Annotated in this window: 56 protein-coding genes and 1 tRNA gene (2 of these 57 running past the window's edge); 31 read left to right on the plus strand and 26 right to left on the minus strand. The window is 67.5% G+C overall.

Going from position 1 to position 55,251, the window contains the following annotated elements; all coding sequences use genetic code 11:
- Nucleotides 1-1,345, plus strand: the 3' portion of a protein-coding gene (locus tag GON01_RS04705; RefSeq protein WP_157026203.1) for a S9 family peptidase. It extends 710 nt beyond the left edge of the window; only the last 1,345 of its 2,055 coding nucleotides appear in the window; its start codon lies beyond the left edge, outside the window; its stop codon occupies nt 1,343-1,345.
- Between the two features lies 1 nt (nt 1,346).
- Here GON01_RS04705 and GON01_RS04710 read toward each other — a convergent pair whose 3' ends face one another.
- On the minus strand, nt 1,347-3,245 hold the full coding sequence (locus GON01_RS04710) for a potassium transporter Kup (protein WP_157026204.1): 1,899 nt from the start codon (nt 3,243-3,245) through the stop codon (nt 1,347-1,349).
- 138 nt (nt 3,246-3,383) lie between these two features.
- Between GON01_RS04710 and GON01_RS04715 the strand changes: the two genes are divergently transcribed.
- Both GON01_RS04715 and GON01_RS04720 read left to right on the plus strand, forming a co-directional pair.
- Nucleotides 3,384-4,016 (plus strand): DedA family protein, encoded by a 633-nt coding sequence (locus GON01_RS04715; protein ID WP_157026205.1) that lies wholly within the window; start codon nt 3,384-3,386, stop codon nt 4,014-4,016.
- Nucleotides 4,017-4,067: 51 nt separating this feature from the next.
- Nucleotides 4,068-4,241, plus strand: coding sequence for a hypothetical protein (locus tag GON01_RS04720; RefSeq protein ID WP_157026206.1), 174 nt, complete (start codon nt 4,068-4,070; stop codon nt 4,239-4,241).
- On the opposite strand, the gene arsC is transcribed toward GON01_RS04720, so the two are convergent.
- Nucleotides 4,238-4,576 carry an arsenate reductase (glutaredoxin) gene (gene arsC, locus GON01_RS04725; RefSeq protein ID WP_157026207.1) on the minus strand — a complete coding sequence of 113 codons (339 nt, stop codon included), beginning with the start codon at nt 4,574-4,576 and terminating at the stop codon, nt 4,238-4,240. The genes GON01_RS04720 and arsC overlap by 4 nt on opposite strands.
- 85 nt (nt 4,577-4,661) lie before the next feature.
- Between arsC and GON01_RS04730 the strand changes: the two genes are divergently transcribed.
- Nucleotides 4,662-5,855 carry a sensor histidine kinase gene (locus tag GON01_RS04730; protein WP_181599899.1) on the plus strand — a complete coding sequence of 398 codons (1,194 nt, stop codon included), beginning with the start codon at nt 4,662-4,664 and terminating at the stop codon, nt 5,853-5,855.
- Here the strand turns inward: GON01_RS04730 and GON01_RS04735 are convergent.
- Nucleotides 5,815-6,222 carry a BLUF domain-containing protein gene (locus tag GON01_RS04735; RefSeq protein ID WP_157026209.1) on the minus strand — a complete coding sequence of 136 codons (408 nt, stop codon included), beginning with the start codon at nt 6,220-6,222 and terminating at the stop codon, nt 5,815-5,817. The genes GON01_RS04730 and GON01_RS04735 overlap by 41 nt on opposite strands.
- A 201-nt stretch (nt 6,223-6,423) precedes the next feature.
- Between GON01_RS04735 and GON01_RS04740 the strand changes: the two genes are divergently transcribed.
- Together GON01_RS04740 and GON01_RS04745 are read left to right on the plus strand one after the other, a co-directional pair.
- Nucleotides 6,424-7,101 carry a response regulator transcription factor gene (locus tag GON01_RS04740; protein ID WP_232328660.1) on the plus strand — a complete coding sequence of 226 codons (678 nt, stop codon included), beginning with the start codon at nt 6,424-6,426 and terminating at the stop codon, nt 7,099-7,101.
- Nucleotides 7,102-7,175: 74 nt separating this feature from the next.
- Nucleotides 7,176-7,349 carry a hypothetical protein gene (locus GON01_RS04745; protein WP_157026210.1) on the plus strand — a complete coding sequence of 58 codons (174 nt, stop codon included), beginning with the start codon at nt 7,176-7,178 and terminating at the stop codon, nt 7,347-7,349.
- Here the strand turns inward: GON01_RS04745 and GON01_RS04750 are convergent, their stop codons facing one another.
- Together GON01_RS04750 and GON01_RS04755 are read right to left on the minus strand one after the other, a co-directional pair.
- Nucleotides 7,350-8,120: a LytR/AlgR family response regulator transcription factor gene (locus GON01_RS04750; RefSeq protein ID WP_157026211.1), complete on the minus strand. Its 771-nt coding sequence runs from the start codon at nt 8,118-8,120 to the stop codon at nt 7,350-7,352.
- Complete coding sequence (locus tag GON01_RS04755) at nt 8,117-9,145, minus strand: sensor histidine kinase (RefSeq protein ID WP_181599900.1); 1,029 nt, start codon at nt 9,143-9,145, stop codon at nt 8,117-8,119. The genes GON01_RS04750 and GON01_RS04755 overlap by 4 nt, the downstream gene beginning before the upstream one ends.
- A gap of 242 nt (nt 9,146-9,387) precedes the next feature.
- On the opposite strand from GON01_RS04755, the gene GON01_RS04760 reads away from it, so the two are divergent.
- The 3 genes from GON01_RS04760 (at nt 9,388) to GON01_RS04770 (ending at nt 14,998) form a co-directional block, all read left to right on the plus strand.
- A complete protein-coding gene (locus tag GON01_RS04760) occupies nt 9,388-10,746 on the plus strand; it encodes an aminotransferase-like domain-containing protein (RefSeq protein ID WP_157026213.1) in 1,359 nt (452 codons plus the stop codon).
- On the plus strand, nt 10,746-11,603 hold the full coding sequence (locus tag GON01_RS16865) for a MucR family transcriptional regulator (RefSeq protein ID WP_232328661.1): 858 nt from the start codon (nt 10,746-10,748) through the stop codon (nt 11,601-11,603). The genes GON01_RS04760 and GON01_RS16865 overlap by 1 nt, the downstream gene beginning before the upstream one ends.
- A gap of 287 nt (nt 11,604-11,890) precedes the next feature.
- Nucleotides 11,891-14,998 carry a TonB-dependent receptor domain-containing protein gene (locus GON01_RS04770; RefSeq protein ID WP_157026214.1) on the plus strand — a complete coding sequence of 1,036 codons (3,108 nt, stop codon included), beginning with the start codon at nt 11,891-11,893 and terminating at the stop codon, nt 14,996-14,998.
- A gap of 92 nt (nt 14,999-15,090) precedes the next feature.
- Here GON01_RS04770 and GON01_RS04775 read toward each other — a convergent pair whose 3' ends face one another.
- Nucleotides 15,091-17,226, minus strand: coding sequence for a M3 family metallopeptidase (locus GON01_RS04775; protein ID WP_157026215.1), 2,136 nt, complete (start codon nt 17,224-17,226; stop codon nt 15,091-15,093).
- A 213-nt stretch (nt 17,227-17,439) separates the two neighbouring features.
- Here GON01_RS04775 and GON01_RS04780 point away from each other — a divergent pair, with 213 nt between their 5' ends.
- Together GON01_RS04780 and GON01_RS04785 are read left to right on the plus strand one after the other, a co-directional pair.
- Nucleotides 17,440-18,279 (plus strand): hypothetical protein, encoded by an 840-nt coding sequence (locus GON01_RS04780; protein WP_157026216.1) that lies wholly within the window; start codon nt 17,440-17,442, stop codon nt 18,277-18,279.
- A gap of 86 nt (nt 18,280-18,365) precedes the next feature.
- The gene (locus tag GON01_RS04785; protein WP_157026217.1) at nt 18,366-21,026 is read left to right on the plus strand and encodes a M1 family metallopeptidase; all 2,661 of its coding nucleotides are present in this window, start codon (nt 18,366-18,368) and stop codon (nt 21,024-21,026) included.
- 6 nt (nt 21,027-21,032) lie between these two features.
- Here the strand turns inward: GON01_RS04785 and GON01_RS04790 are convergent, their stop codons facing one another.
- Nucleotides 21,033-21,467 carry a hotdog fold thioesterase gene (locus tag GON01_RS04790; RefSeq protein WP_157026218.1) on the minus strand — a complete coding sequence of 145 codons (435 nt, stop codon included), beginning with the start codon at nt 21,465-21,467 and terminating at the stop codon, nt 21,033-21,035.
- A 111-nt stretch (nt 21,468-21,578) separates the two neighbouring features.
- Between GON01_RS04790 and GON01_RS04795 the strand changes: the two genes are divergently transcribed.
- Together GON01_RS04795 and GON01_RS04800 are read left to right on the plus strand one after the other, a co-directional pair.
- A complete protein-coding gene (locus GON01_RS04795; protein WP_157026219.1) occupies nt 21,579-22,325 on the plus strand; it encodes a Crp/Fnr family transcriptional regulator in 747 nt (248 codons plus the stop codon).
- 23 nt (nt 22,326-22,348) lie between these two features.
- Complete coding sequence (locus tag GON01_RS04800) at nt 22,349-22,585, plus strand: DUF6894 family protein (protein ID WP_157026220.1); 237 nt, start codon at nt 22,349-22,351, stop codon at nt 22,583-22,585.
- Between the two features lie 130 nt (nt 22,586-22,715).
- Here GON01_RS04800 and GON01_RS04805 read toward each other — a convergent pair whose 3' ends face one another.
- From GON01_RS04805 to GON01_RS04815, 3 genes are all read right to left on the minus strand, one after another.
- Nucleotides 22,716-24,752, minus strand: a complete 2,037-nt coding sequence (locus GON01_RS04805; protein WP_157026221.1) for an amidohydrolase family protein — start codon at nt 24,750-24,752, stop codon at nt 22,716-22,718.
- Between the two features lie 177 nt (nt 24,753-24,929).
- On the minus strand, nt 24,930-26,024 hold the full coding sequence (locus tag GON01_RS04810; RefSeq protein WP_157026222.1) for a sensor histidine kinase: 1,095 nt from the start codon (nt 26,022-26,024) through the stop codon (nt 24,930-24,932).
- 43 nt (nt 26,025-26,067) lie between these two features.
- Entirely contained in the window at nt 26,068-27,594 is a 1,527-nt protein-coding gene (locus GON01_RS04815; protein WP_157026223.1) for a peptide chain release factor 3, read from the minus strand.
- Nucleotides 27,595-27,705: 111 nt separating this feature from the next.
- Between GON01_RS04815 and GON01_RS04820 the strand changes: the two genes are divergently transcribed.
- The gene (locus GON01_RS04820) at nt 27,706-27,972 is read left to right on the plus strand and encodes a hypothetical protein (protein ID WP_157026224.1); all 267 of its coding nucleotides are present in this window, start codon (nt 27,706-27,708) and stop codon (nt 27,970-27,972) included.
- Here GON01_RS04820 and GON01_RS04825 read toward each other — a convergent pair.
- Both GON01_RS04825 and GON01_RS04830 read right to left on the minus strand, forming a co-directional pair.
- On the minus strand, nt 27,933-28,436 hold the full coding sequence (locus GON01_RS04825) for a cyclodeaminase/cyclohydrolase family protein (protein ID WP_157026225.1): 504 nt from the start codon (nt 28,434-28,436) through the stop codon (nt 27,933-27,935). The two genes, GON01_RS04820 and GON01_RS04825, sit on opposite strands and share 40 nt — an antisense overlap.
- A gap of 58 nt (nt 28,437-28,494) precedes the next feature.
- Entirely contained in the window at nt 28,495-29,436 is a 942-nt protein-coding gene (locus GON01_RS04830; protein ID WP_157026226.1) for a carbon-nitrogen hydrolase family protein, read from the minus strand.
- Here GON01_RS04830 and GON01_RS16585 point away from each other — a divergent pair.
- Complete coding sequence (locus GON01_RS16585; RefSeq protein WP_198159777.1) at nt 29,435-29,593, plus strand: hypothetical protein; 159 nt, start codon at nt 29,435-29,437, stop codon at nt 29,591-29,593. The two genes, GON01_RS04830 and GON01_RS16585, sit on opposite strands and share 2 nt — an antisense overlap.
- Here GON01_RS16585 and GON01_RS04835 read toward each other — a convergent pair.
- Nucleotides 29,590-31,020: an ATP-binding protein gene (locus GON01_RS04835; RefSeq protein WP_157026477.1), complete on the minus strand. Its 1,431-nt coding sequence runs from the start codon at nt 31,018-31,020 to the stop codon at nt 29,590-29,592. The genes GON01_RS16585 and GON01_RS04835 overlap by 4 nt on opposite strands.
- 479 nt (nt 31,021-31,499) lie before the next feature.
- On the opposite strand from GON01_RS04835, the gene GON01_RS04840 reads away from it, so the two are divergent.
- Nucleotides 31,500-33,917, plus strand: coding sequence for a zinc-dependent metalloprotease (locus tag GON01_RS04840; RefSeq protein WP_157026227.1), 2,418 nt, complete (start codon nt 31,500-31,502; stop codon nt 33,915-33,917).
- A gap of 7 nt (nt 33,918-33,924) precedes the next feature.
- Nucleotides 33,925-34,899 (plus strand): quinone oxidoreductase family protein, encoded by a 975-nt coding sequence (locus tag GON01_RS04845; RefSeq protein WP_157026228.1) that lies wholly within the window; start codon nt 33,925-33,927, stop codon nt 34,897-34,899.
- Here GON01_RS04845 and GON01_RS04850 read toward each other — a convergent pair.
- The 3 genes from GON01_RS04850 to GON01_RS04860 form a co-directional block, all read right to left on the minus strand.
- A complete protein-coding gene (locus GON01_RS04850; RefSeq protein ID WP_157026229.1) occupies nt 34,896-35,945 on the minus strand; it encodes a CaiB/BaiF CoA transferase family protein in 1,050 nt (349 codons plus the stop codon). The genes GON01_RS04845 and GON01_RS04850 overlap by 4 nt on opposite strands.
- 19 nt (nt 35,946-35,964) lie before the next feature.
- Entirely contained in the window at nt 35,965-36,474 is a 510-nt protein-coding gene (locus tag GON01_RS04855; RefSeq protein WP_157026230.1) for a MaoC family dehydratase, read from the minus strand.
- 84 nt (nt 36,475-36,558) lie between these two features.
- Nucleotides 36,559-36,744, minus strand: a complete 186-nt coding sequence (locus tag GON01_RS04860; protein WP_157026231.1) for a hypothetical protein — start codon at nt 36,742-36,744, stop codon at nt 36,559-36,561.
- Nucleotides 36,745-36,982: 238 nt separating this feature from the next.
- Between GON01_RS04860 and GON01_RS04865 the strand changes: the two genes are divergently transcribed.
- From GON01_RS04865 to GON01_RS04880, 4 genes are all read left to right on the plus strand, one after another.
- The gene (locus tag GON01_RS04865; protein WP_157026232.1) at nt 36,983-37,189 is read left to right on the plus strand and encodes a cold-shock protein; all 207 of its coding nucleotides are present in this window, start codon (nt 36,983-36,985) and stop codon (nt 37,187-37,189) included.
- Nucleotides 37,190-37,253: 64 nt separating this feature from the next.
- The gene (locus GON01_RS04870) at nt 37,254-37,463 is read left to right on the plus strand and encodes a hypothetical protein (RefSeq protein ID WP_157026233.1); all 210 of its coding nucleotides are present in this window, start codon (nt 37,254-37,256) and stop codon (nt 37,461-37,463) included.
- A gap of 70 nt (nt 37,464-37,533) precedes the next feature.
- Entirely contained in the window at nt 37,534-37,716 is a 183-nt protein-coding gene (locus GON01_RS04875; RefSeq protein WP_157026234.1) for a hypothetical protein, read from the plus strand.
- Between the two features lie 96 nt (nt 37,717-37,812).
- Nucleotides 37,813-39,444, plus strand: coding sequence for an MFS transporter (locus GON01_RS04880; RefSeq protein ID WP_232328662.1), 1,632 nt, complete (start codon nt 37,813-37,815; stop codon nt 39,442-39,444).
- Here GON01_RS04880 and GON01_RS04885 read toward each other — a convergent pair.
- The gene (locus GON01_RS04885) at nt 39,380-39,997 is read right to left on the minus strand and encodes a GNAT family N-acetyltransferase (protein ID WP_157026236.1); all 618 of its coding nucleotides are present in this window, start codon (nt 39,995-39,997) and stop codon (nt 39,380-39,382) included. The genes GON01_RS04880 and GON01_RS04885 overlap by 65 nt on opposite strands.
- A gap of 254 nt (nt 39,998-40,251) precedes the next feature.
- Between GON01_RS04885 and GON01_RS04890 the strand changes: the two genes are divergently transcribed.
- Genes GON01_RS04890 through GON01_RS04900 form a run of 3 tightly spaced genes read left to right on the plus strand, consistent with a single transcriptional unit; the run spans nt 40,252 to nt 43,175 of the window.
- Nucleotides 40,252-41,058 (plus strand): universal stress protein, encoded by an 807-nt coding sequence (locus GON01_RS04890; RefSeq protein WP_157026237.1) that lies wholly within the window; start codon nt 40,252-40,254, stop codon nt 41,056-41,058.
- Between the two features lie 22 nt (nt 41,059-41,080).
- On the plus strand, nt 41,081-41,881 hold the full coding sequence (locus GON01_RS04895) for a universal stress protein (RefSeq protein ID WP_181599901.1): 801 nt from the start codon (nt 41,081-41,083) through the stop codon (nt 41,879-41,881).
- Between the two features lie 19 nt (nt 41,882-41,900).
- Nucleotides 41,901-43,175, plus strand: coding sequence for an MgtC/SapB family protein (locus GON01_RS04900; RefSeq protein ID WP_309503093.1), 1,275 nt, complete (start codon nt 41,901-41,903; stop codon nt 43,173-43,175).
- 69 nt (nt 43,176-43,244) lie between these two features.
- Here GON01_RS04900 and GON01_RS04905 read toward each other — a convergent pair.
- Nucleotides 43,245-43,334 (minus strand) — tRNA-Ser (locus tag GON01_RS04905).
- 124 nt (nt 43,335-43,458) lie between these two features.
- Here GON01_RS04905 and hspQ point away from each other — a divergent pair.
- Nucleotides 43,459-43,830 carry a heat shock protein HspQ gene (gene hspQ / locus GON01_RS04910; RefSeq protein WP_157026238.1) on the plus strand — a complete coding sequence of 124 codons (372 nt, stop codon included), beginning with the start codon at nt 43,459-43,461 and terminating at the stop codon, nt 43,828-43,830.
- Between the two features lie 9 nt (nt 43,831-43,839).
- On the opposite strand, the gene GON01_RS04915 is transcribed toward hspQ, so the two are convergent.
- The 3 genes from GON01_RS04915 to thrB form a co-directional block, all read right to left on the minus strand.
- The gene (locus tag GON01_RS04915; protein ID WP_157026239.1) at nt 43,840-44,631 is read right to left on the minus strand and encodes a Crp/Fnr family transcriptional regulator; all 792 of its coding nucleotides are present in this window, start codon (nt 44,629-44,631) and stop codon (nt 43,840-43,842) included.
- A 172-nt stretch (nt 44,632-44,803) separates the two neighbouring features.
- Nucleotides 44,804-45,250 (minus strand): ribonuclease HI, encoded by a 447-nt coding sequence (gene rnhA / locus GON01_RS04920; protein WP_157026240.1) that lies wholly within the window; start codon nt 45,248-45,250, stop codon nt 44,804-44,806.
- Nucleotides 45,247-46,185: a homoserine kinase gene (gene thrB, locus GON01_RS04925; protein WP_157026241.1), complete on the minus strand. Its 939-nt coding sequence runs from the start codon at nt 46,183-46,185 to the stop codon at nt 45,247-45,249. The genes rnhA and thrB overlap by 4 nt, the downstream gene beginning before the upstream one ends.
- Before the next feature lie 94 nt (nt 46,186-46,279).
- Between thrB and GON01_RS04930 the strand changes: the two genes are divergently transcribed.
- Nucleotides 46,280-48,349, plus strand: a complete 2,070-nt coding sequence (locus GON01_RS04930; RefSeq protein ID WP_181599902.1) for a hypothetical protein — start codon at nt 46,280-46,282, stop codon at nt 48,347-48,349.
- A gap of 929 nt (nt 48,350-49,278) precedes the next feature.
- Nucleotides 49,279-49,800 (plus strand): PEPxxWA-CTERM sorting domain-containing protein, encoded by a 522-nt coding sequence (locus tag GON01_RS17410; protein ID WP_198159788.1) that lies wholly within the window; start codon nt 49,279-49,281, stop codon nt 49,798-49,800.
- A gap of 58 nt (nt 49,801-49,858) precedes the next feature.
- On the opposite strand, the gene rplL is transcribed toward GON01_RS17410, so the two are convergent.
- A complete protein-coding gene (gene rplL, locus GON01_RS04940; RefSeq protein ID WP_157026244.1) occupies nt 49,859-50,242 on the minus strand; it encodes a 50S ribosomal protein L7/L12 in 384 nt (127 codons plus the stop codon).
- Nucleotides 50,243-50,325: 83 nt separating this feature from the next.
- Nucleotides 50,326-50,841 (minus strand): 50S ribosomal protein L10, encoded by a 516-nt coding sequence (gene rplJ, locus GON01_RS04945; protein WP_157026245.1) that lies wholly within the window; start codon nt 50,839-50,841, stop codon nt 50,326-50,328.
- Between the two features lie 310 nt (nt 50,842-51,151).
- Here rplJ and GON01_RS04950 point away from each other — a divergent pair, with 310 nt between their 5' ends.
- The 3 genes from GON01_RS04950 (at nt 51,152) to GON01_RS04960 (ending at nt 53,272) form a co-directional block, all read left to right on the plus strand.
- Nucleotides 51,152-52,105 carry an SOUL family heme-binding protein gene (locus GON01_RS04950; protein WP_157026246.1) on the plus strand — a complete coding sequence of 318 codons (954 nt, stop codon included), beginning with the start codon at nt 51,152-51,154 and terminating at the stop codon, nt 52,103-52,105.
- A gap of 91 nt (nt 52,106-52,196) precedes the next feature.
- Nucleotides 52,197-53,042 carry a hypothetical protein gene (locus tag GON01_RS04955; protein WP_157026247.1) on the plus strand — a complete coding sequence of 282 codons (846 nt, stop codon included), beginning with the start codon at nt 52,197-52,199 and terminating at the stop codon, nt 53,040-53,042.
- 17 nt (nt 53,043-53,059) lie between these two features.
- Complete coding sequence (locus GON01_RS04960) at nt 53,060-53,272, plus strand: hypothetical protein (protein ID WP_157026248.1); 213 nt, start codon at nt 53,060-53,062, stop codon at nt 53,270-53,272.
- A 6-nt stretch (nt 53,273-53,278) separates the two neighbouring features.
- On the opposite strand, the gene GON01_RS04965 is transcribed toward GON01_RS04960, so the two are convergent.
- From GON01_RS04965 to rplK, 3 genes are all read right to left on the minus strand, one after another.
- Nucleotides 53,279-53,512 (minus strand): hypothetical protein, encoded by a 234-nt coding sequence (locus tag GON01_RS04965; RefSeq protein ID WP_157026249.1) that lies wholly within the window; start codon nt 53,510-53,512, stop codon nt 53,279-53,281.
- Between the two features lie 177 nt (nt 53,513-53,689).
- Complete coding sequence (gene rplA / locus GON01_RS04970; RefSeq protein WP_157026250.1) at nt 53,690-54,382, minus strand: 50S ribosomal protein L1; 693 nt, start codon at nt 54,380-54,382, stop codon at nt 53,690-53,692.
- Between the two features lie 4 nt (nt 54,383-54,386).
- Entirely contained in the window at nt 54,387-54,818 is a 432-nt protein-coding gene (rplK, locus tag GON01_RS04975; protein WP_157026251.1) for a 50S ribosomal protein L11, read from the minus strand.
- A gap of 222 nt (nt 54,819-55,040) precedes the next feature.
- Between rplK and GON01_RS04980 the strand changes: the two genes are divergently transcribed.
- On the plus strand, nt 55,041-55,251 hold the 5' portion of the coding sequence (locus GON01_RS04980) for a TCR/Tet family MFS transporter (protein ID WP_157026252.1). The gene runs 1,025 nt beyond the window's last position; 211 of the gene's 1,236 nt are visible here — the first part of the coding sequence; it begins with the start codon at nt 55,041-55,043; the stop codon falls past the right edge of the window.

The following is a 55,251-nucleotide window of genomic DNA, read 5'->3' on the forward strand; positions in this document are numbered from 1 at the left end:
GGACGGCAAGACGCTCTATTTCGCGCTGCGCGAGGCCGGGCGGATCGAGCCGCTTTCGACCAATCTCGACATCTTCGCGGCCGGGCCGAACGGCGAGCCTGTCAACCTGACCGACGCCAGCGACGCGACCGATACGCTGCCGGCCGTCTCGCCCGACGGCAAATGGCTTGCCTATGCGGCGATGAAGCGGCCCGGATACGAGGCGGACCGGCTCGCGATCATGCTGCGCAACGTCGCGACCGGCGAGACGCGCGAGGTCGCGCCGGCCTGGGACCGCTCGGTCAGCTCGATCGCCTGGGCATCCGACGGCAAGAGCCTGCTGGTTACGGCCGGCGAAGTGCTGGACGATCCGCTGTTCCGCGTCGATGTCGCCAGCGGCAAGGTCACGCGGCTGACCGAGGGCGGCACGGTCGGCAACGTCCGGCCGCTCGCCGACGGCTCGATCGTCTACACGCTCAACAGCATCCAGGCGCCCGACGATCTCTACCGCTGGAAAGGCGGCAAGTCGGTCAAGCTGACGGCGGTCAACGCCGACAAGTTGAAGGATATCGACCCGGTCAGCGTGAAGCGCTTCAGCTTCGCCGGCGCGAACGGCGACACCGTCTGGGGCCAGATCGTCAAGACCGAAGGCGCAACCGGCAAGCTGCCGGTCGAGCTGCTGGTCCATGGCGGGCCACAGGGATCATTCGGCAACAGCTGGTCCTACCGCTGGAACCCGAAGCTGTTTGTCGCGCCGGGTTATGCCGCTGTGACGATCGATTTCCACGGCTCGACCGGCTACGGCCAGGCCTTCACCGACAGCATCAACAGGGATTGGGGCGGGAAGCCGCTTCAGGACCTGAAACTCGGCATGGCCGCCGCGGCGAAGGAGGATCCGCAGATCGACACCGCCAACGCCTGCGCGCTGGGCGGCAGCTATGGCGGCTACATGATGAACTGGATCGAGGGCAATTGGCCCGACGCGTTCAAGTGCATCGTGATGCACGACGGCGTCTTCGATGCCCGCGCCATGGCCTATGAGACCGAGGAGCTCTGGTTCGACGAATGGGAGCATGGCGGCAAGCCCTATTACGAAGCGCCGCAGGAATATGAGAAGTGGAACCCGGTGAACTTCGTCGACAAGTGGAAGACGCCGATGCTGGTGATCCACGGCGAGAAGGATTTCCGCATTCCCTACACCCAGGGGCTGGCCGCGTTCACCGCGCTGCAGCGCCGCGACATCCCGTCGCGGCTGCTGATCTTCCCGGACGAGAATCACTGGGTGCTGAAGCCGCGCAACTCGATCCAGTGGTACACCGAGGTGTTCGCCTGGCTGGACCGCTGGTTGAAGCCGGAGGCGCAGTAAGTCAGATCTGCACCTGCGAGCCGAGCTCCACCACTCGGTTCGCAGGCAGCCTGAAGAACTCCATCGCGGTCGCGGAATTGCGGACCATCCAGCCGAACAATTTCTCCCGCCACAGCGCCATGCCCGGGCGGCCGCCGGCGATCACGGTCTGGCGCGAGATGAAATAGCTGGTGCTCATCGGCGGCAGCGGGCCCAGCCTCGCCTTCGCGGAGGCGAGGGCGACAGGAATGTCCGGGTCCTCGCTGAACCCGTAGCGGAGCAGGACGCGCCGCAGTCCGCCGCCGAGATCTTCGACCGAGACGCGGTTCTCGCTCTTGACCCTGGGCACGTTCAGAAATGAGACCGTCAGCAGGATAACCTGCTCGTGCAGCACCTGGTTGTGCTTCAGATTGTGCAGCAGCGAAGGCGGGATGCCCTCGGGCTGCGCGGTGAGGTAAATGGCGGTGCCGCGCACCCGGTGAATGTCCTGGGCGACCGACTGGACGAACACGTCAACCGGCATGTTTCCTTCGGCCAGGCGGCGGCGCACCAGCGCGCGGCCTTTCGCCCAGGTGGTCAGCATCGTGAAGGCGATCGCGGCGACCAGCAGCGGGAACCAGCCGCCGTCCGCGAATTTGGTCAGGTTGGAGGCGAAATAGACGCCGTCCACCGTCGCCAGCACCGCGATCAGCGCGAACGCGAGCGGCTTCGGCCAATGCCAGAGGCGGGTCAGCACCACTGCCAGCATGACGGTGGTGATCAACATCGTGCCCGTCACTGCGATACCGTAAGCGGAGGCAAGATTGGTCGACGTCTTGAACGCCAGCACCAGCAGCACGACCGTGACCAGCAGCGACCAGTTGACCAGCGGCAGGTAGATCTGCCCCTCCGCCCGTTCGCTCGTGTGCAGCACGTTCAGCCGCGGGAACAAGCCGAGCTGGACCGCCTGGCGCATCACCGAGAAGGCGCCGGTGATCACCGCCTGGCTGGCGATGATCGTGGCCAGTGTCGCAAGCACGATCATCGCTGGCCGCCAGGCATCCGGGGCAAGCAGGTAGAAGGGGTTTTCGATCGATTGCGGGCTGCCGAGCAGCAGCGCGCCCTGGCCCAGATAGTTGAGCATCAGCGTGGGAAAGGCGACCAGCAGCCAGGCGAGCCGGATCGGCCCCCGGCCGAAGTGGCTCATATCGGCATACAGCGTCTCGGCACCCGTCACCGCCAGCACGATCGAGCCGAGGGCGAGGAACGCCGTCGCCGGATCGGCCGCGATGAAGCGGGCGCCATAGGTCGGCGACAGCGACGCCAGGATTCGCGGCTCGCGCAGGATCGCGCCGATGCCGAGCAGCGCGAGCGTCACGAAATAGACGAGCATGACCGGGCCGAAGATCGCGCCGACCCGCTCGGTGCCATGGCTCTGGATCGAGAACAGTCCGACCAGGATCGCGACCGCGACCGGAAGTACGAAACGCGCGAAGTCGGGATTGAGCACCTCCAGGCCTTCGACCGCCGACAGGACGGACACCGCCGGCGTGATCATCGCATCGCCGAAGAACAGCGCGGTCGCGAATACGCCCAGGATCGTCAGGCCCGCGGTCCAGCGGCCCGGCCCGGAATGGCGCGAGATCAGCGCGAGCAGCGACAGGCTACCGCCTTCGCCCTTGTTGTCCGCGCGCATCATGATGGTCACATATTTGAAGGTGACGATCAGCAGCATCGTCCAGAAGATGACGCTGATCACACCCATCACCCGCATCGGTTCGACCGCCATCTGGTGGTGGCCGGCGAACGTCTCGTGCAGCGCATAGAGCGGGCTGGTGCCGATGTCGCCGAACACGACGCCCAGCGCGCCGAGGGCGAGCCACGCGGTGCTTTGGCGGGAATGAATTGCGTCAGAAAGCTCCGAAACAGCGGCGTCGGCCATCGATCTGCGACTCGGATTCAAAAGACGGCGCGCTCTGCGCCCGATCCAGAGCTGCTTCAAGCCCGAAACGATCCGCCCTTTTTTTGACCCTTCGACAAGACCTTTGCGACCGGCTAGGGGCGGCCGCGAGCGGAGCCCATGACAGTCATTCACACCATCATCGCCGCGATGGCGGCGTTCATCATCGCAGTCATTTCCGCCGGCGGCTATCTCGGCATCGTCATCCTGATGGCGATCGAGAGCGCCTGCATCCCGCTCCCGTCGGAGATCATCATGCCGTTCGGCGGCTATCTGGTCTCGACCGGCGAGCTGAACCTTTACCTGGTCGCGACCGCGGGCGCGATCGGCTGCAATGTCGGCTCGATCCCGGCCTATGAGCTCGGCAAGCGGGGCGGCCGCGCCGCGATCCTGCGCTGGGGCAAATATGTGCTGCTCGACGCGCACGACCTGGAGTTGTCGGAGCGGTTCTTCGCGCGCTTCGGCAGCATCGCGGTGCTGATCGCGCGGATGCTGCCGGTGGTGCGCTCGTTCATCGCGCTGCCCGCCGGCGTCGCCGCGATGCCGCTGGGGCGCTTCCACCTCTACACTTTCGTCGGCTCCTGGCCGTTCTGCTTCGGCCTGGCATGGATCGGGATGAAGCTGGGCGAGGCGTGGGACAGCGACCCGCGGCTGAAGGACTGGTTCCACCGGGCCGATGCCGTGATCGTCGCTGTCGGGCTGGTCGCGGTCGGCTGGTTCCTCTGGACCCGCTGGAAGCGTCGGGTGCGCTGAACGGGAACCGCCGCCCCCTCCGGCGCGTGAATACCGCCGAGGAGAAGCGAGATGGATCGCGAACGCCACGAAGACGATGAGAACGAGGCCCTGAACGCGGTCGGCGCGGCCGGGCAGAGCACCGATCCGAACGTCGCCGAGCCGGTCAGCGGCATGCCCGCCGGCGGCCCGCACGATCTGGGCGAAAAAGCGTCCCGAAAGCAGGACGCGACCGGTCAGGCCTAGAGGATTTCCCGCACCTTCTCGGCGGGGCGGCAGAGGCGGGCGCCTTTTTCGGTCTCCGCCAGCGGGCGTTCGATCAGGATCGGATTCGCCACCATCGCGTCCAGGACAGCGTCGTCGCTCGCGCCGGCGAGTGCCGCTGCCGCTTCTTCCTTCGTGCGCAGGCCCTGGCGCGGGCTGATGCCGGCGCGGGCGTAGAGGCGGGCGAGCTCGTCGCGGCTGGGCGGCGCCTTCAGATAGTCGATCACGGTCAGCGCGATGCCCGGTTCGGCCTCGAGCATCGCCAGCGTGTTGCGCGAGGTGCCGCAGCGCGGGTTGTGCAGGATGGTCGCTTTCATGCGCCCCCGATCAGCACAATCGGCCCGGCTTGGAAAGAGATGGATCATGTCGCGTTCCGTTTCGTTCACGAATCGGAGGTGGAGCATGATCGCCGATCCTGCCGACGACACGCATGTTGCCGCTGAAATCGCGGAGCGGACCGCCGAGCTGGAACAGGCGCAGGCGCAGCTGCGCGAGAGCGAGGAGCTTTACCGCCACGTCGTCGAGCTGAGCAGCCTCATCCCCTGGACGGCAGACGGACGCGGGCAGCTCCTGGCGGTCGGAGAGCGTTTCCGCGACTGGACGGGCGCCGCGCCGCGCGAGGCTCTGGGCAACGGCTGGCTCGATTTCGTGCATCCGCAAGAGGTCGAGCGCCTGCACGAAGCCTGGATGCAGGCGGTGTGGAGCGGCCGCCGCTTCGAGCGCGAGTGGCGGATGCGCGATGCCGAAGGCGGGTATCGCTGGTGCCACGCCCGCGCCTCGAAGCGCGAGGATCAGGCCGCGGGCAAGGTCGTGTGGTACGGCACGCTCGAGGACGTGCAGGAGCGCCATGACGCGGAGGAAGCCTATCGCCGCGCCCAGGCCGATCTCGCCCGGGTGTCGCGGCTCAGCGCGATGGGCGTGATGGCGTCGGCGATCGCGCATGACATCAACCAGCCGTTGACTGCGATCGCGCAATATGTCCGCGGGTGCAAACGGCTGCTGGACCGGATCGACGGCGCCGGCAAGCCGGACCTGGCGCGCGGCCTTGAGGAGGCGGACCAGAACACGGTGCGCGCGTCGGAGATCGTCCGCCGCGTCCGCGAATTCGTGACGCGCGGGACGATCGAAACAAGGCGCGAGAACCTGCACGCGCTGATCGACGAGGCGTGCGGGTTCGCCATGAACGATCCGGCGGCCGCCGGTGTGACTTGTCGTGTCCAGGCGGAGGGAGAGTGTTTCGTCTTTGCGGACCGCATCCAGATTCGCCAGGTGCTGATCAACCTGATCCGCAATGCGGTCGCGGCGATGGAGGATTTGCCCCGGCGCATCATCACGGTCGGTGCCTCGCCCGGCGCGCCCGGCTATTGCGAAGTGTCGGTCAGCGACACCGGTCCCGGGATTCCACCGGAGGCGGTGCCGCGGCTCTTCGAGACGCTCTACACCACGCGTCCGAACGGAATGGGGGTCGGCCTGCCGATCTGCCGCATGATCGTCGAGGCGCATGGCGGCTCGATCTGGACCGACACGGACGCGGGGCCGGGCGCGACGATGCGCTTCACCCTGCCGACGGCGCGAGCTCCTGAAGCAGCCGGATAAGGTTGCGAAGCGGATATTCGTCCGCATGGCCATGCGCTGCCAGCGCCCGCTCGACAATGCCGGCGGCAAAGGTGGAATGGCCATAGACGAGCGACCAGTGCGAGAACCGGCGCGCCGATGCGGCCCGCTGGTCGAGGATGACGATGTCGCCATGGCGCGGATCGCGCGCGATGCTCGCCATGATGGCCAGCACCGCGTCCTTCTCGCCTTCCAGCAGCTGCGCGAACCTGGCGCCGGTGTAGAGCAGCGCGCCGGTGACGCCGGTCGCCGCATTGCGCGCGGTCGCGACCTCGATAATCGCTTCGATGCCGGCTCCGGCATAGTCGGGCGTCAGCAGGCATTTGGAGACATAGACAAGCGAATACACGCGCGATCCTTCGTTGAAACCGGAGGCTGCGCGCTACGGGGCGGCGGATAAGCGTTTCGCAAATACCGGCCCCGTAGAGCTACGGCACAACGCGCCGCGCGTCGATTTGCTCACCGGAGCTGCAGCTAAGGAACCGCGCCCGCGATGGCTGGTTGAACCGGATCGGAGCCAGCGGCTCCACTCATTAGGCGGTGAACCGTCATGATGTTGAAACAGGGGCCGGCCAGCACGTCAGGGCATGAAAGCGCGCCGCAGCGGATCGTCTATGTCGTCGACGACGAAAGCGAGGTGCGGCGCTCGCTCGGCTTCTTCCTGAAGGCCGCGGACTTCCTGCCCCGGCCCTATCTGAACGGCGCGGATTTCCTCTCCGACGCGTCCGAGTTGTCGCCGGGATGCGTGCTGCTCGACCTTCGCATGGGCGAGATCGACGGGCTGAAGGTGATCGAGCGGCTCGAAGGCCGGATGCGGCGGCTGCCGGTGATCCTGATGACCGGGCACGGCGATATCGGCACCGCGGTCCGCGCGATGAAGCTCGGCGCCGTCGATTTCCTCGAAAAGCCGTTCGAGGAGCCAGTCCTGGTCGAAGCGCTGGAGCGCGCCTTCGCGATGCTGTCGCGCGACGTCGCGGAGGAGCGCGAGCGCCGTGAGGCGGAGCAGCTGATCGAGGGCCTGACCCCGCGCGAGCGCGACGTGCTGGTGCTGCTGTCCGAGGGCAGGTCGAACAAGGAAGTAGCGATCGCCCTCGACTTGAGCGTCCGCACCGTCGAGATGCACCGCGCCGCCATGTTCGATCGACTCGGCGTCCGTACCCTTCCTGAGGCGCTGCGGCTCGCCTTCCGCGCCGGTTCGGTACTGGGCCAGCCGGCGGCGGCGCACTGACTCGTCGAAGCATTCCGCCACTTCGTCGCGCGGCCAGTAGCGGCGCGCGCCGGGATCGGCTTTTCGTTGCGGTCATGATCGAGCCCGACAAATTGCACGCGCAGGCCCAGAAGTGCCGGATGCTCGCCGGCGGGCTGTCGAACCGCGACGATATCCGCGCGCTCGAGGACCTGGCGCGCGAGCTCGAGGAGCGGGCGCAGCGGCTGCAGCACGCGGACGAATCTGCGGCGGCCGGGATCGCCGCCTGATCAATTCTCCTTCAGCGCGCTGCGGATCAGCCGCTCATAGGTGCGCCCGACCCGCACTTCGGTGCCGTCGTCCAGCACCGCCGTCAGCGAAGCGAATTGGCCGCGGCGGAAGCTGCGCAGCCGGCGCCGGTGGATGATCGCGCTGCGGTGCACCCGGATGAAGCTCGCCGGGTCGAGCCGCTCGGCCATCGACGCCAGGCTCTCGTGATAGAGGAACGAGCGCTGGGCCGTGTGCAGCCGCGCATAGTCGCGCTCCGCCTGGATCCAGACGATGTCGATCGCCGGAACGCGGAACGTTTCGCCGCGCGACGTGACCCAGAAGCAGGCATCGGTGTCGGCGCGCTCCTTGAGCTCGCCGCGCAGGGCCCCGACCACCGTGCGTAGCTCCGCCAGTTGCTGTTCCTGCTGCTGCCGCGCGATCACGCCGCGCGCGCGATCCACCGCCAGCGCGAGGCGATCGAAAGCGACCGGCTTCAGCACATAGTCGACCGCATGGGCGTCGAACGCTGCGATCGCATATTCGTCGAAGGCGGTGACGAAGACGATTGCCGGCGCCGATCCTTCCAGCTCCGCGAGCAGGTCGAAGCCGCTGCCGTTCGGCATCTGGACGTCGAGCAGCAACAGGTTCGGCTTCAGAGCCGCGATCAAGGCGCGGCCGTCGCGAATGTTACCGGCTTCGCCAACCACCTCGATCCGGTCGAGCGGCGCCAGCGCGCGCCGGATGCGCCGTCGGGCGAGCGGCTCGTCATCCAGGATCAGCGCTCGGATCATCCCGGCCTGAACCTCAGCGGCAGCGAGACGGTGGCGCGGAAGCGCCCGTCGGGCAGGTAGCCGCCAGTCAGCCGTCCCGCCTCCCCGAACCGCGTCGCAAGCCGCTCCGCGACATTCTTGAGGCCCAGGCCGGTGCTCGTCGCCGGGCGTGCATGCTCGCTGGCGTCATTGTCGATATGGATGCTGAGCACGTTGCGATCGGCTTCCGCGCAGATGCGGATGCAGACGGTGCCGTCGACGGTGCCGATGCCGTGCTTGACCGCGTTTTCGACCAGCGGCTGCAGGATCAGGCTCGGCATCCGCGCCCGGTTGAGCTCGCCCGGCACGTCCATCTCGACCCGCAGCCGGTCGGAGAAGCGTGCGCGTTCGATCTCCAGATAACGGGCCTGGATGTCCAGCTCCTCGGCCAGCGTGATGTCTTGCATCGGGTCGAGCGCCAGCGTCGAGCGCAGGAAGGCGGACAGCGACAGCACCATGCGCTCGGCCGGCTTGACGTCCTGCTCCTCGATCAGCGTCGCGAGCGCGTTCAGCGTGTTGAACAGGAAGTGCGGATTGATCTGGTAGCGCAGCGCCCGCATCTGCGCGCCATAGGCCTGCTCCCGCAGCTCGGAGAGCTGGCGCTCGCGGTCGGTGACCTCGGCGCTGTATTGCTGCGCCAGGAAAAGCGCCGACCAGCCGAGATAGGCGTCGTTCCAGAACAGGATGCTCCAGAGCATCTCGCCCAGCATCATCGGCGAGGTGTTCCGGTCGGCGAATTGATAGGCGCGGTAGGCGACCAGCGCATGCGCCGTCGCCACCACCACCACGATCGCGCAGACCAGGATCGCCTTGAAGGCGAAGCTCGGGTTTCGGTAGTGGGTGATCAGCAGGATGATGACCCAGCTCATCGCCACCGAAAAGGCGGTCATCAGGCAGCGGATCGCGAATGTCGCCCAGGTCTCCTGGCCGCCCATCAAACCCAGCGTGGTCAGCGCGGCCAGCAGCACCAGCCAGTACAGGATGCTCATCTTCAGGCCCGCGCGCATGATTCGGGCCTTGGATCGCCACGTGGCGAGGGTGCTCGCGAGGACCGGCCGGTGCATCGGCCGTTTATCGGCACCCGTATGCGGGTAAGTCGAGAGGCGTTCGTCCGCCGCCATTCGCCATTCGCAGAATCGCGCCTGCTTTCGTCCGTGCCGAATCGCCGTTGATCGAAGCCACGCTACAATCGCCGCATCTGTCGCATCATTCTCTCACGCGGAACGGCAGCGTGAAAGGGTATGCGGTCGTGGGTAGCGTTCTGGCGATGCGGGACATGGAAGGGCTTGGCCGTTCCCGCGCGCCTGCCTTCCTGCCCGTCGACCTCATGCCGGAACCGCAGGGCGGGCTCTACCAGGGCCTCTACAAGCGCCTGCGCACCTTCATCCTCGATGGCGTATGGCCGCCGGGCACGCGGTTGCCCTCGTCGCGGACTCTCGCCGCCGACCTCAAGGTCTCGCGCAACACGGCGATCCTCGCGGTCGAGCAGCTGATCGCCGACGGCTGGGCGGAATCGCGCAGCCGGTCCGGCGTCTATGTTTCGATCCGGCCGGCGGCGGCGCCCGTGGCGCTGCCGCAGCCGCGGGCGCGCGACGCGGCGGAGCTGCCGCCGTTCGCGCCGGAGCGGCCAGCCGCCGATCTGTTCCCGGCTCAGATCTGGAAGCAATTGCAGGCGCGGGCCTGGGCGCAGATCGAGCCCGAGCACCTGATCGCTGCCGATCCGGCCGGCGACGCGGTTCTGCGGGAGACGATCGCGCGGCTGGTCTGCGCGCCGCGCGGCCTGCGCTGCCACCCGGACCAGATCCTGATCGTGCCGACCGCGACGGCGGCGATCGACCTGATCGCCGCGACGCTGCTGCGTGCCGGCGATGCCGCCCTGGTCGAGGAGGCATGTCGGCCGTCGGTAAGGCATCTTCTCGAAGCGCGGGGCGCACGGCTTCAGGCCACGGGCTGCGACCCGGCGGAAGCGGCGGCCCGGCTGGCCTGCACCGGCTTTGACGGCGCGGCGCGGCACTGGCTGCCCGGCTGGGCCCGCCAGGGCGGATCGTGGATCGTCGAGGACGACCGCGACTCCGAACTCTGGTTCGACGAGGCGCCGCCACCGCCGCTCGCAGCCGAGGCGGGCGAGCATGTGGTGCTGGTCGGCAGCTTCAACCGCCTTCTCTTTCCCGGCCTGTGCGTTGCGTTCCTGGTCGCCCCGCCGGCGCTGGTCGATCCGCTCCGGGACGCACATGCGATCGTCGGCGGCCGGGCGAGCCTCGCGTCGCAGCTCGCGCTGGAGGCCTTCATCGCCGAGGGACATTTCGCGCGCCACCTCCGCCGCCGCCGCCAGGCCTATGCCGAGCGGCGGGTGGCGCTGCTCGATTGCCTGGCGGGGATTGCCGACCCGGACCGGGTCAACCGCGCCGGCCTCCACCTCGCGCTGGAGCTTGGCGAGGGGCGCGCCCCTGCGGTGGCCTCCCGCCTCGCCGCCGAAAGGCTCGGCGGCACGGCTGCGACCGGCTCCCGGCTGCTTCTCGGCCTGGGCGCGACGCCGGAAGCGATCCGCGCCCAGGGCGCGCGCCTTGCCGCCGTCATCCTGTCCGAACTTTCCAGAGGGCACGCCTGATGTACGCTTCCGAACAGGTCTTTCGCGTGCGCGGCCGCAAGGGCCGCACTCTGACCACTGCCGGCCGGATCGAGGCCCAGTTCCGCGAGCTGCTGGCCGAGCGTGCGTTCCACCACATTTCGGTCGCCGACATCGCCGACGGCTGCGACATCGCGCGATCGACCTTTTACCGCCTCTATGCCGACCCGGTGGAAACGCTCTGGGCATTGGCGCTGCCGATGTTCGAGGCGGCCTTCGACGCGGCGCTGAAGGGCGACAGCGCCGCGTTCATAGCGGCTTTCGGCAGGTTCTGGACGGTCCCCGGCATGGTCGGCGCCCTCAACAATGCCAAGGCGAATGCGCGCGTGCGGGGCAAGCTCACGACGCTGGTGCAGGCGCGGCTGCGCCAGCATGGCTGCGGCCGGGGCAGCGAGACCTGTGCGCTGGTGATGGTCGCCGCCTGCCTCACCGTGCTCGCGCAAGGCGAGGCGGATGAGGCGCCGAACGATGGCGAGCTCGGCGAGCTGATGTCGCTGATCTACATCGCCGCCTATCTGACGCCCGGCGCGCTGCAGTCTATCGCGCGGCAGCAGGCGCGGCGCGGGCTGCACGGCGGTTTCCCGCCGGCCGTCTCGGTCGAGGAATCGCTCGCGTCCGACGATCACATCATCTCGATGATCGACGGGCGGCCCTATCGCTCGCTGACCCGGCATATCGCCCGCTACGGCATGACGCCGGCCGATTACCGCCGCTGCTTCGACCTGGAGGATGACTATCCGATGGTCGCCGCGAGCTATTCCGAGCGCCGCCGCGCGCTCGCGATCAACGCGGGCTTCGGCGTCCGCCGCGCTGACCAGGGCTGCCCCGCCGCCGCCTGAGTGGGCCTGGTCCAAAGGGGTGTTGCAGTCGTGCAACACGCCGGTTCCAAAAGCACATTTCGATGATTTTCAGCGGCCGAGAAGGGCTGCCCCGGCCCGTGCCGCACCACCAAGCGCGTATATTAAGCGACTGACAAATAAGGCTTTGTTTGGTCGCTTCGCGCGCCTCCTTCGGCGGCATCCAAACTGGACCCATCGGCGCGCCAAGTCTGGTTCTTTCCTCGCCAAGGCCCGCCGCTACCCCCGATCCTGACTGCCAAAGCGCAGTAACAATAAGGGGAATTTGCATGCCTACTACCAATTCGCGGCTCCGGACCCTGTTGTCGCTGGGCGCGGCGACCGTGGCGCTGTGCGCCGGCCCCGCCTTCGCCCAGGATGCGACGGCGCAGCAGACGGCCGAAGCGGCGCCGGCGGACGAAGGGACGATCGTCGTCACCGGGTCGCTGATCACCAATCCGAACCTTGAGCGCTCGACGCCTGTCAACGTGACCACCTCGGAAGAAGTCGAGCTGCGCCAGACCAACGTCGCCGAGCAGCTGCTCCGCGAAGTTCCGGGTGTCGTGCCGTCGACCGGTTCGGCGGTGAACAACGGCAATGGCGGCGCCTCGTTCGTCAACCTGCGCGGCCTCGGCTCCAACCGCAACCTGGTGCTGCTCGACGGCGTGCGCATCACGCCGTCGAACCAGATCGGGCGCGTCGACCTGAACAACATCCCGCTCGCCCTCATTGAGCGGACCGAAGTGCTGACCGGCGGTGCGTCGACCACCTATGGTGCGGACGCGGTGTCGGGCGTGGTGAACTTCATCACCAAGAAGGACTTCACCGGGCTGGAACTGTCTGCCTCGGAGCAGATCACCGAGCGCGGAGACGGCAACATCTTCCGCGTCGACGCGACCATCGGCGCGAGCTTCGACGACAACCGCGGCAATGCGGTCTTTTCGATCGGCTATCAGGAAGCGGACCCGGTCTATCAGGGCGCGCGCGATTTCAGCCGCTTCAACATCAGCGCATTCACCGGCAATGTTGCCGGTTCGGGCACAACCTTCCCGACCCGCTTCTCGGTGCCGGGCCTGCCGCTCCAGAACGTCAATCCGACGACCGGCCAGCTGCAGTCGCCGTTCACGGCGTTCAACTTCAATCCGTTCAACATCTTCCAGACGCCATTCCAGCGCTTCAACATCTTCGGCCAGGCCAATTACCAGATCACGGACGGGGTCGAGGTCTACACGCGCGGCCTGTTCTCGAAGAACTCGGTTCAGACGATCATCGCGCCGTCGGGTGCGTTCGGCATTGCGGTGCAGATTCCGGTCAGCAATCCCTTCCTTCCGGCGGGAGCGCGGGCGACCTTCTGCGCCAATAACGACTTCGATCCGATTGCGGACGGAGTGCAGACGCTGACGCCGGCCGAGTGCGCGGCCGCGGCGGCTGCCACCGATCCGAACGATCCGGCCTATCGCGAATTCTCCACTCAGATCTCGCGTCGCGCCATCGAAGTCGGTCCGCGCATCAGCCAGTTCCGGACCAATATCTTCGACTACCGGCTCGGCTTCCGTGGGTCGATCACCGACAGCATCAATTGGGACGTGTTCGGATCGTACGGCGAATCGGAGAATACGCAGTTCATCCAGAACTACACGCTCAATTCGCGCTTCCGGCAGGGCCTGCTGACCACCGTCGATGGCAACGGCAACCCGATCTGCCAGGATACGAGCAACGGCTGCGTGCCCGTCAACGTATTCGGCACGATCACGCCGGAGATGGCGAATTTCCTGTCGGCGGAAAGCACGACGCTCAATCGCACCAGCCTTGCCCAGGCGCGGGCGACGGTCTCCGGCGATTTCGGGGCCACGCTGCCCTGGGCGTCCGACGCGGTCAGCTTCGCGGTCGGCGCCGAATATCGCAAATATACCGCGCTCCAGCGGGGCGACACGCTGTCGGGCTCCGGCGACCTCGGCGGGTCGGGCGGACCGACCGCGCTGGTGGACGGCGCGTTCGACGTTTACGAAGCCTTTGGCGAGCTTATCGCGCCGATCGTGCAGGATAAGCCCTTCTTCCAGAGCCTGACTTTGGAAGGCGGCATCCGCTATTCGCACTATTCCGTCGACGCGCCGAGCCGGCCGAAATTCAACACGACCACCTGGAAGGTCGGCGCCAGCTGGGAACCGATCGATGCGGTCAAGTTCCGCGGCAACTTCGCGCGCGCCGTCCGCGCCCCGAACATCAACGAGTTGTTCGCCCCGTTGGTTACCGGCCTGACGACGATCGCGAACGATCCCTGCGCGTCGATCGACGATGAAGGGGCCATCATCCGACCGGCGCCGACCGGCACGCTCGCTGCGGTCTGCCGGGCGCAGGGTGCCCCGGCCTTCACGCTGGGCTCGATCCCGCAGCCGACCGCAGGCCAGGGCAACGCATCGGCCAGCGGCTCGCTGGCGCTGCGGCCCGAAAAGTCGAACAGCTACACCTTCGGCGTCGTGCTCCAGCCTGACTTCCTGCCGGGCTTCAGCGCCTCGATCGACTACTACCACATCAAGATCAACCGGGCGATCACCGCGCCGACGCCGGGCGATGCCATCCAGGCCTGCTTCGGCGCACCGGATGCCAACGGCAACTTCAACCCGGCGGCGGGGGCGGAGACCAGCCTGGCCTGCACGGTCATCCGCCGCAACGCGCTGACCGGCGGCCTGGCCGGCGACCCGACCGACACGCCCGGCCTCTTCCTGCCCTTGTCCAACCTCGGCAAGGTCAAGAGCGACGGTATCGACTTCACGATGAACTACAACACCGATCTCGGCTTTGCGAAGCTGGCGCTCAGCTTTGCCGGCAACTGGTCTCACCACCAGCTGTTCCAGGCAACGGCTTATCCGAACCCCAACAATCTGCCGATCTCGATCAACCGCGAATGCGTGGGCTATTTCAGCGGCAACTGCGGTTCGCCGGCGGGCACGGCAGCGGATGTGGGCTCCATCCAGCCGGAGTTCAGCTGGACGCAGCGCACGACGCTGACCTTCGGCAATGTCGATCTGTCGCTGCTGTGGCGGCACATCAGCGCGATTCAGCACGAGCCGGATGACCGCGCGAACGGCAACGGCGACTCCTACTCGGGTCCGGTGCCGGGCTCGCAGTCGAACCTGCCGGGAGCGCCGGCTCCGGGATCGTTCGGCACGCACGACTTCAACTTCCTGCCGTCGGCCGATTACTTCGACCTGGCGACCAGGATCGGGGTTGGCGACAACCTGACGCTGACGCTAACGGTCGCGAACCTGTTCGACAAGAAGCCGCCCTTCACCGGGCAGGACGTCGGATCGTCGTCGTTCAACAGCGGCAACGTCTATCCGTCGACCTATGACGCCCTGGGCCGCACCTATCGCGTCGGTGCCCGCTTGCGGTTCTGACGCCGATAAAGCCGAGGCGCGCCCTCCCGGACGCGCCCCGTCTTTCTTACCCTGGACTTGAGCGGGCGGAGCCGAAAGACTCCGCCCCCTTTTTAGTTGGTGGCCGCCGGAACCGGGAAACCCTTGTCCTTCAGCCAGGCATTCACGTTCGGGTCGCGGCCGCGGAAATTGCGGTAGGCAACGGCCGGATCGACCGTGTTGCCGACCGACAGGATGGCGTCGTGGAAGCGCTTGGCGGTCGCCGGGTCGAACGGGCTGCCCGCCTCGACGAACGCCTGGTACGCGTCCTGGTCCAGCACTTCCGCCCACAGATAGCCGTAATAGCCGGCCGCATAGCCTTCGCCGGCGAAGACGTGGCCGAATTGCGGGATGCGATGGCGCATGACGATCTCGCTCGGCATGCCGAGCTCGGCGAGCGTCGCCTTTTCGAACGCATGCGGCTCGACCGGAGTCGCGCCGGCCAGGTGCATCTTCATGTCGACGATCGCGCTCGCCTGCGCCTCGACCACGGAAAAGGCCTGGTTGAAATGTTGCGCGGCCTTGATCTTGTCGACCAGCGCCTGCGGCATCGGCTCGCCCTTCGCGTTCACCAGGAACTTCATGACCTCGGGCGTGGTCAGGAAATGCTCGTTGATCTGGGACGGGAACTCGACGAAGTCGCGCGCGACGTTAGTGCCGGCGAGCGTCGGGTAGTGCACCGCCGAGTTCAGCCCGTGCAGCGCATGGCCGAATTCGTGGAACATCGTCTCCGCATCGTCGAACGAGATCGTCACCGGCTCGCCGGGCGCCGCCTTCACGAAGTTCGCGTTGTTGGACACGATCGTCGGGATCACCCCGTCGAAGTTCGACTGGGTGCGGTATTCGTTCATCCACGCGCCGGAGTTCTTGCCCGGCCGCGCATAGGGATCGAAATACCACAGGCCGACATGCCGGCCGTCGCGGCCCTTCACCTCATAGACGGTCACGTCGGGGTTGAAGACCGGCAGCCCCTCGACCTTGGTGAAGGTGAAGCCATAGAGCTGGCCCGCCGCCCAGAACATTGCCTCGCGGACATGGTCGAGCTGCAGGTACGGCTTCACCTCGCTCATATCGAGGTCGTATTTCGCCTTGCGGAGCTTCTCCGCATAGAAGCGATAGTCCCACGGCGCGATCTTGAAATTGCCGCCTTCCTTGTCGGCGATCGCCTGCATCTCGGCGACGTCGGCGCGGACCTGAGCGACCGCCGGCTTCCACGCCGCCATCAGCAGGTCGAGCGCCTTGTCCGGCGTCTTCGCCATCGTGTCGGCGAGGTGCCAGTGCGCATAGGTCGGATAGCCGAGCAGCTCCGCCTTCTGCGCTCGCAGCGCCAGGATCTGGGTCACGATCGGATTATTGTCGTGCGCGCCCGGATGGTCGCCGCGGCTGGTCCAGATATCGAATGCCTTCTGGCGCAGCGAACGGTCGGTCGCGTTGACGAGGAACGGCTCCATCGCGGAGCGGGTGTTGGCGATCACCCATTTGCCCTTCATGCCGCGCCGCTCCGCCTCTTGCGCGGCCGAGGCGATCTGCGCCTTGCTGAGCCCGCCCAGCTGCGCCTGGTTGTCGAGCACCAGCGCGTCATGCTCTTCGTCATAGAGCTCATTCTGCGCGAACGTCGTGTAGAGCCCGGCGAGCTGCTGGTTCACCTGGCTCAGCTTCGCCTTGTCGGCGGCGTTCAGCTTCGCGCCCTGCTGGGTGAAATTGTTCCAATAGACCCAGACCAGCCGCTGCTGCTCCGGCGTCAGCTTGGCCTTGTCGGGCGAGTTGTAGATGGCGTCGATGCGCTGGAACAGCTTGTCGTTCTGGATGATCTTGTCCTGGAACGCCGACAGCTTCGGCGACATTTCCTGCTCGACCTTCTGGAATTCGGGCGAGGACAGATTGGACGACCAGATGCCGAAATAGGCATAGACGCGGCCGAGCGGCCGGCCAGCCTGCTCCAGCGGCACGAAGGTGTTGTCGAAGGTCGGCGGCGCCGGATTGTTGGCGATCGCGTCGATCTCGCGCAGATTCTCGGCCATCGCCGCCTCCAGCGCCGGCTTGAACAGCGAGACCTGCACCTTGTCGAACGCCGGCACCCCGCCATAGGGCCCGGCCCAGGGGGCGAGCAGCGGATTGGCGGCTTGCGCGGCCGGAACGGAGGGCGCCGCAAGCGCGGCCGGCGCGGTGGCGGCGAGCAGCGATGCCGCCAGGATCGTAAGCGTTTTCATGAGTTTGGCCTTTGCACTTCGAGTCTGATCGGCCGCTGAACGGGCCTCGATCCCCTCTCCAGCACGAGACGGACGCGAGAGCAACGGGCGCACGGCGCAGATTGCCGGGAGACAGCGATCGGTGATATGAACGGCGCCATCGCCAGCACGTCATTCAAGACGCCCGGGCCAGTATCCGTCGGGTCGCGCTCATAGCCGAACGGAGAAAACGCCATGCTGTCGTTCAAACCCGCTTGCTGTTCAGCGCTGATCCTGTCGGTTGCTTGCCTGAGCTCGCCCGCGGCCGCCGTCCCGTCCGGCGCCAGTCACCAGGGGCAGGTGCGCGTGACCGCCTATGATCCCGTCAGTCTTATCTACGAACGAACGGTCAGTTCGCAGCCCGACCCGTTTTCCGCGCGATTTGAGGAAGTTGATCCGGCCGGGTCCTTGGTCGGCATCTCGGCAGGCTCGCTCGACACAGATTATGGACGTGTCTTTACCGGCGGGTTCGCAAAGACGGAGGAGCTGATGGCGCAAAGCCTCATCTCCTATAATTGGGGCGTGGAAGGTCCGGAAATCGGCGTTTCCGTGCCGGTAACAGTGACGTTCAAGGGCTACGCGGCCGCGGCTGGCAATGGCCGGTCGGAAGCGCGCCTTTTTTTGCTGGGCGCGGATGCGCCTTGGATCGATAGCGTGCTTGCGACCTCAGCCGACGGGGAAGCGGGCAAGATCATCAGCTTCTCTCGCGTGCTGACGGTAAGGTCCGGCAGCAACGTGATCCTGTCCATGCTGGCATCCTCTCAAGTCAATTTGAGCGGCCAGTGCAGCAGGGACGCCATGGGGAGCTGCGTGTTGAGCAGCTCGGAAGTCGATTTCGATCCGATGTTCACGATCGATCCGGCGTTCGCGGCCGATTATCACCTGGTCGGCGGCCTGTTCGATGCCGTCGCGCCGTCGGTGCCGGAGCCCCCGGAATGGGCGCTTCTGATCGTCGGGGTCGCGGCGGCCGGCGCGGCCGCGCGTTGCCGTCGGGCGGGAACGGGCATGACAACGCGGACGCAGTCGCTGGGCTGAAATTATCATGGGTTGAATTCGAATCGGCCTTTTCGCTGAAGGGCCGATCTGCCACGCTCGTGCTTCCACGACAGAGGGTAAGTACGATGCAGGGGCGAACGGTCACGGCTGCACTTTTGTCGGCGACGATGCTGGTGGCGGTGCCATCGATGGCGCAGGCGCCACAAACCGCCGGCCAGCCGGCGCAGGACACGATCGATTCCGCATTCACCCAGCTGCCGCGCACCGCGGTGCCCCGGCATTACGCGATCGAGATCACGTCCGACGCGCCCAATCTGCGCTTTTCGGGCAAGGTGTCGATCGACCTTGACGTGGTCCAGCCGACCGACAGGCTGGTGCTGAACGTGAAGGACATGACGCTGGGCAGCGTCTCGATCCGGCCGGCGAACGGCGCGCCGCGCTCGGGGACCGCGACGGTCGATGCCGAGGCGGAGACCGCGACGCTGGCGTTCGGCACGCCGCTCTCGCCCGGCCGCTACCGGCTCGACATCGCCTATAAGGGAGTCATCCACCAGCAGGCGAACGGCTTCTTCGCGCTCGATTCCAAGGCGCCGGACGGATCGCCCCGCCGATCGCTCTTCACCCAGTTCGAAGCGGCCGATGCGCGGGCGTTCGTGCCCAGCTGGGACGAGCCGGACTATAAGGCGCGCTGGGACCTGTCGGTGGTTGCGCCCGCCGAGCTGATGGTTATCGGCAACATGCCCGCCGCCAAGACCGAAGCGCTGGGCAATGGGCTGAAGCGCGTGACCTTCCAGCAGACGCCGCTGATGTCCAGCTATTTGCTCTTCCTGGGCGTCGGCGATTTCGGTCGCATCAAGACGATGGTCGGCAACACCGAAGTCGCGATCACGATGGGCCGCGGCAACGAGGCCAAGGCGCGGACCGCGCTCGATGCCGAAGCGCAGGTGCTCACCTATTACAACCAGTATTTCGGCACGCCCTATCCGCTGCCGAAGCTGGAGAATGTCGCCGGGCCCGGCCAGTCGCAATTCTTCAGCGCGATGGAGAATTGGGGCGCGATCTTCACGTTCGAGCGCGTGCTGCTCGACGATCCCGCGATCACCACCGATGCCGAGCGCCAGGCGATCTTCGGCGTGCAGGCGCATGAAATGGCGCACCAGTGGTTCGGCGACCTGGTCACCATGGCCTGGTGGGACGATCTGTGGCTGAACGAGGGCTTCGCCAGCTGGATGGCGAGCAAGACCACCCAGCATTTCCACCCCGATTGGGGCGCCGACGTCGACCAGGTTGAATCGCGCGAAGGCGCGCTCGGCATCGATGCCTATGCGACCACGCATCCGATCGTGCAGACGGTGCGGACGGTCGAGCAGGCCAACCAGGCGTTCGACACGATCACCTATTCCAAAGGCGAGTCGGTGCTGACAATGCTGGAGGGCTTTGCCGGCGCCGATGTCTGGCAGAAGGGCATCCAGGCCTATATCGCCGCGCACAAATACCGGAACACGCGCACCGACGACCTCTGGCACGCGGTCGAGGCGGCAGGCGCGAAAGGCATCACCCAGATCGCGCACGATTTCACGCTGCAGCCGGGCGTGCCGCTGATCCGCGTCGGTGCCGCGACCTGCGCCGGCGCCTCGACACAGGTTGCGCTCACCCAGGCGCAGTTCAGCGCGGACAAGCCCGATTCGAAGCCGCTCGGCTGGCACGTGCCGGTGCGCGCGCAGACGCTGGGCGGCGCGGCGGCGACCTCGATCATCGCGAACGGCAGCGGGACCACGACGGTCGCCGGCTGCGCGCCGCTGCTGATCAACGCCGGCCAGACCGGCTATTACCGCACGCTCTACCAGCCGGACCAGATCGCGGCGCTGACCAAGGCCTACGCAAAGCTGGGGCCGGTCGACCAATATGGGCTGCTGGCGGACAATCTGGCGCTCGCGCGTGCCGATTATCAACCGATGGCCGTGGGGCTCGACCTGCTCGCGGCGGTGCCGGCCGGTGCGCAGGCCAAGGTGACGACGCTGGCGCTGGAAGAATGGGAGGCGCTGTACGAACTGTTCGACGGCGACGCCGCGTCGCAGGCGCGGATCGCGTCGGACATGTCGGCGCGGTTCGGCCCCGTGCTGCAGAGGCTCGGCACGGCGCCGCGCAAGGGCGAGCCGGCGCTGGACGCGACGCTCCGGCCCGAGCTGATCCGCGTGCTCGGCCGGACCGGCGATCCAACGGTGGTCGCCGAAGCGCGCCGCCAGTTCCAGAATCCGGACGCCATCCCCGGCAGCCTCAAATCTGCATGGCTACGCGTCGTGGCGCAGAATGCCGACGCCGCGACCTGGGACAAGCTCCACGCGCTTGCCCGGTCGGCGGGGGGCGCCGTCGAGCGCAGCACCTATTACGGCCTGCTGGGCCGCACCCGGGACGCGGCGCTGGCCCAGCGCGCGCTCGACCTCTCGATCACCGACGAGCCCGGGCCGACGATCAGCAGCGCGATCATCGGCGCGGTCGCGGTCGAGCATTCGGAGCTCGCGCTCGATTTCGTGCTCGCCCATCTGGATCGCGTACGCGCGCTGACAGACACGTCGGGCTGGTCGCGCTTCATCGCGCGGCTGGGCACGGAGAGCCGGCAGCCGTCGACGATCGACAAGCTCGACGCCTATGCCGACGCCCACGTCGCCGCCAGCGACCGCAAGCCGATCGACCAGACAATCGCGCTGCTGCGCACCCGCTTCGCCCGCGAGCCGCGGCTGCAGAGCCAGACCCGCGCCTGGCTCGCCGCGCACCCGGCGCGATAGCCGCCCTCAGGCGCGCTGGACCGGAATCACGGCCAGCGTGATGCGGGACAGGCAGACCAGCCGGTCCTGCTCGTCGGTGATGCGGATGGTCCAGACCTGGGTGGTGCGGCCGACTGCCTCGGCCCTGGCGGTGCCATAGACCCAGCCGTCCTTGGCCGGGCGGGTATGGTTGGCGTTGATTTCCATGCCGACGACCACGCTGGCCGCCGGATCGACGGTCAGCGAGCCGGCGACCGAGGCGACGGTTTCGGCGAGCGCCACCGATGCGCCGCCGTGCAGGCGCCCGAACGGCTGGTGCGTGCGGCGGTCGACCGGCATCCGCGCCTTCAGCCAGTCGTCGCCGATCTCGACGAACTCGATGCCGATATGGCCCGGCAGCCCGTTGTCGCCGAGGCGGGTGAGCGCCTGCAGGTCGATTTCGGTGCGGTGCCAGATGCTCATTCCTGTCGCTCCACGGCCGTTCCAAGGGGCGCTATCGGGGCCGGTGCCGCCCTTGTCAAAGACCCGAATTGCATGCCCGGCACAAATGCGGCGTCCGATGGTTCATGAAGAATGGCCGGGCCCACGCAGACGGATGTGCAGAACTGGTTGCTTCGCGCGCTTCCCCCTGAAAGCTACGCGTTGATCGGTCCGCACCTGCGTGCGGTCGAGACGCCCAAGGGCATGACCGTGTTTGAGCCGGACCAGCCGCTCCGCTTCGGCTATTTCTTCGAAGGCGGGATGGGCTCGGTCATTGCCGAGGCGGAAAGCGGACAGGCGGTCGAGATCGGGCTTTACGGCGTCGACGGATTTGCGGGCATTCCCCTGATCCTGCGATCGCATCGCTCGCCTCACCGGCTGGACATGCAGATCGGCGGGTCGGCATGGGCCGTCCCGGCGGCGGAATTCGAGGCGCTGCTCGACACCAGTCCGCCCCTCCTGACGACCATGCTCCGTTACGTGCAATTCTTCCTGCTGCAGTCCGGGGAGACCTGTCTGTACAACGCAATGCGCCCGATCGAGGAACGCCTCGCGCGCTGGCTGCTGATGAGCCACGACCGGCTGCCGGGCGACGACGTGCCGCTCACGCACGATTACCTGGCGATCATGCTCGGCTCCTCGCGCACCACCGTCACCTTCGCGCTCGGCAATCTGGGCGAGCGGGGCGTGATCCGAACCGCGCGGGGAACGATCGGGATTCTCGACAGGGCCATGCTCGAACGGATCGCGGGCGACGGATATGGACTGCCGGAGCGTGAGTATAATCGCCTGATCGCGCAGCGGCTCGGGAACGCAGCGCAATCCATGTCGGTTCATTAGACAAACCAAAGGGGAGGCGCGGCTTGAACCGCTTTTATTTCCACATCGTCGACGGACAGTTCGTCAGGGATGAGGAAGGGCAGGAATTCCCTGGCCTGGAGGAAGCGAAGGCGGAAGCGATCGCGGCCGCCCGCTCGATCATGCGTGAGGCGATCTGGGCGGGCCGGCTGCCGCTCAATGAAGGAATCCAGATCACCGACGGGAACGGGACCGTCCTGATGACTGTCCCGTTCCGCGACGCGATCACGATCGAGGAGTGAGAGAGGCCGTAAAAAAACCCGTTCGGGCTGAGCCTGTCGAAGCCCTCTCTCTTCTTTCTCGCACTGGGAGTACGGAAGAAGGGAAGGCTTCGACAAGCACAGCCCGAACGGAGCTTCTTAGACGGCGCCGTTATCGGGCACTTTGGCCCGGCTCGCTCACCTTCGGCGCCGCCGCGAACGGCTCGATGCCGAACTCGGGATAGACTTCCGCCGGATAGTAGAAGACGCCGTCCTTCACGACCATCGCGATCGACTTGATGGCCTTCAGGTCCTTGGTCGGATCGCCGGGCACCAGGAAGAAGTCGGCGAGCTTGCCCTTCTCGATCGAGCCCAGTTGCTGATCCTGGCCCAGATAGTGCGCCATGTCCCAGGTCGCCCGCTTCAGGATCTGCGGCGCGGTCATGCCGACCGTCTGATACAGCTCCAGCTCGCGGTGATAGGTGAAGCTGCCGCCGGTGTCGGTGCCGGGGACGATCATCACGCCCTTGTCGTTCAGCATCCGGATCGTCTGGACGATCTTGTCGTAGGCGCCGCGATAGGCCGCGTCGTCGCCGGGGGCGGAGGTGTCGATCCACGCCTGCTTCAGCCCGCGCTGGGTGCCGATCGGCAGGTGCGTGATATAATCGACGGCGCCCTTCGGCACCTGGCCGTCGCGGTTCAGCAGCAGATTCTCGTGGATGCCCAAGGTCACGTCCATCGGGATGCGCTTTTCGGCGACCAGGTTGATCGAATGCTGCACGCGCTCGCTGTTCAGGTCCAGCGCGGGCAGGCGCTTCAGCGCCTTCAGCCGGAACAGCGTGCGCGTATCCTCGGTCGGCTTGATCACCCATTGCAGCATGAACTGGTTGATATGGGTCAGCTCGTCGAAGCCGTCCTCGACCATCTGGTCGGCGGTGGCGAAGGCGGGGACATGGCCCTGGACCTTCAGCCCCAGCCGGTGCGCTTCCTTCACCATCGCCGGGATCCAGGCCGGGTTCATGCTGTTGTAGGACTTGATCGACCAGAAATCGCGGGCCGCGTACCAGCGCACCGCGTCCACCGCTTCCTGCTCGCTGTTGACCAGGATGCCGTTGTTCGCGCTGTAGGGGCTCTTGCCCTCGACAAAGCCGGCGCGGACGATGCGCGGGCCCGCGATCGTGCCGTCGTCGATCCGGGCGATCAGCTGCGCGAGCACCGCATTGTCGTTGCCCATGTCGCGCATTGTGGTGACGCCGGCGATCAGGTTCAGCAGCGCGCCTTCCTGGCCGGTGTGGGCGTGCATCTCGTACATGCCGGCGACCAGCGTGCCGCCGGCGCCATCGATCGTCACTTCGCCCTTGGTCGCCGGCTCGTCGAGCGGCTCGACCGCGGCGATCCTGTTGCCGGAGACGATCACCGACACCGGCCCGGTCAGCGCCTGGGTCTTCGGGTCGAACACGCGCACGTTGCGGATGCGTACCGGCACGTCATAGCGGTGGGCGACCTTCTTCTGGATGTGGACGAAGCGGTCAGTCGACCATTGGGCGGCCAGCGTCTTCAGCCGCTCCGCCTCGCCCTCATAGCCTGCGCGCACGATCACGAAGCGCGGCGAGACGGAGGCGAACATCTCGCCGTTCGCGTCCATCAGGATCGTGTCGGGCGTGGTCTCGATCCCGGACAGGTCGTAGCGGGTGACCTGCAGCGGGCCGCCCTTGCCGTCGACCGACAGCGTCTCGCCCTTGGTCAGCTTCAGCGTGCCGCCCGGCAGCGCGGGCAGGGTGGTCCCGCCTGCCTTCAGAATGGCCCGGGCGTAGAGGCCGGTCGACCAGGGGCTGCCGCTCTGCGCGACATAGACGGCGGGCGCTTTCGCGGCGGCGCTGCCCTTGCCGGTCGAATCGGCCCAGGTCGCGGTCGTGCCCTTCTTCGCGAAATGCTCCTCGACCTTGGAGCCGAAGGTCGTCGCGCCGCTGATGTCCCACGCGGTCGGCAGACCGCCCGCGTCCAGGGTGATCGTCTCCTTCATCGTCGGCCCGCGGCCGTTATTCTTGAAATCGTAGTCGATCGTCGTCCGCTGGCCCTGCACGTCCGCGTTCAGATGGCCGACATTCTTGCCGCCGAAGATCACGCTGTACTGCTGGACTTCGGCGGAGGCGGGAGCGGCGAGCGCCGCGGCGAGAGCGGCCAGCGCCGCGGTGGTCAGGAGTTTCATCGGCCCCGATGACTAGCGGCGAATTCCCGCCATGCAATCCCGTCGCGCGCGACTGCATTTTGGTCGACACATTATTTCGTTCCGCAGCGCGCTCGCGCATCAAAACCATGCGACCCGAGGCATTCGAAAGAATGCTGACCCTAGGCCCGGCCGGCTTCAAAACCGGCCGGGCTTTTTTTACGCGGCGATGGTCAGCGGGCGCTCGGCCGGCACCGGCGGCAGGTTCAGCGGCATCGTCAGCGTCACGCGGAAGCCGTCCATGTCCTTGTGCACCTGGATCCGGCCTTCGCTGCCGAAGCTCAGCCGCAGCCGCTCGCGGACATTGGCGAGGCCGACGCCGGTGCCGGAGCCGACGCCTTCCGCGTCGGAGCCGCTGTCGCTGACCTCGAGCTCCAGCAGCCCGTCGCGCTCGCGTGCGGCGATCTCGACCCGCACTTGGCTGCGCGACGGCGCCACCGCGTATTTCACCGCATTCTCGACCAGCGGCTGCAGCAGGAAAGGCGGCACCTGGGCGCGGGCCAGCTCATGCGGCAGGTGGATCGCCGTCACCAGCCGTTCGCCGAAGCGGACGCTCTCGATGTCGAGATAATTGTCGAGCATCTCGAATTCGTCCTCGACGGAAACCATCCGGTCGGGATCGGCGGCGAGGCTGCCGCGCAGGAAGGAGGAGAGGCGGTCGATCATCGACTCCGCTTCGTCCGTGCGGCGCAGCACGACCAGGCTGGAGATCGCGTTCAGCGTGTTGAACAGGAAATGCGGATTCAGCTGGAAGCGCAGCGCCAGCATCTGCGCCTCGCGCTCGCGCTGCCGCGCTTCGTCCAGCAGCGACTGGTTGCGCTGCAGGGCCATGTACGCGGTCTGGAAGGCGAACAGGCCGGCCAGCATGCCGCTGTTATAGGTGTTGAGCGTCGCCGCGCGGATATAGGATTGGCGCAGGTCCATCGTCAGCGTGTCCGCCCAGATGCGCAGCTGCGTGTCCCACAGCGCCTGGACCAGCGCGACCGCGACCACGGCGATGGTGACCAGGCCCCAGCGCGGCACCGGCTGCAGCCGCTCCGTGCGGCGCAGCACGAAATAGAGCTGGAACCCGACAAATCCGTCGACCAGCATCATAGGCAGGCCCAGCACGAGCGATTCGTGCAGGCTTTCCGGCCCGCGCGCCCAGCCGGAGACGGTGAACACGACGAGCGTGAACAGGTTGAACCCCACCGCCAGCACGATCGCCGCGCGCAGCGGGTGCTTGTCGTCCGTCAGAATGCCGATCCGCCCCATTGCCGATCCGTAACAGGCGGCGGGCGCGGCATAAAGAGGCGCGTCAGGCGCGCTCTTTTGTCGCCGAGAAGCGGAGCGCCGGGTTGCGCTCCTTCACATAATTCAGCTCCCACGCGTCCTTGGCCATGAAGACCAGCGCGCCGTCGCGGTCGCGGGCGAGCGCGCCGCGATGGATGGTCGCGAAGGCGTCGATGTCCTTTGCGTTCCCGGCGAGCCAGCGCGCGGTGTCCCAGGGCGAGGGCTCCAGCTTCGCGTCGACCTTGTACTCGGCCTCCAGCCGGGAGATCAGCACTTCGAGCTGAAGCTGGCCGACCACGCCCACGACCCACTGGCTGCCGATCTCGGGATAGAAGACCTGGATGATCCCTTCCTCGGCAAGATCGTCGAGCGCTTTCCTCAGCTGCTTGGTCTTGGTCGGGTCCCTCAGCGCGATGCGGCGCAGGATTTCCGGTGCGAAGTTCGGCAGGCCGGTGATCGTCTTCGGCGGCCCGTCGGTCAGCGTGTCGCCGACGCGGAGCGTGCCGTGGTTCGGGATGCCGATGATGTCGCCGGGCCAGGCCTCCTCCGCCGTCTCGCGCTCTCTGGCGAAGAACAGGATCGGGCTGTGCACCGCGATCGCCTTGCCGGTGCCGACCTGGTTCAGCTTCATGCCGCGCCGGAACTTGCCCGAGCACAGCCGCATGAACGCGACGCGGTCGCGGTGCATCGGGTTCATGTTCGCCTGCACCTTGAAGATGAAGCCGGTCACGGCCGCATCGTCCGGCGAGACCGGCGCCGGATCGGCCGGCTGCGGGCGCGGCGAGGGGGCGAAGCGGGCAAGCGCATCGATCAGCTCGGTCACGCCGAAGTCTTTCAGCGCCGATCCGAAGAACACCGGCGTCAGGTCGCCGTGACGGTAGGCGACTTCGTCGAACGCGGCATAGCCGGCGTCGATCAGCGCCAGCTCCTCGCCGACCGGCTCATGGTGTGACAGGTCGGCGGGCGCGGTCGTGCCGTCCGGCTTCGTCAGCTGCTTGGTCGCGAGGTTGTAGAGCCCTTCGAACGTGCCGCCCATGCCGACCGGCCAGTTCATCGGGCTCACATCCAGCGCCAGGTCCGACGCGATTTCGTCCAGCAGGTCGAACGGGTGGCGGCCTTCGCGGTCGACCTTGTTGACGAAGGTGATAATCGGGACCGAGCGGAGGCGGCACACCTCGAACAGCTTGCGCGTCTGCGCCTCGATGCCGCGCGCGGCGTCGATCACCATCACCGCGGAATCGACCGCGGTCAGCGTGCGGTAGGTGTCCTCGCTGAAGTCCTCGTGGCCCGGCGTGTCGAGCAGGTTGAACGTCAGGCCGTGGCGCTCGAACGTCATCACCGATGAGGTGACCGAGATGCCGCGCTGCTGCTCGATCTTCATCCAGTCGGACCGGGCCCGCCGCGCTGCCCCGCGCGCCTTCACTTCGCCCGCCGCATGGATCGCGCCGCCGAACAGCAGCAGCTTTTCGGTCAGCGTCGTCTTGCCTGCGTCCGGGTGGGAAATGATCGCGAAAGTGCGCCGATCCGGGCGCGTGGTCGGTCGGTTGTCCATGAAAACCTTGGCAAATGAAGCGGGGCACTCGCCGCAGCAGCGCGGGTCGGCGCCATGTAGCGATCGAATCGGCGCTTGACGAGAGGCGGCGATTGGAGTGGCGCGTGGGCGATGGACCTGGACGCGCTGCTCGAGCATTATTTCGGCCCCGGCGACCTGGAGGCGATGCCGTCCGCTGTCCTCGCTGAGGGGCGCGAGCGGCTCACCGTCGATTTTGCCAAGGAGCAGGAGCCCGGGCGCAAATTCGCGCTCTGGGTGCTGATGGAGGCGCTGGGCTTCGCGCCGCTGCCAGCCGAGGCGTTCCCGAAGAATCCGGTCCTGAAGCGCGCCGCCGACGACTACATCACCGCGTCCGAGCAATTGTCGCTCGACGATTGAGCGCCGGCCGTCCCGGCGAGATTGGCACGGACGATCGCTTCGGCACTGTCGATCAGCAGCCGCGCCGCCAGCAAATCGTTGCGCATGATCGGGGCGACGCTCGCTTCCATCTCCGCCACCAGGGCCCGCGCGTGAAGCGTGCGTGCGAGCAGGTGCTCGCCGATCTCGACCAGCCGCTCCGCGACGCCGGGCTCATGCGCCACCAGGGCCGCGAAGCAGGCCGCGTCGCCGTCGCCGTCGCGCAGCGCATCCGCCCGGATCTCGCCGAGCCGGGCGTCGGCGGCGGCAAGCGCCTGCCGCTCGGGGTGATGCTTCAGCGTGATCCGCGCCGCCTTGCTGGCGCAGGCCACGCCCAGGCCCAGCGCGAGCGCGGCCGCGGCCCCCGATCCCGGCGCCGGCGCGTCGGACGCGGTCGCTTCCAGCACTTCGGCCACGGATTGCCATGCGATCGACCCGAACAACATCGCCTCCGGTTTTCACCACCCGTTTCGACAACGCGCGTGAAGCCGTTCGGGCGCAACGCTATTCGCAATCCCGCTTGAAGGGCGCGAACGCGACGCCGGGCCGCGGCGTCTCGTCGACCTGCAGCCGGAAGATGTCGGGCCGCGCATAATGGCCGACGGGGTCGAAATCATAGCGGGCGCGGATGATCTCGCCGGTGTCGATCTCCGCCGCGACCAGGCCGGCCTCGTTCTCCAGCGGTCCGGCGAGCACGTCGCCCAGGGGACCCACGATCATGCTGCCGCCGCGGATCAGCGGGCGGTCGGCGGGCCAGCCCTCCGCATCGCGGCCGAGCGCGGCGGGGGAGGGCTGGACCTGGCATGCGCTGACCACGAAGCAGCGGCCTTCGTGCGCGATGTGCCGCATCGACGCGCGCCACACGTCGCGCTCGTCGACCGTCGGCGCGCACCATATCTCGACGCCTTTCGCGTACAGGGCGGTGCGGAACAGCGGCATGTGGTTTTCCCAGCAGATCGCCGCGCCGATCCGGCCGGCGCGGCTCTCCACCACCGGCATGGTCGATCCGTCGCCCTGGCCCCAGATCAGCCGTTCGGTGCCGGTCGGCATCAGCTTGCGGTGCTTGGCGACCAGGCCGCGCTCGGGATCGAGGAACAACGCGGTGCAATAGAGCGTCGCGCCCGCCCGCTCGATCACCCCGATGACGATGGTGGCACCCGTGCGGCTGCTGAGCCCTGCCAGGGCCGCCACCTCCGGCCCGTCGAGGTCGACCGCATTGGCGTGATAGGCGGCAAACGCCTCCCGTCCTTCCGGCATGCGATAGCCGAGCCGCGTGCCGAAATCGGAACCCTTGGGATAGCCGCCGAGCAGCGCTTCCGGCATCACGACCAGCGCCGCCCCGCTGTCGGCGATCCGCTGCTCGAACGACAGGATCGCGTCCAGCGTCGCGGCCTTGCCGTCGGGATGAGAGCCGATCTGGAGGGCGGCGACGGTGGTTTCGGTCATGCGAAGGGTTCCTGCGTTCGGCCCCCGCACGCCCGGCTTGCCTGAGCTTGTCGAAGGCCTCTTCTTCTTCTTCTTCTTCTTCTTCTTCTTCTTCGTTCAGCAGAGGAAAGAAGTGAAGGGCTTCGACAGGCTCAGCCAAGCCGGCATTTCGCTTTAAGCCGCCCGCCCCGCCTCGGTCGCGGCGCTGGTCCAGCCGAGATGCGGCAGCGCGATCGAGCGGCCGCCGGCCAGGTCGGTGCGGATCACGATCACGCCGCGCTCCTCCATATGGCCGAGCATCCGCTTGACGCGGCCGATCGACGCGGTGCCGTACAGCCGCGCCAGCTCCGCCTCTTCGGGGCAGGGTGCGCTGTCCCGTGCGGCCCGTGCGAGTGCCATGAACGGCGCCAGCATTTCCTCGGGCAGCGCGGCGGCGAGGGCCAGCGGCTCCGCCCAGCCGTCTTCCCCGTCGATGCCGGCCAGCGCGAGCGCGAACAGGCGCCGGAAATCGGCCAGCGGGGGCACCGGCGCGATTCCGGCCATCCGGCAGCCGACCGTGAATTCCTGGTACAGCGCGGGCGCCGGCTGCCCGCTGAAGCCCCCGGCCAGCCCGGACAGGATCGCCCCGATTCGCGCCGCGCGCTCTCCCTCGTCCAGCGACGGCAGGTCCGGCACCGGCGGCGGCGTCTCGATCGCGCGGATCAGCTCGGCCGGGCGCGGCGGCGGAGCGGGCGGCGCGACAATCTCGCGCGGCGCCGGCTCCAGGTTCAGCAGCAGATCGGCGCCCGCATCCGCACCCGGCAGCGGCAGCAGCACCGGCGCCGCGTTGTTTGTCCCCGTCTTCACCGCGCCCACCCGCACCAGCACGGGCCGCCGCGCGATCGCCGGGCCGAGGCCCAGGAATTGCCCGCGCTCCAGATCGCGGATCGCTTCGGCCTGGCGGCGTTCCATGCCGAGCAGGTCGGCCGCGCGCAGCATGTCGATGTCCAGGAAGGTCCGGCCCATCAGGAAGTTGGACGCCTCGGCCGCGACGTTCTTGGCGAGCTTCGCCAGCCGCTGCGTCGCGATCACGCCGGCCAGGCCGCGCTTGCGCCCCCGGCACATCAGGTTGGTCATCGCCGACAGCGAGGCCTTCCGCGCGTCGTCCGCCACTTCGCCGGCGGCGGCGGGCGCGAACAATTGCGCCTCGTCGACGACCACGAGCGCCGGAAACCAATGCTCGCGCGGGGCATCGAACAGCGCGTTCAGGAACACCGCCGCGCACCGCATCTGGTCGTCGATCTCAAGGCCCTCGAGGCTCAGCACGGCCGACGCGCGGTGCTCGCGAATGCGCGCGCCGATCGTCGCGACTTCGCCCAGCGAATAGGACGCCGCGTCGATTACGGTGTGCCCGAACGCGTCGGACAGGGTCACGAAATCGCCCTCGGGATCGATCACCACCTGCTGAACAGTGCCGGCACTGCCTTCCAGCAGCCGCCGCAGCAGATGCGACTTGCCCGACCCCGAATTGCCCTGGACCAGCAGCCGCGTGGACAGCAGCTCGCCCAGATCCAGCTCGACCGACTGCCCCCGCTCGTTCACTCCCAGATCGACGCCGACACTCATCCCCCGCGTTTCGGCCACCGATCCGATTCAGGGCAAGGGCAAGGCGGCAAAAATCTGGGGACAATCGCAACGTGACACGCCGGACCAATCATCTCTCCCTTAGGGAGAGGTCGAGTCAGCGCCTGCGCTGACCGGGTGAGGGGTTGGACCTCTCCACGACGTCCTGGCCCCCTCACCCCGCTCGCGGCGGAGCCGCGAGTCGCCCACTCCCTAGGGAGAGGGGCCGTGATGGGTCGATTGCCGGCGGGACCGCGGCCAGAGAGAAACCGCTGTCCTACATCGCGCTGTTCGCAGTATGTTCTCGGCCATGCGAGTCGACCTCCATCCCTGCCGGAACGGTTTGATCGACCCGGTCACTCACAGCCCGCGCATTGATCGAGCGGATTTTTTCCGCACGCCGAACCTTCCTAACCTTCCGCCCAATTGCGCCCCGGCCCGCGCTGCCCCTATGGTCCCGGGCAAACCGAAAAGGGGATGTCATGACGGGCCGTATCGCCGCGCTGTTGCTTGCCGCCACCATGTTCGCCACGCCCGCGCTGGCGATCGATCCGCCGGCCAAGGTGCTGGAGGGGACGGCGGCGCAGTCCGGCCTCATCCCGCTGCACGTCGATCGCAAGGCCGGGCGGATCATCGCGACCCTGCCGGCGCCCGACAGCGACGGCGTTTCCGGGCGCTACATCTACACCGCGGCGCTGCAGACCGGCCTCGGCTCGCCGGCTTTGGGGCTCGATTACGCGCTGAACTCGGGGTCGCGGCTGCTGGTGTTCCGCCGCGTCGGCAAGAAGGTGCTGGCGGAGATCGAGAATCCGCGGTTCCGCGCGGCCGGGGCGGACGCCCATGAGCAGGACGGCGTGCGGCGCTCGTTCGCGACCTCGACGATCTGGATGGGCGACGTCGCCGCCGAGCAGCCGGACGGCAGCTTCCTGGTCGACCTGAGCTCGTTCCTCGCGCGCGACGACCTGGGCATCGCCCGCGCGCTGAAGGAGCAGGACGGCGCCGACTACAAGCTGGTGCCGGAACTGAGCGTCGCCGATCCCAATGCCGCGCGCGACTTCCCCAGGAATGTGGAATTGGCCGCGCGGCTGACCTTCACCACCGCCAAGCCCGGGCCCGAGGTCGACAATATCGCGCCGGCGACGGGCAATGTCAGCTTCACGGTCCGCCACTCGCTGGTCGCGCTGCCGGAGCCGGGCTATGTGCCGCGCCGCTTCGACCCGCGCGCGGGCAGCTTCGGGACGCAGGTGGTCGACTTCAACGCGCCGCTGGGCAGCCCGGTCGTGTACGAGCTGGCGAACCGCTTCCGGCTGGAAAAGACCGATCCGAACGCCGCGCGCTCGCCGGTCAGGCAGCCGATCGTCTTCTACGTCGACAGCGCCGCGCCGGAGCCGATCCGCACCGCTCTGGTGGAGGGCGTGTCGTGGTGGCGGGAGGCGTTCGACGCGGCCGGCTTCGTCGATGCGTTCAGGGTGGCGGTGCTGCCCGCCGGCGCCGATCCGCTCGACATCCGCTACAATGTCGTCAACTGGGTCAATCGCGCCAGCCGCGGCTGGTCCTACGGCCAGGCGATCACCGATCCCCGCACCGGCGAGATCATCAAGGGCAATGTGCTGCTCGGCTCCCTGCGCGTGCGGCAGGACATGATGATCTTCCAGGCCCTGGTCGGCGCCGGGCTGACTGGGACCGGCGACCCCAACGACCCGATCGCCGCCGCGCTCGCGCGCATCCGCCAGCTCGGCGCGCACGAAGTCGGCCATGCGCTCGGCTTCGCGCACAATTTCGCCGCCTCGATCGCCGGCCGCTACTCGGTGATGGACTATCCTGCCCCCCGCGTGAAGCTGACCGACGGCAGGATCGACCTTTCCGACGCCTATGGCGCGGGGGTCGGCCGCTGGGACACATTCGCGGTCCAGTGGCTCTACGGCGCGCGCACCGATGCGGATGCGCAGCCGGTGATGGCGGCGGGGCTGGCCGAGGGCCTGCGCTTCGTGCCCGACCAGGACGCGCGCGCCGCCGATGCCGCGCACCCGCTCGGCAGCCTGTGGGACGACGGCAGCGATCCGGTCGCGGAGCTCCGCCGCGTGATGGACGTGCGCCAGGCGGCGGTCGCCCGGTTCGGGCCGGCGGCGCTGAAACCCGGCGATCCGCAATCGCAGCTGCGCCGCGCGTTCGTGCCGATCTGGCTGCTCCACCGCTATCAGGTCGAAGCGGCGGCGAAGCTGCTCGGCGGCGTCGACTTCAGCTATGCCGTCACCGGCGACGGGCACGCCGAGGCGAAGCCGGTGTCCGCGGACGACCAGCGCCGCGCCCTCGACGCGCTGCTGGACACGCTCTCGCCCGCCGCGCTGGCGGTCCCGGCCTCGCTTTTGCCGAACCTCTCGGCCGGCTGGTCGGGCGAGAACGACCGCCAGACCGATATCGAGCTGATGCCGACGGCCGGCGGGCCGGTGTTCGATCCGCTCGCCGCGACCGAGACGGCGGCGGCGGTGACGCTGACCGACCTGCTCGCGCCGACTCGGCTGAACCGGCTGGAGATCCAGAACCAGGCCGATCCGGCGGTGCCGTCCGCGCACGAAGTGGTCGACCGGCTGATCGACCGCGCCTTCACTTTCCCCCGCGACGAGCCCGGCGCGGCCGTGCAGCGCCGGATCGCGACCACCGCCGTCCTCTGGCTCGCCCGCACGCAGCGCGACGGTGCGCTGTCGCCCACGGTGGCGCTGGCGCTGTCGGAGCGGCTCAACCGGCTCGGCACGGGCCTGGCGAAGACGAGCGGCAGCGGCGTGCAGGCGGACTGGAGCCGCGGCCTCGGCCGGCTGCTGCTTGACCGCGACGCGCTGACTGCGGCCCTTGCGGACAAGCGCCGCCTTCCCAAAGTACCGCCGGGCATGCCGATCGGATGAGGTGACCATGGCACGGACAGCGCGCATCGAGCGGACCGGTGGTCCGGACGTGATCGAATGGACGGACGTCGAGCTGCCGCCGCCCGGCCCCGGCGAAGTGCGGATGCGCAACACCGCCGTCGGCCTGAACTATATCGACACCTATCATCGCGGCGGCGTCTATCCGGTCGAGCTGCCCGCCCCGCTGGGCCTGGAGGCTGCCGGCGTGGTCGAGGCGGTGGGAGAGGGCGTGACCGAATGGAAGCCGGGCGACCGGGTCGGCACCTATGGCCCGCTGCGCGGCGCCTATGCGACCGAGCGCAACCTGCCTGCCGCCAGCCTGCTGCCGATCCCCGACGACATTCCCGACGAGATCGCCGCCGCCGCGCTGCTGAAGGGCTGCACCGCCGAGTTCCTGGTCGAGCGTTGCGCGAAGGTGGAGGCGGGCTGGCCGGTGCTGGTCCACGCCGCGGCCGGCGGCGTCGGGCTGATCCTGGTCCAGTGGCTGAAGGCGGTGGGCGCCCGCGTGATCGGCACCGTCTCGACGGAGGAGAAGGCCGCCGCTGCGCGCCAGGCCGGCGCCGACGAGATCATCCTCTACACGCGCGAGGACACCGCTGCCGGCGTCCGCGCGCTGACCGGCGGCGAGGGTGCGCGCGTCACGTTCGACGGCGTCGGCATGGCGACGTGGGAAGCCTCGCTCGGCGCGACCGCGCGGCGGGGATTGATCGTCAGCTACGGCAATGCCGGCGGCCCCGTGACCGGCGTCAATCTGGGCGTACTGGCGCAAAGCGGGTCGCTGTTCGTCAGCCGGCCGACCCTGTTCGACTATTATGCGAAGCCCGATGACCGCCGCGCCGGCGTCGCCCGGCTCTGGGCGATGATCCGCGCGGGAAAGGTCTCGATCACCATCGGCCAGCGCTATCCGCTCGAACAGGCCGCGCAGGCGCATTGCGATATCGAGGCACGGCGGACCAGCGGCTCGACCGTGCTGCTGCCTTAGCCTTCGCCGGAAAAGTGGATCGGCGGCGCGATATGGTGGGCGCCGTCCCGCTCCACCCACAGGCCGCGCTCCGCGACGTGCGGCTGGTCGAGCGCCTCGCGGAAATCGAGCACCGGCGCGAAGGCGACGTCCTGGTCCGCGAACCAACGCGTCCATTCGTCGCGCGTCCGGGACGCGAAGGTCTCGCGCAGGAAGGCGGTGAGCGGCGCCTGCGCCTCGCCCGCGGCCATGGCGCCGAGCGGGATCAGGTCCGGCCGGCCCAGCGCGGTCAGCAGGTTCGCGACGAACTTCTCCTCGCGCCCGCCGAGCACGACATGGCGGCCATCGGCGGCGCGATAGATATTGTAGAATGCGGCCCCGCCGAGCGATCGCTGATCCTCCGAGCGCGGGCTGTCGTCGCCCATGATCGCGCTGCCGGCGGTATGCGCGCACCAGGGCAGCAGGCTGTCGAGCATCGCGATGTCGAGATAGTCGCCGCGCCCGGTCCGCTCGCGCCCGATCAGGGCCATCAGCACGCCCGACAATGCCGTCAGCCCGGCGGCAAGATCGGCCGCGGCGACGCCCGGCACCACCGGCTCCCCGCCCGGCGCGTTGTTGACCGACAGGAAGCCGGCCCGCGCCTGCACCGCCAGGTCATGCGCCGGATCGCCGGCAAGCGGGCCGTGCTTCCCGAACGCCGAGATCGAACAATAGACGATCCGCCGGTTGCGTGCCGCGACCGCGTCATAGCCGAAGCCCAGCCGCTCGATCGCGCCCGGGCGAAAGCTCTCTACGAACACGTCCGCGCGCTCGATCTCGTCCCACAGCCGCGCCTTGCCCGCGTCCGTCTTCAGATCGAGTGCCACGCACTGCTTGCCGCGATTGAGGTTGCGGAACCAGACCGACTCGCCTGCCTCGAACGGTCCCATCGCCCGCGCCGGATCGCCGCCCGGCGGCTCGATCTTCAGCACCTCCGCTCCCTGGTCCGCCATCATCAGGGTCATCATCGGGCCGGGCAGGAAAAGGGTCAGGTCGACCACCCGCATGCCGGAGAGCTTGCCTTCCATCAGCCGCAACGCTCCGCCATCAATCGTCGGCCGGGCCGAAGCCGCGCTTCCAGACCAGGACCGTGCGGCCGAAGGTGCAGACCACCTCGCCATGCTGGTTCCTGCCGGTGGTGCGGACCGTCACCACGCCTTGCTCGGGCCGGGACTTGCTCTCCCGCTTCTCCAGCACCTCGCTCTCGGCATAGAGCGTGTCGCCGGGGAATAGCGGGTGGGTCAGGCGGATGTCGGTCCAGCCCAGGTTCGCGACCGCCTTCTGGCTGACGTCCGACACCGACATGCCGACCATCAGCGCGACCGTGAACGGCGAGCAGACCAGCGGCCGCCCGAACTCGGTCTTCTTCGCATATTCATAGTCGAAATGGGTCGGGTGCGTGTTCATCGTCAGCAGCGTGAACCACACATTGTCGGCATCGGTGATGGTGCGGCCCGGCCGGTGCTCGTACACGTCGCCGACCGTGAAGTCCTCGTAATAGCGACCGAACGTCTCGCGATAGCGGCCCGGCGCCACTTTGATCACACCGTCTCGCATCCGCACTCTCCCGCTTGTCCTTGCCGACAAGCTGAGTGCGCCAGCGCCGCGCATCTGAAAAGCGGCAAGTGCGTCAGCGGGGGATCAACTCGCGTTCCTGAGCGGCGGGATCAGCGCGACCTTGCGCCCCAACTCCCACAGCTCGCAATGGCTGTGCGAAAAGGATGCGCGAGCGAAGGCGATCGCCGCCTCGTCGTCGTCGGCATCGAAATCGCGCCGATCGATGATGTGCCCGCCATCGTCGAGGCAAAAGAGCCTGTATCCTGCCATCTGCGCAACCCCCGGATATTCTTGTGAATGGCGGTATAGCCGCGGCCACCCGGCGAGTCTGTCGTCAACCCGACATTCACCCGCCGGCCTTGCATTTGGGGGACCAGGGCGCATATCTGCTGCGCTCCAGTCGCAAACTGACGGTCTTTGGCGCTTTGCGGCTCCTTCTTCCTTCTCTCCCTGCCGCTGATGCACGGGCACGCCGGCAGTCGGCGCGTCCTGGACTAAGGAAGACAATATGATCACCGGCACCGTCAAATTCTTCAACGCCGACAAGGGCTATGGCTTCATCCAGCCCGAGGACGGCGGCGCCGACGCGTTCGTGCACATTTCGGCCGTCGAGCGCGCCGGCATGCGCACGCTCGATCGCGACCAGCGCGTTTCCTATGAGCTGGAGACCGATCGGCGCGGCAAGACCAGCGCCGTCAATCTGCAGAGCGCTTGATTTCAGGAAGGCGGGCCGGCCGGTGCCGCGCCCGCCTTTGGCATTGCGAACCGGAGGTGAGGGAATGACGAGCCAGGCCGCCCAATATCGTGCGCAAGCGCTGGCCGCGGAAGCGGCGGCGGAAGCCGCGACGCTGGAGAATGTGCGCGAACGCTGCCTGCGTTCGGCCGCCGCCTGGAACGAAATGGCCGCCCGGATCGAGCTGACCGACCGGCTGCGGGCCGAACGTACCGGCGGCTCGACTTTGGCACAGCCGGTCAAGGTCGACGGCTAAGCACTTAAATTGCCGCGCCGGCGGACAGAAATCGTTCCTCATGCGTTACGCTCATGAAAGGAGCGTTGCATTGGACGGGCAAACCACCATCGAGAGAGCATTCATCCTGGCGGAGACCGGCTCGTGCCGGACGGTCGCCGACATCCGGACGCAGCTGAAAAAGGAACAGCGCGATTCGGTCGACGCGCATCTGGCCGGATCGGTGATCCAGCGCCAGCTCAAGGAGCGGCTGACGGCGAAGCTCGCCGGCTGATCCCATGCCCGGCCGCGAAGCCGATTGGCTTTCGCCGCGCGAACGGCCAAGGCATTGCGGATGGCCGACCAGGCATCTTCCGGGCCTCGAGCGACGATGTCGCCGCTATCCGTTCCGATCTTTCGGGCGGTCTGGGTTTCGAGCATCGTTTCCAACTTCGGCGGGCTGATCCAGTCGGTCGGCGCGTCGTGGCTGATGATCGCGCTTGGCGCGTCGCCGCAGCTGATTGCGCTGGTCCAGGCATCGACGACGCTGCCGATTATGCTGCTGTCGCTGTTCGCCGGCGCGATCGCCGACAATCTGGACCGGCGCAAGGTGATGCTGTCGGCCCAGGTCTTCATGCTGCTGGTCTCGGCAATACTGTCGGGGTTCGCCTGGGCGGGTTGGCTCACGCCCTGGCTGCTGCTTGGCTTCACGTTCCTGATCGGTTGCGGCACCGCGCTGAACGGACCGGCGTGGCAGGCCTCGGTTGGTGACATGGTGCCGCGCGCGGCGCTGCCGGGCGCCGTCGCGATGAACAGCATGGGCTTCAACATCGCGCGCAGCGTCGGCCCCGCGATCGGCGGCGCGATCGTCGCCGCGGCCGGCGCCGCCGCGGCGTTCCTGGCCAACGCGGTCAGCTATATCGGGCTGATCGTGGTGCTGGCGCGCTGGCGGCCCCAGCCTGCCGAAGGACGGCTCCCGCCCGAACCGGTCGGCACCGCGATGGCTGCCGGCGTCCGCTACGTCGTCATGTCGCCAGGCCTGCGCCTGGTGCTGATGCGCTCGCTGGTCTTCGGCCTGGCCGCAAGTGCGGTGCCGGCGCTGATGCCGTTGGTCGCGCGGGACCTGATCGGCGGCGGGCCGCTGACCTATGGCCTGCTGCTCGGCGGGTTCGGGCTGGGCGCGATCGGCGGTGCACTGGGGACGACCCGGCTGCGCACGCGCCTCAGGCCGGAAGGCGTGGTGCGCGCCGCCGTGCTGGCGCTGGCGGCGGGCGCCGCGATCGCGGCGGTCAGCCGGGCCATGCCGCTCACCATCGCCGGGCTGCTGCTGGCCGGCGCAGGCTGGGTGCTCGCCTTGTCGACCTTCAACGTATCGGTGCAGCTGTCGACGCCGCGCTGGGTCGTCGCCCGCGCACTGGCGCTGTACCAGATGGCTGCGTTCGGGGGGATGGCGGCGGGCAGCTGGCTGTTCGGCATCATCGCGGATATCGATGGCGTCGCGACCGCGCTGCTCGCCGCGGCGGCGCTGCAGCTGGTCAGCCTGGTGCTGGGCTTCCTGTTCGTGCTTCCCGACATCAGCGATCTCGACCTCGACCTGCGCGACTGGCAGGTGCCGGTGACGAACGTGCCGATCCTGCCGCGCAGCGGGCCGATCGTCGTCACGATCGAATACCGGATCGAACCGGCCGACCTGCCCCGCTTCCTGGCCGCGATGGATGAGCGCAAGCGCATTCGCCGCCGCGACGGCGCCCGGCATTGGACGCTGCTACGCGACCTCATGGAGCCCGATCTGTGGATCGAGCGCTATCACGTCGCGACCTGGCTCGATTATGTGCGGCACAACCAGCGCCGCACCCATGCCGACATGGAAAACAGCCGCGAGCTGCTCGCGCTGCATCAGAGGGACGGCGACCCCGTCGTCCATCGCCGCATCGAGCGCCAGACGCGCCCGCCTGCGATCAACCGCGGCACCCTCGACCCCGAAGTGGCGGACCCGCTGACCGATCCCAGCCGGTCGAGCTGAAGGTCGCGAAAGTCGGCGCCCTGTCAGCGCCGGCAAGATCCTTGCTGACGAGAACGAGAGTGGGATCGCCCCGATATGGTTCGGTCTTGAAGCCCATATCCGTCTCGACAGCGAGAGCGCTGCGATTCTCGCGGCTTTCGACCGACTCGATCCGCTTGATGCCGCGTTCCTTCGCATGGCGCGCCAGGTGGTCTAGCAGGGCCCAGCCGATCCCGCGCGCCTTGTAGTCGGCGCGGAGCGAGATCGCGACTTCGGCCCTGGTCAACTCCGGATCGGCGGCGAGCATGGCGGTACCGATCAGCCGGTCGCCATCGAAGGCGAGGAAGTTCTCGCTCCGGTCATGGTCGACGGCGACGAGATTCTCGAGCTGCGCATCGCCGATCGTGTGCACGGGCGTCAGGAACCGGAACCTGCGATCGTCGGGGGAGACGTGGGTGAAGAATTCGGCAAGACGCTGCTTGTCCGCGGGTTCGGCGGACCGTACGCAAAACGTGAAGTCCTTCCATGTCGTCAGGGTCGTGCCCTGCTCCGTCGCGGTCGAAGTGCCGGGCATGCCTGCCTCCCTTGTCGTGGTGCGTCGATAGAGACGAACCAGAAAAGGCGCGCGACGTTCCATTCGGTCATGCGATCGGGCGCAGTCGGTAGAAAGCCGATAAACAGGATCGCCCGCGCAGGCAGCATTCATTCTCAAGCACGGCCGCGGCGCTGGTTCCGGCACGACCTCCGTAGAGTTGCGGATGGGGAAACACCCCAATTGCTGCCGGCCTGGGACGTAGCCATTATGGCTGCGAAACGGAGGTTGGTGCGATGAAAAACGTGCTGCTGCTCGCCCATGACGATGCCGGCCAGGAGGCACGGCTGCAATGTGCGCTGGACGTCACGCGCGCGATCAACGGGACCCTGACGTGCCTCAATGTCACGCACTTTCCCTTCTTTGGGCAGGAGTTCGTGACGACTGCCGGCGACATGATTGCGTTCGCCGACGCGCAGGAACGAGAGGCCCGGAATGCGTCCGAGCTGAGAAGGCGACTGGCGGCCGAAGGGGTCAGCTGGGAAGTGCTGGAAGCGACCGGCGACTTCGCCGACATGCTGGTCGCGAACGCGGCCATGACGGACCTGATCGTCGTCAGCAAAAGGCTCGCATCGGCCGAGCAGCCGGACATGATGGCCGTCGCCTCGCGAGCGGCCATGGAGACCCGCGCGCTGGTTATGGTCGTGCCGGAAGATATCGAGCGGCTGGCCCTGGATCGCCCGGCGCTTGTCGCGTGGGATGGCTCGGCCCCCGGCATGGCGGCGATGCGCGCCGCGATGCCGCTGCTGGCGTTGGCGAAGTCGGTCACGGTCTTTACCGTGGACGAGGACGACAAGGGACCGTCGGCCGAACATGCCGCCCGCTACCTGTCGCGCAATGGCATCAGGGCCGAGGTGACGCACAAGAAGAGCGACGGGATCTTCCCGCCCGACGTGCCGATCCGGGCGGCGTGCGACGATCTGCGCGTCGGCTTCTGCGTGATGGGCGCCTATGGCCGTTCGAAACGGATCCAGGACCTGTTCGGGGGCGTGACGCGGCGGATGCTGGTGAAGACCGGGTGCCCGCTGCTGATCGCCCATTGAGAAAGAGGAAAGGAGATCGGCCGTGAAGAATATCCTGCTGCTGGTGCACGACGATGCTGGTCAAGAGGCACGGTTGCAGGCCGCCCTCGACCTCACGCGCGCCGTTTCGGGGCATCTCGCCTGTGTCGACGCTGTCCAGATGCCGGCGATCATCGACAGCTATGGCGGCGCCGGCACGGCCATGCTGCTGGAAGAAGCAAGGAGCCGTGAAGGCGAGAACAAGGCGCGGACGCAGCCGCGCCTCGTTGCCGAAGGCGTCAGCTGGAGCTGGACGGACTCGATCGGCTCCCTGCCGGAGTGCGTGGCCGATGCCGCCCGCACTGCGGACCTGGTGGTGCTCAACAGCTGCCTGGACGCTTTCCCGGCCCCCGACATGCGCTACGTCACGACCGAGGTGCTGAAGCGCAGCCGCGCGCTCGTCGTCGCCGTCCCTGACTCCTGCCGCGGGTTCGACGCAGCGGGCAAGGCGCTGGTTGCCTGGGACGGCTCCGAGCGCGCAATGGCGACCGTCCAGCGCGCAACGCCGCTGCTGTCGCTCGCGAGCGAGGTCAAATTATACCAGGTCGGCGAGATCGGCGAACGCGACATTCCCGCGGAAGACGCTGCGACCTACCTGTCGCGCCACGGCGTCAACATCGATGTCGAAATCGCGCCGCCGGCCGACAGCATCGCGGTTGCGATCCGGATGGAGGCGGAGCGGTTCGGGGCCGCTTACCTGGTGATGGGAGCCTACAGCCATGGTCCCGTCCGCGAAGCCCTGTTCGGCGGCGTCACGCGCGCGATGCTGAGCGCCTGCTCGCTCCCCCTCGTGCTCGGACACTGAGCTCTGTGATCGGTAGCGTGTGACCTTTCTCGAAACCGTCGCCGGCAAGCTCCTCGCTTCGATGGTGATCGGATTGCTGATCGGCGTCGAGCGGGCCTGGCAGTCGCGCGGCGAGCAGCCCGGTACCCGCGTCGCCGGCATACGCACGTTCGGACTGGTCGCCCTCACCGGCGCCGCTGGCGGGCTGCTGCTGGACGCGCGCCAAACCGTCGCCGGCAACGTGATCGTGGCGGTCGCGGCGGTGGCGATCGGCATCGGCTATTGGCGCACATCCCGCGAACACGATCAGCGCAGCGCCACCAGCGCGATCGCGGCGCTGCTGACGCTTGCGCTCGGCATACTCGCCGCCTGCGGATTCGCGGTCGAGGCGGTTGCCTCAGCCTGTATCGCGACGGTGCTGCTTGCCTCGCGCGAGCAGCTTCACGGCTGGATATCGGGGCTGAGCGAGGCCGACGTGCAGGCGACGGTCCGCTTCGCGCTGATCGTCGCCGCCGTCTGGCCGCTGCTGCCCGATCGCGCGTTCGGGCCCTACGATGCCTGGAACCTTCGCTATCTGTGGAGCGTGGTGGTGCTCGTCGCCGGCTTTTCCTTTGCCGGCTATGTCGCCAACAAGCGCTTCGGCCAGGGCGGCGGGACCTTCGCGACGGCAGCTTTGGGCGGCCTCTATTCCTCGACCGCGGTGATCGCGTCGCTATCGATCAAGCTCCGCGGGCAGAATCCCGCCCATCGCGTGATCACCGTCGGCATCGCGATTGCCTCCACGGTGATGTTCGCGCGTGTTCTGGTGCTGGCGGCGATCCTCGCGCCTGCCGCGCTGCCCGGCTTTGCGGCGACGATCGGGCCCGCCGGCATTGTTGCCGCGGCGTATGCGGGCTGGCTGATCCGCAAAGCGTCGGCGGACCGGGAGGAAGCGGCAAGCGAGGCTGACGGACGCAACCCGATCGAGCTGCTGCCGGCCCTGTTCTTTGCCGCGCTTGTCGCCGCCACCGCGGTTGCCACCCGATGGGCGGAGCAACGTTTCGGCGGGATGGGTGTGGGCGCGGTGATCGTCATCAGCGGCAGTTTCGACGTGGACGCGGCGACCGTTACGCTGGGAGGTTTGCCGCCCGGCACTTTATCGCCGCACGTGGCGGGCCTGGTGCTCGCCGGACCGGTTCTGATCAATACGCTGTTCAAGGCCATAGTCGTGCTCGTCAATGGCGGCCGACACCGCTGGAGCGCGGCGATGCCGCTGCTGGCCGCCGCCACGGCCGTCGCTCTCGCGATCACGGCTGGAGCGATAGCCGGCGGCTGATTATCCTCTCGGGATCAGCTTGTGCCGCTTGCGGCGGTCCGCAGCGACTGAACGGGGCAGGAACAATTGTGGCGGAGAGGGTGGGATTCGAACCCACGGTACCGTTGCCGGCACGCCGCATTTCGAGTGCGGTGCTTTCGACCACTCAGCCACCTCTCCGCGAGATGATTGGGGCCCGCGATCGGGCGCCGGTCGAGCGAAGCGGTGCCCCTAGCGGAACGGGAAGCGGGGCACAAGCGTCTGCTTGGCGCAGGCACTTCGCCTCCCTAAATAGGCTTGGACCATGGACAAGCATTATCCCCTGGCCGACCCCCACGTCACCGCGCCACCGATCGTGCATGCGCGCTTTTCCGTCGGGCAGATCGTACGCCACCGGCTGTTCGATTTCCGCGGCGTCGTGTTCGACATCGATCCGGTCTTCGCCAATTCGGAAGAATGGTATCAGGCGATCCCGGAATCGGTCCGCCCTTCGAAGGACCAACCCTTCTACCATTTGCTCGCCGAGAATTCGGACAGCAGCTACATCGCCTATGTGAGCCAGCAGAACCTGCTGGCCGATACCGACGCCGCGCCGGTGGATCACCCGGCCATTTCCGGCCTGTTCGAGGACTTTCGCGACGGCCGCTACCAATTGCGCCGCGAACACCGCCACTGAGCACACACCCTAGACCGCGGTCTTCGTGTCCACCACCTTTTGCGGCCGCGCGTCGGGAAGGACGGCGCGGAAATGGTTCTGCACGCTCTGATAGCATTCGCACGCGCAATGCTCGATCGCGGCGCGGTCCAGGATCACCATCCTGCCGCGGCTGTAGCTGATCAGCCCGCGTTCCTGCAGCACCCGCGCGACGCCGCTGACGGTCGTGCGCTGCACGCCCAGCATCTCGGCGAGATATTCCTGCGTCAGCGCGATCTCGTCCGAATCGACGCGGTCGTGCGTGGTCAGCAGCCAGCGGCACAGCCGCGCGTCGATCGCGTGGAGCGCATTGCACGCGACCGACTGCATGGTCTGCGCCAGCAGCGTATCGGCATAGCGGCTGAAGAGGTCGCGGATCGCGCCCGACCGTTCCTTCGCGCTTTCAAGTGCCGAGGTGTCCATCTTCAGCGCGGTGCCGCCGATCTGCACAACCGCGCGTGCGAAGGCCGGCTTGTTGCCGGCGCTGACGATGCCGCCGATCGCGCCTTCGCGGCCGATCGTCACTGCCTCGACCGCGCGGCCGTCCGCCATCGTCACGACCAGCGACGCCACCACGCCCGGACCTGGAAAATAGCTGTAGTTGACGTCTTCTCCCGGCTCGAACAGCACGTCGCCGCGCGTCAGCAGCACGCTGGACATCGATGATTCCAGGATCGCCCTATCGGTCGGGTTCAGCGACGCGAGCAGCCGATTGCCCGCAAACTGAAGCGCCACGCTCAGAGTGGCGCCAGCACGGCGGCCATTGTCATTATCGTTACTCATACGCCCCCCGGCGCGACTGGCCCACAGCGGGCGCAACCGACTTGCGATACGACTATCGCCGTCTGACGGGTGCGTCTGTCCGCGAGCCGACATAAGGTGCCACATTCTGTGCCAGCCCGGAACAGAAATGCGGCCTAATGAGAAATTGCGGATGTTTGGCGACGATCGGGCGTCAGCCGCGCTGGGCTTGCGCGGCGTCACTGGCGAGCCGGTCCGCGCGCTCGTTGTCGGGGTGGCCGGCATGGCCCTTCACCCATGTCCATTCGATCCGGTGCGGCTGCGCGGCGGCGACCAGCGCCTGCCACAGGTCGGCATTCTTGACCGGCTTCTTGTCGGCCGTCTTCCAGCCGTTGCGCTGCCAGCCCTTCAGCCATTTGGTGAGGCCGTCCATCACGTAGCGGCTGTCCGTCGCCAGCTTGACGCGGCACGGACGCTTCAGCGCGTTCAGCGCCTCGATCGCGGCGGTCAGCTCCATCCGGTTGTTCGTCGTCAGCGTCTCGCCGCCGCTCAGCTCCTTCTCCGTCTCGCCGAAGCGCAGCACGGCGCCCCAGCCGCCCGGGCCCGGATTGCCCTTGCACGCGCCATCGGTGGCGATCTCGACTTCGGGAAGCTCATTCATGCGGCGGCGTAGTGGTCGAGCCGGCGCAGAAAGGCGAGGGGGTCCTTGGGCGTGACCAGCGCATCGGCCGGCGTATTGAGCCAGTCCCAGGCTCGCGTCAGCAGGAAGCGCAGGCAGGCACCCCGGGCAAGCGTGGCGAAGGCGGTACGCTCTTCCGGCAGCAGCGGATGCGCGGCCTCATAGCTGGCGACCAGCGCGTCGCCGAGCGCCGGGTCGAAGCGGCTGCCGTCCGGCGTGAAGCACCAGGCGGCGTGCATCACCGCCAGGTCCCAGGCGCGCACTTCGGTGCAGGAGAAGTAAAAATCGATCAGCCCGGTGACGCGGTCCCCCAGCATCAGGACATTGTCGGGGAACAGATCGGCATGGATGACGCAGCGGGGCAGGGCGGCCGGCCAGTGCGCGTCCAGCCAGGCAAGCTCGTGCGCCACACGCGATCCCAGCCACGGCGCGATCCGGTCGAGCTGATCGCCGCATTTCTCCGCGAGGGCGTGCCAGCCGGACGGGCCGAGGCTGTTCGGCCGCTCCTGATCGAACTCCCGCAACGCCAGGTGCATGCGCCCGAGCGCCGTGCCGGCTGCGCGTGCCTGCGCCGCGTTGGGGTGGGCGACGGACAGGCCGGGCATGAACTCGATCAGGCAGGCCGGCCGTCCAGCGACGCGCTGGATCTGGATTCCGTCCCGGTCCGCGAGCACGCGCGGCACCGGGTTGCCGCTTGCCGCCAGATGATCCAGCAGCGCGATGAAAAAGGGCAGGTCCGCCTCGTCCACGCGCTTTTCGTACAGGGTCAGGATGAAGCGCCCGCCGGTAGTGTCGACCAGGTAATTGCTGTTCTCGACGCCCTCGGCGATGCCCTTGGCCGAAATCAGCGCGCCGATGCCGTAGCGGGCTATCAGCGCCTCGAGTTCGTCGGCGGGAACATGAGTATAGACGGCCATGGCCCCTGATCGGGCAGCCGGTGCGAAAAGGAAAGCACCGCAAGAGTCGCGGATCGCATGACGATCCTGTATGGTCGGCCGGAGGAGGGGGCCGATGGCGTCTCGTCTCTGGGTAGGTGAAGTCGCGCCCCGGATCCTGGTCCGCTGCTGGGGTGATTTCGCGATCGAGGATGGCGCGACCGGCGCCGACCTCAAGCCCCGCGGCCGCAAGGCGCGGGCGCTGCTCGCCTATCTGGTGCTTCATCCCGGCAAGGCCGTCAGCCGCGAGAAGCTGACCGGTCTGTTTTGGGGCGACCGCGCGGAGGAGCAGGCGCGGGGCAGCCTCAGGCAGACGCTGTTCGAGCTGCGCGACTTGGCCAATGGCGGCGGCGTGTTGCTGGTCGAACGCGAGAGCGTGGCGCTCGTGCCGGACAGGGTCTTGACCGATATCGAGGGAATGCGTGCGCTGCTTGAGGCGGGCGACTTTCAGGCATTGCTCGCCGCGCTTCCCGACCGCGACGAGTTGCTGTTCGCCAATCTCGACGGAATCGATGCGGGTTTCGACGAATGGCTGCACGTCGAACGGACGCGACAACGGGACCTGCTGGTCACGTTGATCGGGGACGCTTCGGCCGCAGCGCTCGCCACGGGCCAGGCGCGCAGTGCGCGCGCGTTTCATTCGCGGCTGCTGGAATTCAATCCGGACGACACCAGGCCGGCATCGCCATCATCGGACTCGCCGCTATCGCCACCCGCATTCACCGCGACAAATGAGCCGCGCAAGTGGCGAGCCGTCGCTGTCGCGGCTGCGGTGTTGCTTGCAACCGGCACGGTCGGCGGCGCGATGTGGTTGCGCGCCGACGCACCGGTTGCTCCAGTTCCCGATCGCGACGTGCGCGAGCTTTACAATGTGGCGCATCAGATCATCTACCAGCGCAACGGCGAGCAATTCCCGATGGCGACGCAGCTTCTGCGGCGTGCCCTCGCGCTTGCGCCGAACGATGTGGCTGTCATGGCCGACCTTGCGGCCATCATCGCGATGAACAACCGGACTCCCGATGGCCTTGCCGAGGCCGAGCGCCTTGCCCGGCGCGCGATCCAGCTCGATCCGAACTCGGCGACGGCGAATGGCGTCCTCGGCATGGTGTTGGGCTTTCAGTCGGATGAAGCGCGTGCCGCCGTCAAGAAGGCGGCCCGGCTCAATTCGAACGATCCGCAAATCCAATTCTGGTTGAGCAACGTGCTTGGGGTCGAAGGAGATTATGTCGGACGGCTGCAGGCGCTCCGCCGGGCAGCGGCGATCGATCCGCTCTGGCATCGTGCCTCGGGCACTGCCGCGGTGGCGGCCTGGGAACTCGGCTATCCCGATGAAGCCGAGGCCTATGTCGCCCGGCTGCGCGAGCGTGATCCGCGGCTGGCGTTCCTGTGCGGCTACTCCGTCGACATGGCGCGGGGGGATTATGCCAGCGTCGTGCGCGATACGGTGGCGGCGCGTCAGCGGCTCACGGAGGCGGATGCCGCGGACTCCAAGCTCGGAATGGCACTGCTGGTGCTTGGTTACGAGCAGCCGGCGCGGTTGCTGCTGCGCCTGCCCCCTCCATTGTGGCGCATCGTCAGCGGGGCGGGGCCGGCACCCGGTGAGTTGGAGCCGCTGCTGATCGCGGCGACCGTGGACGATCCTGCCGCGAGCCTGGCGCTGACTGGTTTGCGCGAAACGCTGAAGGCCGGGCGAGCCGCTGAAATCGTCGCCGCCTATGACCGGCGCGTCGGCCTTCTGGCGGAGCTTACAGCTGGCAATCCGTCCAATGTCGATCTTATCACCAACGGGCTCCAGGTTGCGCTCGCCCTTCGCGCGGTGGGGAGAGAGCGGGAAGCTGACGAACTGCTGGTCCGGGCTGATTCCGCCATCCGGCAGAGCTTCAGCCATGGCGCGGTCCCGAACTGGCTGTATGCAGGGGCGTCCGGCGTGTGGGCGGCGCAGGGGCGGAAAGAGGAAGCGCTTGCGGCGCTGAAAGCCGCGATCGACCGGGGCTGGCAATATGCGCCGCTGACGCCGCTGCCGGACATGGCGGAAATTCCGTCTTTCGCCGGCCTTCGCGGCGATCCGCGGTTCGAACGGCTCCGGCAGCGTCTGAAGGACCATATCCAGCGCGAAAGACGCGCAGTCGGGCCCGTTCCGGTTTAGGACAAAAACGACATAAATGCGCGCAGTCGTTCGATTTAACGCCTGTCTAACGCTGATCTGACGGCGGTCCGACTCTCGCTCGGCATCTTCCCGAATCGCGGCTCATCGCAGCCCGTGATCAGGGGAGTTGAACAATGAAGAAGAGCGTAAAGACTGTGTTGGCACTGGCGACGGCGCTGGCTTGGGCCGGCCCGAGCGGCGCCGCGATCACCGTCAATGACGACCCCGTGCTGTTCTGGAACGACCTTGCCGTGAAGACCTTCGGCGGCAACCCGCTGACCCAGTCGCGGGCGGTCGCGATGGTCAATACCGCGATGTACGATGCGGTGAACCGGACCTACAATGGCGCCGGCAACTACTACAACCAGGGCGTGGCCGCACCGGGCGGCAATGTTCGCGCAGCCGCCTCGGTGGCGGCACACGATGTGCTGGTCGCGGTCGACCCGACGCATGCGGGGACTTACGACATGGCACTGGCGTCGAGCCTCGGCCTGGTCGGCGCAGGCACCGCCAAGGAGAATGGCAAAGCGACCGGCGCCGCCTATGCGGCCGCCATGCTCGCCAATCGGCAGAATGACGGCTCGACGGCGGTGGTGCCCTATACGCCCGGCATGCTGCCCGGCCAGTGGCGCCCGACGCCGCCGAACAATGCGCCGGCTGCGGCGCCGCAATGGGCTGATGTGAATCCGTTCCTGATGGCCGCCAACGATCAGTTCCGGGCCGGCCCGCCACCGGCGCTGTCGAGCGCGGAATATGCTGCGGCTTATAACGAGGTGAAGGAGATTGGGGCACTCAACAGCATGACGCGCACGGCCGACCAGACCGCGAGCGCGCTGTTCTGGGACACGTCGAACGGCATGACGTGGATCCGGATCGGGGTCGACGTGATCGCCGACGATCACTTGTCGACACTTCAGAACGCCCGGGTGATGGCCAAGCTGTCGACCGCCATCGCGGACTCGTTCATCTCGGTCTGGGACACGAAGTACGAGTATAATTTCTGGCGGCCGATCACCGCCATTCGAGAGGGCGACACCGACGGCAATGCCGATACCGAGGCCGATGCGGGCTGGACTCCCCTGTTCGGGACGCCGAACCACCCCAGCTATGCTTCGGCGCACTCGATCCAGTCCGGAGCGGCCGCGGCGGTGCTGCTCGATCTGGTCGCGGACCAGGCCTTCTGCAACACGATCGGTCCGGACATGCGGTGCTTCAGCGGCATCGCGCAGGCGGCGCAGGACGCCGCCGACAGCCGGCTATGGGGCGGCATCCACTGGCGCTTCGATAATGAGGCCGGGCTTGCCGCCGGCGACGCGATCGGCCGCTGGACGCTCGCGCAGAGCGCCTTCAACGGCGTTCCCGAACCGGCAAGCTGGGCGCTGATGATCGCCGGCTTCGGCCTCGCCGGCACGGCGCTGCGGCGGCGGCCAGTGCGCGTCGCTTACGCTTGACGTGAAAAGGGGCGGCCCGTCGCCGGACCGCCCCTTCTCCTTTGAAGCTTCGTGAAGCTTACTTGAGTTCCACCGTAGCGCCGGCTTCCTCGAGCTGCTTCTTGATCTTCTCGGCCTCGTCCTTGTTCACGCCTTCCTTGACGGCCTTCGGCGCGCCCTCGACCAGGGCCTTCGCCTCGGTCAGGCCGAGGTTGGTGATCGCACGGACTTCCTTGATCACGTTGATCTTCTTGCCGCCATCGCCCGTCAGGATCACGTCGAACTCGGTCTTCTCTTCGGCGGCAGCGGCGCCACCGGCAGCGCCACCGGCGGCCGGAGCCGCAACCGCCACCGCAGCGGCGGCCGAGACGCCCCACTTCTCTTCGAGCATCTTGGACAGGTCGGCCGCTTCCAGAACGGTCAGCGACGAAAGCTGGTCAACGAGGGACTGAAGGTCTGCCATTTTATAACTCCATCATCTGTGTGCTCCGGCGAAGGCCGGAGCTTTGTTCACCACTCCGGCCTTCGCCGGAGCACACCGTGCACTTAAGCGTCTTCTTTGGCGGCGTAGGCGCCGAACACGCGGGCAAGCTGCGCGGCGGGCGCCTGGGCGATCTGCGCCAGCTTCGTCGCGGGCGCCTGAACAAGGCCCACGATTTTGGCGCGCAGTTCGTCAAGCGACGGCAGCGAAGCGAGCGCGGTGACACCCGCCGGATCCAGGGCAGTCTCGCCCATCGCCCCGCCGACGATCTCGAACTTGTCGGTCGTCTTGGCGAAGTCCACGGCCACCTTGGCGGCCGCGACCGGGTCGTTGGAATAGGCGAGGCCGGTCGGCCCGGCCAGCATCGTGCCGATGCTGGCATAGGGCGTTCCCTGGATCGCGATCTTCGCCAGGCGGTTCTTCGCTACCTGGTAGCTGGCGCCGGCTTCGCGCATCTTGTTCCGCAGGTCCGTCGACTGCTTGACGGTCATGCCCTTGTTCAGGGTCACGACCACCACGCCGGTTGCGGCAAAGGTGTTGCTCAGCTCTTCGACCAGCTCTGACTTTTGAGCTCGATCCATGCCATTCTCCTTTGTGGCGCGCGGAAACGTTCCGTGCGCCGGCTCACTTGTCCGAGGGGAATGGTTGCGCGGCTTTTGCGGCTCGGCCAAAGGCGGAGCGGCAGACCCGAAATCTCTTCCCCGTCTCGGCTGGAGATTAAGCCCTTCGCCTTCGCTCAGGACACCAGCTGTCTCGGACGGCAACGACCTGGGGCAGGCCCCATGTCGAAGCGGGCGCGTATAGCGATTTTCGCGAGAGGGTCAAGGGAACGGCTGGCCTTCCATGCTCGTTCGGCGCTAACAGCGTAACGACCAGAACAAGGGAAGAGATATGGCCGACACGCCCGCTCCGGAAAAGCCGAAACGCACCCGCGCCGTCAAGCCGGCGTCCGCCAAGTCCGAGACGCCCGCCAAGGCGAAGCCGGCGCGCGCGCCCAAGGCGAAGGCCGCGAGCGCCGCCAAGGCCGAAGGCGCGGCCAAGCCCGCTCCGAAGCGTCAGTCGCGACCGCCCGCGGTCGAGAAGAAGAGCGCGGGCAAGCCCAAGGCGGCGGCGCGCAAGCCAGCCGCGCCGAAGCCGGCCGAAGGAGCCAGGCCGTCAGCGCCGGCCAAGGCGGCGGCGGCCGTGCCGCCGGCCGTGGAAAAGGCGGTCGAGACCGTCAAGCGCGCGGTCGCCGACGTCCCGCCGCGCACCGGCCTGTTCGCGGCGCTCGGCACCGCGGCGGTGGTGGCCGGCGCCTTCTTCGTCTGGCGCGCGTCCCGGGCGGAGGAGCCGCGCTACCAGACCATCGAATCTGACAATACGATCGAGGTCCGCAAATATCCCGCGATCGTGACGGCTGGGACCGAGCACCGCGGCGAGCGCCAGGCTGCCCTGAACGAGGGTTTCCGCACGCTCGCCGACTATCTGTTCGCCCGGTCCCGCGAGGGCGCCAAGCTGCCGATGACCGCGCCGGTGCTTTCGGACACGGATGGCGACGGCAGCTGGCGCACCCGTTTCGTGATGCCGACCGGCAAGGCGCGCGCGGAGCTGCCCAAGCCGCCATCCGGTGTCGAACTGATCGCGGAGCCGGCGCAGCGCATCGCCGTGATCCGCTTCTCCGGCCGGGCGGACGATGCAACGCTTTCGGCGAAGGAAGGGGCGCTGCGTTCCTGGCTGCAGCTGCGCGGCCTGCCGAGCGAAGGCAAGGCGGTGCACGCCTATTACAACGCACCATTCCTTCCCGGTCCGATGCGGCGCAACGAAGTCATGATCGTGCTCAGCGATGAAGGCGGCACGGGGGCGTAAGGGCGCCCCGGACATGCTATAACGAGTCGCGGTCCTCCAGGGCACATAGAACCGAGTCGCAGTCCTCCAGGCCAAGGGAAGGAGAGATGCGATGGAACCCCTCGTCAAGCATGTGGCATTGGTGTCCGAATCCCGGCAGGTCGGCACGGGAGAAGTGATGATGGTCGCGGCGGCGCTGCAGAAGCAGGCCTCGCGCGACCTTTCCGGCATCTGGCAGATCGGCGCCACCGTCGACGCCTTCGAGCATCTTGAAGACGTGCCGGTCGATTACTGGCCGATGATCATTCGCGACGATATCGGCTACAGCGCCGCCGGCATCCATCTGGACCAGAGTGGCCAGCCCTTCGCGCTGATCTCGGCCGATCCAGACCGCGACGTATGGTCGCTGACCTCCAGCCACGAGATGTGCGAAATGCTGGTCGATCCGTTCGGCAATCGCGTCATTGCCGGCGACTCGATCAAAGCCGATCAGGGGCGCGTCACCTATCTGGTCGAGGTCTGCGATCCGTCCGAAGCCTCCAATTACGCTTATTCGGTCAACGGCGTGCTGGTGTCGGATTTCTACACGCCCAACTTCTTCGATCCTGTGGCCGCCCCGGGCGTTCGTTATTCCTACACCGGCGCGATCAAGACGCCGCGCTCGATCCTGCCGGGCGGCTATATCTCATGGCATGATCTGGAAACCGACATCTGGTGGCAGCAGACCTGGTTCGGGGGCAGCCAGCCGCAATTCCGCAGCCTCGGCAAGCTGACGGGCGGCCGGAGCATTCGCAGCCAGATCGACCGGATCACGTCAGAGGATACGGCAATGGCGGTCAGCGCCGGGCGCGCGACGTCCGAGTTCGGGGGCATGGCGGCGCCGAGCGCCAGGTCGACTCTCGCCGCACGCGCGCAATCGCTGCACAGTCAGATCAACGAGCTGATCGCAGCGGCCTGACGGAACTGGAGCGCGCCATGCCGGGTTCAGACGACGGGTCGACTGAAGAGAATGAAGGTCTCGACATGGCGCAATCCAGCCCCGCAGCGGCAAGCAAGGCGCGCGCCCGCGCGCTCCACGCCCAGATCGAATCGATCAAGCGCGAACATTCGGCGCCTCTTCCAGCGCCCGGAAAGGAAAGCCCGCGCGACTTTATCGCGCGGCGGATGGCGCAGTTGAGCGAGGAGTAGGCCGGCTCACTTGCCGGACTGGCTGCCCATCGAGCTCGTGCGCTCGATCTCGTCACGATTGGCGTCCGAAATCCTCTGCCACTGCTTGGCGGTCATGCAGACTTTCTTGCCCTTGATCAGCGAGCCCGTCTCGACCTCGCGGCGGCAGATCTTCTTCTCTTCCGGCTGTTGCGGCGCGGCCGACGGAGTCGTCGGCGTCGCGGCAGCGTCCGGCGCGGTCGCGAGAAGAAGTCCAGTCACAATTCCAAGCAACATAGATTAGCCTCCCTTGCTGACTCGCTTGCTAGCAGCGTGTCGCGCAGCGCTCAAATTCCCGCGACGAAACCATCGCCGCGGTCGACGAAACGCTTCGGCCGCTAAAGGGAAAAGGCCGGAGCGCAAACCCCGGCCTTTGTCCGTTCGTCTCCGGCGGCCGCCTCAGACAGTCGCGACTTCCGCCACGTCCACCTTGATGCCCGGGCCCATCGAGGAGCTGAGCGCGACCTTCTTGACGTACTTGCCTTTGGCACCCGACGGTTTGGCCTTGACCACCGCGTCGACAAGCGCGTCGAAGTTCGCGCGCAGGTCCTCGGCCGGGAAAGACGCCTTGCCGATGCCGGAATGGATGATACCGGCCTTTTCGACGCGGTATTCGACCTGGCCGCCCTTGGCGTCCTTGACCGCCTGGCCGACGTTCATCGTGACCGTGCCGAGCTTCGGGTTCGGCATCAGGCCCTTCGGGCCCAGCACCTTACCGAGGCGGCCGACCAGACCCATCATGTCGGGCGTGGCGATGCAGCGATCGAAATCGATATTGCCGCCCTGCACGGTTTCCAGCAGGTCCTCCGCGCCGACGATGTCGGCCCCGGCCTCGCGCGCCTCGTCGGCCTTCGCACCCTTGGCGAAGACGGCCACGCGGACGGTCTTGCCGGTGCCCTTGGGCAGAGTGACCACGCCGCGGACCATCTGGTCGGCATGGCGCGGATCGACGCCCAGGTTCAGCGCGACTTCGATCGTCTCGTCGAACTTGGCGGTCGCATATTGCTTGGCGAGGGCGATCGCCTCGTCGACGCCGTAGAGCTTCTCGGCGTCGACGGCCCAGCTCTTCTGCTTCTTGGTCAGCTTCGCCATGGTCTTAACCCTCCACCACTTCGAGGCCCATGGCGCGGGCGGAGCCTTCGATGATCTTCGTTGCAGCCTCGATATTGTTCGCGTTCAGGTCCTTCATCTTGACCTGCGCGATCTCGGCCAGCTGCGAGCGCTTGATGCGGCCCGCCGAGGTCTTGCCCGGCTCTTTGGAGCCCGACTTCAGGTTCGCCGCCTTCTTCAGAAGGAAGGTGGCCGGCGGCGTCTTGGTCTCGAACGAGAAGCTGCGATCGGCATAGACGGTGATGACCGTCGGGATCGGCGCGCCCTTTTCCAGGTCGTTCGTGGCGGCGTTGAACGCCTTGCAGAACTCCATGATGTTGACGCCGCGCTGACCCAGCGCCGGGCCGATCGGCGGCGACGGATTGGCGGCGCCGGCGGGCACCTGCAGCTTGATATAGCCGGTAATCTTCTTTGCCATGTCACTCTCTTTCAAGTCGAGCGGTACAGACGGACGCGCAAGCACGCCCTCCCGCAATGTTCCAGAGCTGTCGCTTGGAAGCGCGGGCCCTTAGCCGAAAATCGGGCGGAAGGGAACAGCTTCCTTCGCAGCGCGATCGATCGCTGATCCGCAGTCGCCCGGCTGTGGCCTAACAGCCTAGGGTTGCGAACGATTGTTCTTCGCCCGTATCAACCGCGCCCCATGGCCCTTTTTCCCCGCTTCGAACACCGCGCGGTGCCGATCGCGCTCGCGGCGGTCACTATCGACGTGATCGGGTTCGGCATCGTGATGCCGGTGCTGCCGACGCTGATCACGGATCTGGGCCGCGTCGACCTGGCCGCGGCGACGCGGATCGCCGGGTGGATGCTGGCCGTGTTCGCGGTCACGCAGTTCCTGGCCGGGCCGGTGCTCG

This window comes from Sphingomonas horti, assembly GCF_009753715.1.
In the GTDB taxonomy this organism is placed as follows: domain Bacteria; phylum Pseudomonadota; class Alphaproteobacteria; order Sphingomonadales; family Sphingomonadaceae; genus Sphingomonas_B; species Sphingomonas_B horti.

Coding starts and splice junctions, on each gene's coding strand:
- GON01_RS04710 (WP_157026204.1), bottom strand. CDS start 3,245: ATGGCCGACGCCGCTGTTTCGGAGCTTTCTGACGCAATTCATTCCCGC.
- GON01_RS04715 (WP_157026205.1), top strand. CDS start 3,384: ATGACAGTCATTCACACCATCATCGCCGCGATGGCGGCGTTCATCATC.
- GON01_RS04720 (WP_157026206.1), top strand. CDS start 4,068: ATGGATCGCGAACGCCACGAAGACGATGAGAACGAGGCCCTGAACGCG.
- arsC (WP_157026207.1), bottom strand. CDS start 4,576: ATGAAAGCGACCATCCTGCACAACCCGCGCTGCGGCACCTCGCGCAAC.
- GON01_RS04730 (WP_181599899.1), top strand. CDS start 4,662: ATGATCGCCGATCCTGCCGACGACACGCATGTTGCCGCTGAAATCGCG.
- GON01_RS04740 (WP_232328660.1), top strand. CDS start 6,424: ATGATGTTGAAACAGGGGCCGGCCAGCACGTCAGGGCATGAAAGCGCG.
- GON01_RS04745 (WP_157026210.1), top strand. CDS start 7,176: ATGATCGAGCCCGACAAATTGCACGCGCAGGCCCAGAAGTGCCGGATG.
- GON01_RS04750 (WP_157026211.1), bottom strand. CDS start 8,120: ATGATCCGAGCGCTGATCCTGGATGACGAGCCGCTCGCCCGACGGCGC.
- GON01_RS04755 (WP_181599900.1), bottom strand. CDS start 9,145: ATGCGCGCGGGCCTGAAGATGAGCATCCTGTACTGGCTGGTGCTGCTG.
- GON01_RS16865 (WP_232328661.1), top strand. CDS start 10,746: ATGTACGCTTCCGAACAGGTCTTTCGCGTGCGCGGCCGCAAGGGCCGC.
- GON01_RS04770 (WP_157026214.1), top strand. CDS start 11,891: ATGCCTACTACCAATTCGCGGCTCCGGACCCTGTTGTCGCTGGGCGCG.
- GON01_RS04775 (WP_157026215.1), bottom strand. CDS start 17,226: ATGAAAACGCTTACGATCCTGGCGGCATCGCTGCTCGCCGCCACCGCG.
- GON01_RS04780 (WP_157026216.1), top strand. CDS start 17,440: ATGCTGTCGTTCAAACCCGCTTGCTGTTCAGCGCTGATCCTGTCGGTT.
- GON01_RS04785 (WP_157026217.1), top strand. CDS start 18,366: ATGCAGGGGCGAACGGTCACGGCTGCACTTTTGTCGGCGACGATGCTG.
- GON01_RS04790 (WP_157026218.1), bottom strand. CDS start 21,467: ATGAGCATCTGGCACCGCACCGAAATCGACCTGCAGGCGCTCACCCGC.
- GON01_RS04795 (WP_157026219.1), top strand. CDS start 21,579: ATGGCCGGGCCCACGCAGACGGATGTGCAGAACTGGTTGCTTCGCGCG.
- GON01_RS04805 (WP_157026221.1), bottom strand. CDS start 24,752: ATGAAACTCCTGACCACCGCGGCGCTGGCCGCTCTCGCCGCGGCGCTC.
- GON01_RS04810 (WP_157026222.1), bottom strand. CDS start 26,024: ATGGGGCGGATCGGCATTCTGACGGACGACAAGCACCCGCTGCGCGCG.
- GON01_RS04815 (WP_157026223.1), bottom strand. CDS start 27,594: ATGGACAACCGACCGACCACGCGCCCGGATCGGCGCACTTTCGCGATC.
- GON01_RS04820 (WP_157026224.1), top strand. CDS start 27,706: ATGGACCTGGACGCGCTGCTCGAGCATTATTTCGGCCCCGGCGACCTG.
- GON01_RS04825 (WP_157026225.1), bottom strand. CDS start 28,436: ATGTTGTTCGGGTCGATCGCATGGCAATCCGTGGCCGAAGTGCTGGAA.
- GON01_RS16585 (WP_198159777.1), top strand. CDS start 29,435: ATGCGAAGGGTTCCTGCGTTCGGCCCCCGCACGCCCGGCTTGCCTGAG.
- GON01_RS04830 (WP_157026226.1), bottom strand. CDS start 29,436: ATGACCGAAACCACCGTCGCCGCCCTCCAGATCGGCTCTCATCCCGAC.
- GON01_RS04835 (WP_157026477.1), bottom strand. CDS start 31,020: ATGAGTGTCGGCGTCGATCTGGGAGTGAACGAGCGGGGGCAGTCGGTC.
- GON01_RS04840 (WP_157026227.1), top strand. CDS start 31,500: ATGACGGGCCGTATCGCCGCGCTGTTGCTTGCCGCCACCATGTTCGCC.
- GON01_RS04845 (WP_157026228.1), top strand. CDS start 33,925: ATGGCACGGACAGCGCGCATCGAGCGGACCGGTGGTCCGGACGTGATC.
- GON01_RS04850 (WP_157026229.1), bottom strand. CDS start 35,945: ATGGAAGGCAAGCTCTCCGGCATGCGGGTGGTCGACCTGACCCTTTTC.
- GON01_RS04855 (WP_157026230.1), bottom strand. CDS start 36,474: ATGCGAGACGGTGTGATCAAAGTGGCGCCGGGCCGCTATCGCGAGACG.
- GON01_RS04860 (WP_157026231.1), bottom strand. CDS start 36,744: ATGGCAGGATACAGGCTCTTTTGCCTCGACGATGGCGGGCACATCATC.
- GON01_RS04865 (WP_157026232.1), top strand. CDS start 36,983: ATGATCACCGGCACCGTCAAATTCTTCAACGCCGACAAGGGCTATGGC.
- GON01_RS04870 (WP_157026233.1), top strand. CDS start 37,254: ATGACGAGCCAGGCCGCCCAATATCGTGCGCAAGCGCTGGCCGCGGAA.
- GON01_RS04880 (WP_232328662.1), top strand. CDS start 37,813: ATGTCGCCGCTATCCGTTCCGATCTTTCGGGCGGTCTGGGTTTCGAGC.
- GON01_RS04885 (WP_157026236.1), bottom strand. CDS start 39,997: ATGCCCGGCACTTCGACCGCGACGGAGCAGGGCACGACCCTGACGACA.
- GON01_RS04890 (WP_157026237.1), top strand. CDS start 40,252: ATGAAAAACGTGCTGCTGCTCGCCCATGACGATGCCGGCCAGGAGGCA.
- hspQ (WP_157026238.1), top strand. CDS start 43,459: ATGGACAAGCATTATCCCCTGGCCGACCCCCACGTCACCGCGCCACCG.
- GON01_RS04915 (WP_157026239.1), bottom strand. CDS start 44,631: ATGAGTAACGATAATGACAATGGCCGCCGTGCTGGCGCCACTCTGAGC.
- rnhA (WP_157026240.1), bottom strand. CDS start 45,250: ATGAATGAGCTTCCCGAAGTCGAGATCGCCACCGATGGCGCGTGCAAG.
- thrB (WP_157026241.1), bottom strand. CDS start 46,185: ATGGCCGTCTATACTCATGTTCCCGCCGACGAACTCGAGGCGCTGATA.
- GON01_RS04930 (WP_181599902.1), top strand. CDS start 46,280: ATGGCGTCTCGTCTCTGGGTAGGTGAAGTCGCGCCCCGGATCCTGGTC.
- GON01_RS17410 (WP_198159788.1), top strand. CDS start 49,279: ATGGCCAAGCTGTCGACCGCCATCGCGGACTCGTTCATCTCGGTCTGG.
- rplL (WP_157026244.1), bottom strand. CDS start 50,242: ATGGCAGACCTTCAGTCCCTCGTTGACCAGCTTTCGTCGCTGACCGTT.
- rplJ (WP_157026245.1), bottom strand. CDS start 50,841: ATGGATCGAGCTCAAAAGTCAGAGCTGGTCGAAGAGCTGAGCAACACC.
- GON01_RS04950 (WP_157026246.1), top strand. CDS start 51,152: ATGGCCGACACGCCCGCTCCGGAAAAGCCGAAACGCACCCGCGCCGTC.
- GON01_RS04955 (WP_157026247.1), top strand. CDS start 52,197: ATGGAACCCCTCGTCAAGCATGTGGCATTGGTGTCCGAATCCCGGCAG.
- GON01_RS04960 (WP_157026248.1), top strand. CDS start 53,060: ATGCCGGGTTCAGACGACGGGTCGACTGAAGAGAATGAAGGTCTCGAC.
- rplA (WP_157026250.1), bottom strand. CDS start 54,382: ATGGCGAAGCTGACCAAGAAGCAGAAGAGCTGGGCCGTCGACGCCGAG.
- rplK (WP_157026251.1), bottom strand. CDS start 54,818: ATGGCAAAGAAGATTACCGGCTATATCAAGCTGCAGGTGCCCGCCGGC.